This is a genomic window from Arthrobacter sp. StoSoilB13 (assembly GCF_019977255.1).
Taxonomy (GTDB): Bacteria; Actinomycetota; Actinomycetes; order Actinomycetales; family Micrococcaceae; genus Arthrobacter.
In genome coordinates, this window is record NZ_AP024648.1 from 977,851 (window position 1) to 1,035,521 (window position 57,671).

40 protein-coding genes, 1 tRNA gene and 5 pseudogenes (1 of these 46 running past the window's edge) are annotated in these 57,671 nt (G+C 63.3%); 25 read left to right on the forward strand and 21 right to left on the reverse strand.

Translation table 11 applies throughout. The features are described from left to right. Positions 1-382, forward strand: partial view of a TIGR01906 family membrane protein gene (locus LDP01_RS16840; RefSeq protein WP_224091658.1) — the 3' end only. 731 nt of this gene lie to the left of the window's left edge; only the last 382 of its 1,113 coding nucleotides appear in the window; its start codon lies off the left edge, out of view; it ends in the stop codon at positions 380-382. A 12-nt stretch (positions 383-394) separates the two neighbouring features. On the opposite strand, the pseudogene LDP01_RS16845 reads toward LDP01_RS16840, so the two are convergent. Together LDP01_RS16845 and LDP01_RS16850 are read right to left on the reverse strand one after the other, a co-directional pair. Next, a pseudogene (locus tag LDP01_RS16845) lies at positions 395-2,228 on the reverse strand (AMP-dependent synthetase/ligase). A 10-nt stretch (positions 2,229-2,238) separates the two neighbouring features. Then, complete coding sequence (locus LDP01_RS16850; protein ID WP_527249090.1) at positions 2,239-3,882, reverse strand: dolichyl-phosphate-mannose--protein mannosyltransferase; 1,644 nt, start codon at positions 3,880-3,882, stop codon at positions 2,239-2,241. A gap of 274 nt (positions 3,883-4,156) precedes the next feature. Here LDP01_RS16850 and rsmI point away from each other — a divergent pair. Continuing rightward, a pseudogene (gene rsmI, locus LDP01_RS16855) lies at positions 4,157-5,106 on the forward strand (16S rRNA (cytidine(1402)-2'-O)-methyltransferase). 160 nt (positions 5,107-5,266) lie between these two features. After that, positions 5,267-6,748, forward strand: a complete 1,482-nt coding sequence (locus tag LDP01_RS16860; protein ID WP_223936356.1) for an NAD-dependent succinate-semialdehyde dehydrogenase — start codon at positions 5,267-5,269, stop codon at positions 6,746-6,748. A 172-nt stretch (positions 6,749-6,920) separates the two neighbouring features. Here the strand turns inward: LDP01_RS16860 and LDP01_RS23780 are convergent. The 3 genes and pseudogenes from LDP01_RS23780 to LDP01_RS16880 form a co-directional block, all read right to left on the reverse strand. Next, positions 6,921-9,426 (reverse strand): annotated as a pseudogene (locus LDP01_RS23780) (transglutaminase-like domain-containing protein). Then, the gene (locus tag LDP01_RS16875; protein WP_224091681.1) at positions 9,423-10,973 is read right to left on the reverse strand and encodes a DUF58 domain-containing protein; all 1,551 of its coding nucleotides are present in this window, start codon (positions 10,971-10,973) and stop codon (positions 9,423-9,425) included. The pseudogene LDP01_RS23780 and the gene LDP01_RS16875 overlap by 4 nt, the downstream one beginning before the upstream one ends. Before the next feature lie 12 nt (positions 10,974-10,985). Beyond that, on the reverse strand, positions 10,986-12,074 hold the full coding sequence (locus LDP01_RS16880; RefSeq protein WP_224091690.1) for an AAA family ATPase: 1,089 nt from the start codon (positions 12,072-12,074) through the stop codon (positions 10,986-10,988). Positions 12,075-12,231: 157 nt separating this feature from the next. Here LDP01_RS16880 and LDP01_RS16885 point away from each other — a divergent pair. From LDP01_RS16885 to LDP01_RS16905, 5 genes and pseudogenes are all read left to right on the forward strand, one after another. Further along, a pseudogene (locus LDP01_RS16885) lies at positions 12,232-13,129 on the forward strand (TatD family hydrolase). Positions 13,130-13,423: 294 nt separating this feature from the next. After that, positions 13,424-14,566, forward strand: coding sequence for a resuscitation-promoting factor (locus LDP01_RS16890; protein ID WP_224091692.1), 1,143 nt, complete (start codon positions 13,424-13,426; stop codon positions 14,564-14,566). Between the two features lie 26 nt (positions 14,567-14,592). Then, a complete protein-coding gene (gene rsmA, locus LDP01_RS16895) occupies positions 14,593-15,474 on the forward strand; it encodes a 16S rRNA (adenine(1518)-N(6)/adenine(1519)-N(6))-dimethyltransferase RsmA (RefSeq protein WP_224091693.1) in 882 nt (293 codons plus the stop codon). Further along, entirely contained in the window at positions 15,471-16,463 is a 993-nt protein-coding gene (locus LDP01_RS16900) for a 4-(cytidine 5'-diphospho)-2-C-methyl-D-erythritol kinase (protein WP_224091703.1), read from the forward strand. The genes rsmA and LDP01_RS16900 overlap by 4 nt, the downstream gene beginning before the upstream one ends. 36 nt (positions 16,464-16,499) lie before the next feature. Next, positions 16,500-18,333 (forward strand): annotated as a pseudogene (locus tag LDP01_RS16905) (ABC-F family ATP-binding cassette domain-containing protein). 901 nt (positions 18,334-19,234) lie between these two features. On the opposite strand, the gene LDP01_RS16910 reads toward LDP01_RS16905, so the two are convergent. Continuing rightward, positions 19,235-19,834: a TetR/AcrR family transcriptional regulator gene (locus LDP01_RS16910; protein ID WP_224167487.1), complete on the reverse strand. Its 600-nt coding sequence runs from the start codon at positions 19,832-19,834 to the stop codon at positions 19,235-19,237. Positions 19,835-20,097: 263 nt separating this feature from the next. Between LDP01_RS16910 and LDP01_RS16915 the strand changes: the two genes are divergently transcribed. The 11 genes from LDP01_RS16915 (at position 20,098) to sufU (ending at position 34,865) form a co-directional block, all read left to right on the forward strand. Then, positions 20,098-20,169, forward strand: a tRNA-Gln gene (locus LDP01_RS16915). 124 nt (positions 20,170-20,293) lie between these two features. After that, entirely contained in the window at positions 20,294-21,793 is a 1,500-nt protein-coding gene (gene glmU, locus LDP01_RS16920) for a bifunctional UDP-N-acetylglucosamine diphosphorylase/glucosamine-1-phosphate N-acetyltransferase GlmU (RefSeq protein ID WP_224091707.1), read from the forward strand. A gap of 2 nt (positions 21,794-21,795) precedes the next feature. Continuing rightward, positions 21,796-22,776: a ribose-phosphate diphosphokinase gene (locus tag LDP01_RS16925; protein WP_159697849.1), complete on the forward strand. Its 981-nt coding sequence runs from the start codon at positions 21,796-21,798 to the stop codon at positions 22,774-22,776. Positions 22,777-22,876: 100 nt separating this feature from the next. Continuing rightward, on the forward strand, positions 22,877-23,002 hold the full coding sequence (locus tag LDP01_RS23500) for a hypothetical protein (RefSeq protein WP_263433777.1): 126 nt from the start codon (positions 22,877-22,879) through the stop codon (positions 23,000-23,002). A gap of 76 nt (positions 23,003-23,078) precedes the next feature. After that, a complete protein-coding gene (locus LDP01_RS16930; RefSeq protein ID WP_224091717.1) occupies positions 23,079-23,654 on the forward strand; it encodes a 50S ribosomal protein L25/general stress protein Ctc in 576 nt (191 codons plus the stop codon). A gap of 177 nt (positions 23,655-23,831) precedes the next feature. Next, positions 23,832-24,416 carry an aminoacyl-tRNA hydrolase gene (gene pth / locus LDP01_RS16935; RefSeq protein ID WP_224091727.1) on the forward strand — a complete coding sequence of 195 codons (585 nt, stop codon included), beginning with the start codon at positions 23,832-23,834 and terminating at the stop codon, positions 24,414-24,416. Positions 24,417-24,558: 142 nt separating this feature from the next. Further along, entirely contained in the window at positions 24,559-27,300 is a 2,742-nt protein-coding gene (locus tag LDP01_RS16940; protein ID WP_224091730.1) for a helix-turn-helix transcriptional regulator, read from the forward strand. Positions 27,301-27,338: 38 nt separating this feature from the next. Next, positions 27,339-30,002, forward strand: a complete 2,664-nt coding sequence (locus tag LDP01_RS16945; protein ID WP_224091732.1) for an AAA family ATPase — start codon at positions 27,339-27,341, stop codon at positions 30,000-30,002. 468 nt (positions 30,003-30,470) lie between these two features. After that, positions 30,471-32,909, forward strand: a complete 2,439-nt coding sequence (locus LDP01_RS16950; RefSeq protein WP_224091743.1) for an ATP-binding protein — start codon at positions 30,471-30,473, stop codon at positions 32,907-32,909. 115 nt (positions 32,910-33,024) lie between these two features. Further along, positions 33,025-34,353 (forward strand): cysteine desulfurase, encoded by a 1,329-nt coding sequence (locus LDP01_RS16955; RefSeq protein ID WP_224091745.1) that lies wholly within the window; start codon positions 33,025-33,027, stop codon positions 34,351-34,353. A gap of 59 nt (positions 34,354-34,412) precedes the next feature. Beyond that, on the forward strand, positions 34,413-34,865 hold the full coding sequence (gene sufU, locus LDP01_RS16960; protein WP_223936373.1) for a Fe-S cluster assembly sulfur transfer protein SufU: 453 nt from the start codon (positions 34,413-34,415) through the stop codon (positions 34,863-34,865). A gap of 34 nt (positions 34,866-34,899) precedes the next feature. Here the strand turns inward: sufU and nhaA are convergent, their stop codons facing one another. The 4 genes from nhaA to LDP01_RS16980 form a co-directional block, all read right to left on the reverse strand. Continuing rightward, positions 34,900-36,198, reverse strand: coding sequence for a Na+/H+ antiporter NhaA (gene nhaA / locus LDP01_RS16965; protein ID WP_224091747.1), 1,299 nt, complete (start codon positions 36,196-36,198; stop codon positions 34,900-34,902). 164 nt (positions 36,199-36,362) lie between these two features. After that, the gene (locus tag LDP01_RS16970; RefSeq protein WP_224091748.1) at positions 36,363-36,584 is read right to left on the reverse strand and encodes an SCO4848 family membrane protein; all 222 of its coding nucleotides are present in this window, start codon (positions 36,582-36,584) and stop codon (positions 36,363-36,365) included. Between the two features lies 1 nt (position 36,585). After that, positions 36,586-37,083 carry a DUF2505 domain-containing protein gene (locus LDP01_RS16975; RefSeq protein ID WP_224091751.1) on the reverse strand — a complete coding sequence of 166 codons (498 nt, stop codon included), beginning with the start codon at positions 37,081-37,083 and terminating at the stop codon, positions 36,586-36,588. Between the two features lie 49 nt (positions 37,084-37,132). Further along, positions 37,133-38,704, reverse strand: a complete 1,572-nt coding sequence (locus LDP01_RS16980) for an SDR family oxidoreductase (RefSeq protein WP_224091753.1) — start codon at positions 38,702-38,704, stop codon at positions 37,133-37,135. A 57-nt stretch (positions 38,705-38,761) separates the two neighbouring features. On the opposite strand from LDP01_RS16980, the gene mfd reads away from it, so the two are divergent. From mfd to LDP01_RS17000, 4 genes are all read left to right on the forward strand, one after another. Then, positions 38,762-42,394, forward strand: coding sequence for a transcription-repair coupling factor (gene mfd, locus LDP01_RS16985; protein ID WP_224091755.1), 3,633 nt, complete (start codon positions 38,762-38,764; stop codon positions 42,392-42,394). A 4-nt stretch (positions 42,395-42,398) separates the two neighbouring features. Next, positions 42,399-43,208 (forward strand): metal-dependent hydrolase, encoded by an 810-nt coding sequence (locus tag LDP01_RS16990; RefSeq protein WP_224091757.1) that lies wholly within the window; start codon positions 42,399-42,401, stop codon positions 43,206-43,208. Positions 43,209-43,334: 126 nt separating this feature from the next. Continuing rightward, positions 43,335-44,132, forward strand: coding sequence for a glycosyltransferase (locus tag LDP01_RS16995; protein ID WP_224091760.1), 798 nt, complete (start codon positions 43,335-43,337; stop codon positions 44,130-44,132). Further along, entirely contained in the window at positions 44,129-45,565 is a 1,437-nt protein-coding gene (locus LDP01_RS17000) for a glycosyltransferase family 4 protein (RefSeq protein ID WP_224091762.1), read from the forward strand. The genes LDP01_RS16995 and LDP01_RS17000 overlap by 4 nt, the downstream gene beginning before the upstream one ends. A gap of 124 nt (positions 45,566-45,689) precedes the next feature. Here the strand turns inward: LDP01_RS17000 and LDP01_RS17005 are convergent, their stop codons facing one another. From LDP01_RS17005 to LDP01_RS17045, 9 genes are all read right to left on the reverse strand, one after another. Further along, a complete protein-coding gene (locus LDP01_RS17005; RefSeq protein WP_224091770.1) occupies positions 45,690-45,917 on the reverse strand; it encodes a hypothetical protein in 228 nt (75 codons plus the stop codon). A gap of 52 nt (positions 45,918-45,969) precedes the next feature. After that, positions 45,970-46,662 (reverse strand): deoxyribose-phosphate aldolase, encoded by a 693-nt coding sequence (gene deoC, locus LDP01_RS17010; protein WP_224091772.1) that lies wholly within the window; start codon positions 46,660-46,662, stop codon positions 45,970-45,972. A gap of 129 nt (positions 46,663-46,791) precedes the next feature. After that, positions 46,792-47,667, reverse strand: coding sequence for an FAD-dependent oxidoreductase (locus LDP01_RS17015; RefSeq protein WP_224091782.1), 876 nt, complete (start codon positions 47,665-47,667; stop codon positions 46,792-46,794). A 142-nt stretch (positions 47,668-47,809) separates the two neighbouring features. Further along, positions 47,810-49,171, reverse strand: coding sequence for a patatin-like phospholipase family protein (locus LDP01_RS17020; RefSeq protein ID WP_224091784.1), 1,362 nt, complete (start codon positions 49,169-49,171; stop codon positions 47,810-47,812). Beyond that, positions 49,168-49,662, reverse strand: coding sequence for a hypothetical protein (locus LDP01_RS17025; RefSeq protein WP_224091801.1), 495 nt, complete (start codon positions 49,660-49,662; stop codon positions 49,168-49,170). The genes LDP01_RS17020 and LDP01_RS17025 overlap by 4 nt, the downstream gene beginning before the upstream one ends. Positions 49,663-49,689: 27 nt before the next feature. Further along, positions 49,690-50,142 carry a DUF1772 domain-containing protein gene (locus LDP01_RS17030; RefSeq protein ID WP_224091803.1) on the reverse strand — a complete coding sequence of 151 codons (453 nt, stop codon included), beginning with the start codon at positions 50,140-50,142 and terminating at the stop codon, positions 49,690-49,692. Further along, positions 50,139-51,125 carry an acetoacetate decarboxylase family protein gene (locus tag LDP01_RS17035; RefSeq protein ID WP_224091812.1) on the reverse strand — a complete coding sequence of 329 codons (987 nt, stop codon included), beginning with the start codon at positions 51,123-51,125 and terminating at the stop codon, positions 50,139-50,141. Before LDP01_RS17035 ends, LDP01_RS17030 begins: the two co-directional genes overlap by 4 nt. Next, positions 51,122-52,177, reverse strand: coding sequence for an alpha/beta hydrolase family protein (locus LDP01_RS17040; protein ID WP_224091814.1), 1,056 nt, complete (start codon positions 52,175-52,177; stop codon positions 51,122-51,124). The genes LDP01_RS17035 and LDP01_RS17040 overlap by 4 nt, the downstream gene beginning before the upstream one ends. After that, the gene (locus LDP01_RS17045) at positions 52,174-52,923 is read right to left on the reverse strand and encodes a hypothetical protein (protein ID WP_224091816.1); all 750 of its coding nucleotides are present in this window, start codon (positions 52,921-52,923) and stop codon (positions 52,174-52,176) included. The genes LDP01_RS17040 and LDP01_RS17045 overlap by 4 nt, the downstream gene beginning before the upstream one ends. 9 nt (positions 52,924-52,932) lie before the next feature. Here LDP01_RS17045 and LDP01_RS23505 point away from each other — a divergent pair, with 9 nt between their 5' ends. Both LDP01_RS23505 and LDP01_RS17050 read left to right on the forward strand, forming a co-directional pair. Continuing rightward, a complete protein-coding gene (locus LDP01_RS23505; RefSeq protein WP_263433778.1) occupies positions 52,933-53,061 on the forward strand; it encodes a hypothetical protein in 129 nt (42 codons plus the stop codon). A 268-nt stretch (positions 53,062-53,329) separates the two neighbouring features. Beyond that, the gene (locus LDP01_RS17050; RefSeq protein ID WP_224091826.1) at positions 53,330-53,467 is read left to right on the forward strand and encodes a hypothetical protein; all 138 of its coding nucleotides are present in this window, start codon (positions 53,330-53,332) and stop codon (positions 53,465-53,467) included. Between the two features lie 734 nt (positions 53,468-54,201). Here the strand turns inward: LDP01_RS17050 and LDP01_RS17055 are convergent. Then, the gene (locus LDP01_RS17055; protein ID WP_224091843.1) at positions 54,202-56,934 is read right to left on the reverse strand and encodes a GMC oxidoreductase; all 2,733 of its coding nucleotides are present in this window, start codon (positions 56,932-56,934) and stop codon (positions 54,202-54,204) included. 149 nt (positions 56,935-57,083) lie between these two features. Further along, a complete protein-coding gene (locus LDP01_RS17060) occupies positions 57,084-57,509 on the reverse strand; it encodes a hypothetical protein (RefSeq protein ID WP_224091845.1) in 426 nt (141 codons plus the stop codon). Positions 57,510-57,671 lie beyond the last annotated feature (162 nt).

Sequence of the window (57,671 nt, forward strand, 5' to 3'; positions counted from 1 at the left end):
CGGCGTTCGGCGCGGGCTCTTCGCCGGCTCCATCGTCACCTTGGTCATCATCATCGGCCTTGCAGTGCTGGCAGCCCTGAGCTGGCAGCAGTTCTTCACGGAGTTCCACCGGATCTTCTTCGCCAATGGAACCTGGACATTCTCGCTGGAAGACACGCTCATTCGTCTCTTCCCGGGACAGTTCTGGGTGGATGCCGGAATCGTCATTGGAGCGCTCGTGTTCCTGGCCGCAACGATCACCTTCATCCTCACCTGGCCAACGCGTCGTCGTCGTGGTTTGGACGCAAAGTCAGCGGCCGAAGAAGAAGCATCCTCAACGGAGATCGACGACGAAAGCGATACCCCTGGTGTCCGCAAGGACACCGGCGAAACCGTCGCATAAACGAGCGGGGCGCTACTTTTCGTAAAGCTTCTCCACCAACGAGGAGAAGTCCTTAACCACCGCGGCCCGCTTCAGCTTGAGCGACGGCGTCAGGTGCCCGGACTCGACGCTGAGATCCGCAGTGATAAAGCCAAACTTACGGATGGATTCGGCCGAGGACACCAGAGTGTTCGCTTCGTCCACCGCAGACTGAACTGCTGCACGAACGCGCTCGTCCCCGGCGGCTTCACTGGGGGACATGGCGTCGCGCTTGTTCTCGGCGCACCAGTCTTCAAGCCCTTCAGGATCCAGGGCCACCAGTGCTGCAACGAACGGCTTGCCGTCGCCCACCACCACGGCCCTGTCCCACAAGCGGGTGCTCCCGCAGTTTCTCTTCGAGGGGACCGGGTGCGACGTTCTTGCCCCCTGCGGTGACCAACAGGTCTTTCTTCCTGCCTGTGATGGTCAGGAACCCGTCCGGGTCAAGCTCGCCAAGGTCTCCTGTGCGGAAGAAGCCGTCGACGAAGGCCTCAGCGGTGGCGGCCTCATTGCGGTGGTAGCCCTTGAACACGCCGATCCCCTTGACCAGCACCTCGCCATCCGGGGCCACCCGGATGGTGGTGCCGGGCAGCGGTATGCCAACGGTCCCTATACGGGACATGCTTGGCGTGTTGACGGTACAGGGCGCAGTGGTTTCGGTCAGGCCATAGCCCTCAAGGACAGGGATCCCGGCACCGTGGAAGAAATGGTTTTCCCGGAGGCTGAGGGGGCTGGCCCCGGACACGGTGTAGCCGATGGCGCCGCCAAAGACCTCCCGCACCTTGGGGTAGAGGAGCTTGTTGAATGCCGAATGCTTGAGGTTAAGGAACCAACCCGGACCTGGCCCCTGCCCGCGGGCGGCGAGGTCTACCGCCGTCGAATATTCGACGGCGGCCGCGGACGCAGCGGCGAACAGCCGGGACTTGCCTGACATTGCCGCTTTGTGTCCGGCGCCGGCGTAGACCTTTTCGAAGATGCGGGGAACTGCGAGCAGGAAGGTCGGTTTGAAGGCGCCCAGGTCCGCCATGAGGCCGCTGGCACCCGGGCTGTGCCCCAACGTGACGCCTGCGGTGAGGCAGACCACCTGGACTGCCCTTGCCAGGACATGTGCCAGCGGTAGGAACATCAACGTTCGCGAGCCGTGCTGCATCAACAGTTCGGGGAGGAACGGGATGACGTTCCGGGCAACGAGCACGAAGTTGCCATGCGTGATTTCGCAGCCCTTGGGTTTGCCGGTTGTGCCGGAGGTGTAGACGATCGAGGCTACATCGGACAAGTTGGCGGCGCTGCGCTGGCGCTCAAGTTCGGCATCCATAATGCCAATTCCGACGGCGGCAAGGCTGGTCAGGTTCGGGGCCTCACCGTCGTGCTCCATGCGGATGATCGTCACCGGGTCCTCACCCAAAGCTGTGGACTTCTCAACGAGGGTGTGAAGCAGGTCTGCTTTGGAGGTGTCTTCCACAAAGATGCGCCGGGCACCGGAATCGGCGAGGATCCACTCGATCTGGCTTGCCGAAGACGTTTCATAAATGGGTACGGTAACTCCGCCAGCCATCCAGATGGCGAAGTCCACCAAGGTCCATTCGAAACTTGAACGGGATAGCACTGCCACGGGATCGCCGGGGTTGACGCCCCCTGCAATGAGGCCCTTGGCCAGTGCCTGGACGTCCGCGAGGAAGCGTGCAGCAGGCACGTTGAGCCACCCATTGGCTGTCTTGTGGGCGTAAAGGTTGCCGAACGGGTCCTTGGCGCATCGTTCCAGAAGGAGATCGGTCACGTTGGAATTCTCGTCGGCCTCGACCAGAAGCTCCGTGCTTGCCTCCCTCACGATCCTCCTCCTAGATCCACGATGGCATCCACATCCTCATCCGCCACTCCTGGTAGCTGATGACTTCGGCGGTCAGCACGGGGTAGAAAAACGCTGTTGCCAGCACGGCCAGCACCACAACCGAGCCCACTATGTAGAGTCCGTATCTCCGCCTCCAAGGAGGATCGGTGGTGCGGCCCAGCACCAACCCCAGGACATACGTCAGGGCCAGCACCAGGAACGGTTCAAAGGAAACTGCGTAGAAGATGAACATCGTGCGTTCGGGATACATGAACCACGGCAGGTATCCAGCCCCGACTCCAACGAGGATGGCCCCGGCGCGCCAATCCCGCCGGCCTGCCCACCAGAAGAGCAGGATCACCAGGGCAATGGTGCCGCCCCACCAGACAATGGGGTTGCCGACGGGCAGGATGGCCGAGGAACACGTCTCGGCAATGCAGCCGGCAGTGCCCTGCTTGGGCGATTGGTAATAGAACGAGGTGGGCCTGCCCATGACCAGCCAGGTCCAGGGGCTGGATTCGTACGGGTGGTCGGCACTGAGGCCCTGATGGAACTTGTATGCCTCAAGGTGGTAGTGCGCCAGGGAACGCACGGAATTGGGCAGCCAATCCCACCCGGGCGCCGGATTGGTGGCCGCCCACTGGCGGTAGTAGGCATCCTTGGAGAGGAACCAGCCGGTCCACGTGGCGACGTACGTGGCCGCCGCGATCGGGACAATGGTCAGGAAAGCCGGAAGTCCATCCTTGATGACCGCTGCACTGGGCCAGCTGCGGATCCCGGCAATGCGGCGGGCGCTCATGTCCCAGAAGACTGTCAACAAGCCGAACGCCGCGACGAAAAACAGCGCAGACCATTTGGTGCCCACAGCCAGTCCGAGGCAAATCCCGGCAACCAGGCGCCACCAACGCATCCCCAACCAGGGGCCGGCCAACAGTTGCTTGGCCGAGGGCCGGCCGTCGGATGAAGCAGACGCACGGGCGGCCAGCCTGGAAGCAAGGCGACGCCGGCCGTCGTCGCGGTCCAAAAGCAAAGCACCAAAGGCGGCAAGGATCCAAAACGCAAGGAAGATGTCCAGCAGGGACGTTCGCGACAACACAAGGTGGTGGCCGTCAACCGCGAGCAGCAAGCCGGCCACTGCGCCAAGCGTGTGGGAACGGAAGAGTTTCAGCGTGATGAGTGAGAGCAGGAAGACCGTGAGCGTCCCGGTCAGGGCGGCACCAAAACGCCAGCCGAACGGATTGTCAGCCCCAAACAACCACATGCCGAAGGCAATCATCCATTTCCCCACCGGAGGATGAACCACGTACTCCGGGGTATTGAGCAGGATCTCGGGATTGCCGGCGTTGAAGGAATCGTTGGCGTTGGCTGGCCAGCTGCGTTCGTATCCGCTGACGAGGTACGAATACGCGTCTTTGACGTAATACGTTTCGTCGAAGACCAGGCTGTGGGGGACCTCAAGACGGAAGAAACGCAGGATTCCGCCGATGGCGGCGGTAATGGCGGGAATCAACCAGAACCATAAACGCAGCGACGGCGGGTAATCCCGCCAGCTTTGGATCCCGCCGATCAAACGCGATGTCAGGGCGTCCACCGAGAAGGCCGCAGCAGGTCTGGCGATCCAGCGGTGGCCTTCGAGCCCGCGTCCGGGAGGCAGCTTGCTGTTGCTGCCGGCGGGGTCGTCCTGCCTGGACGGAGGCCGCCATGAGGTAGTTCCCCTGGCCGCTGTTTCCTGGGCCGGCTCTCCGGAGCCGTTGCTTGCCGCCACGTCCGTGGCCCCGGAAGGTAATGCCGACACTGCGGGGGTTCCGGAATCGGTGGTGGGAACGGGGGACTGGCTCACCCGCCCATGCTACCGTTCCATCCTTGCTGCGGCGTTGAAGTGCGCTCTTGCTGCGGCGTTGAAGTGCGCGCGGCATTAGGCTTGGCAGGTGGACGAACAACACAGCACCCCGGACGAAGCCCCCTTTGATGATGCATCGGCGGTTGATGAACCGGACGCGGCCCAGGAACCCGAAGCCGGTGCCGACACGGGCGCAACCACGGCAAGCGGCAGGATTGTGCTTGCCGCCACCCCCATCGGCAACGTGGGCGATGCATCCTCCCGCTTGATCGAACTCCTGGCGACCTCGGACATCGTCGCAGCCGAGGACACCCGTCGCCTGCATCGTCTGGTCCAGGGCCTTGGGCGTGGAGGTGTCCGGGCGCGTCATCAGCTATCACGAACACAACGAGGTAGCCAAGACCGGTGAACTGCTTGAGTATGTGCGGGCCGGCAAGACCATCCTGATGGTCAGCGACGCCGGGATGCCGGCGGTTTCAGACCCTGGATTCCGTTTAGTGGAGGGAGCCGTTGCCGCGGGCCTGACCGTCACTGCCGTGCCGGGACCTTCCGCCGTGCTGACGGCCCTTGCGCTTTCCGGACTGCCCACAGACCGGTTTTGCTTCGAAGGCTTCCTGCCACGGAAGTCGGGGGGAGCGGAATTCCCGCCTGGCGGACTTGGCTGACGAGCGCCGCACCATGGTTTTCTTTGAGGCTCCGCACCGGCTTGAAGTGATGCTTCGGGCGCTGCACGAGCGCTTCGGACCGGAACGCCGGGTGGCTGTTTGCCGGGAATTGACCAAGACCTACGAGGAAGTCATCCGCGGAACACTGCGCGAACTCCTGGAGTGGGCAGAAAACAATGAAGTCCGCGGCGAAATTGCCGTGGTTGTGGGTGGCGCTCCCGAGCAGGCTCCCGGCAAGCCGGAAGACCATGTAGCTGCCGTGAACGAGCTCATCTCCCAGGGAATCCGGTTGAAGGAAGCCGTCGCCGCCGTGGCCGATGACGCCCGTGTCAGCAAGCGGGAGCTGTATTCGGCGGTGCTTGCAGCACGCTGATCATCCCTGTGCAGGTGCACAATTTGGCGGGCGCATGGCAGTGCGTGAAGGCGTAGACACTGCTTCTTGCATGGCAGTACCGTGGCAGTAATTCAAGCCAATTCTGGCAAGGAACCCTAGTGGTGCAACCCTCCAATGCACCCAAGACGAAGGAGTCGCCATGACTGTAACGGTTGAACGCGAAAGCGAACTGCTGGCTTCCGTCCCCACCGGCCTGCTGATCAACGGTCAGTGGCGTCCGGCGGGATCCGGAAAGACTTTTGATGTTGAGGACCCGGCTACGGGCAAGGTCCTGCTCAGCATCTCCGACGCCGGTGCTGAAGACGGTGCCGCGGCCTTGGACGCCGCTGCTGCCGCCCAGGCTGACTGGGCACGCACGGCACCGCGCGAACGCGGTGAGATCCTGCGCCGTGCCTTCGAACTCGTCACCGAGCGCGCCGAAGACTTCGCGCTGCTGATGACCCTCGAAATGGGCAAGCCCCTGGCCGAAGCCCGCGGCGAGGTCACCTATGGCGCCGAATTCCTGCGCTGGTTCTCCGAGGAAGCTGTCCGTGTTTCGGGCCGCTATTCCGCAGCCCCGGACGGCAAGAACCGCCTGCTCGTTCAGAAGAAGCCGGTTGGACCCTGCCTGCTCATCACGCCGTGGAACTTCCCGCTGGCCATGGCCACCCGCAAGGTAGCCCCGGCCGTCGCCGCTGGCTGCACCATGGTGCTCAAGCCCGCCAACCTCACCCCGCTGACAAGCCTGCTCTTCGCGCAGGTGATGCAGGAAGCCGGCCTTCCCGCAGGTGTCCTGAACGTCATCCAGACCTCCACGGCCGGTGCTGTCACCGGACCGCTGATCAAGGATGACCGCCTCCGCAAGATCTCCTTCACCGGCTCCACCCCGGTTGGCCAGGCACTGATCCGTGAAGCCGCGGACAAGGTCCTGCGCACGTCCATGGAACTTGGCGGCAACGCACCGTTCGTCGTCTTCGAGGATGCTGACCTGGACAAGGCCGTTGAAGGTGCCATCGCGGCCAAGATGCGCAACATGGGCGAGGCCTGCACCGCAGCAAACCGCTTCATCGTGCACGAGTCCATCGCCGACTCCTTCGCCGAGAAGTTCGCCGCGAAGATTGGTTCCCTCACCACAGCCCGCGGTACCGAGCCGGAGTCCAAGGTTGGTCCGCTGATCGACGGCAAGGCCCGCGACGGTGTGCACGCCCTCGTCACTGAAGCCGTAGCAGGAGGTGCAACAGCAGTCACCGGTGGTGCCGCCGTCGACGGTCCCGGCTACTTCTACCAGCCCACTGTGCTGAAGAACGTCGCCGCCGACTCCCGCATTCTCCAGGAAGAAATCTTCGGACCCGTGGCCCCAATCGTCACGTTCTCCACCGAAGACGACGCCATCCGCCTGGCCAACAACACCGAATACGGCCTGGTTGCCTACGTCTTCACCAAGGACCTCAACCGGGGCCTGCGGGTCAGCGAGAAGCTTGAGACCGGCATGCTCGGCCTCAACGCCGGTGTCATCTCCAACGCCGCTGCACCGTTCGGTGGCGTCAAGCAGTCCGGCCTGGGCCGCGAAGGCGGCTCCGAAGGCATCGAAGAGTACCTCTACACCCAGTACGTAGGTATCGCCGACCCGTACGCCGACTAGGTCCTGTACCCCGACTGAGTCCCGTACCCTGACCAGGTCCGTACCCCGACCAGTCCAGGGGTTCCGTCCACCGCTCTCGCAACAAGAACGGTAGAGACAAGCAGAGGGCCCGACCCCGGAGCCATAAGTTCCGGAGTCGGGCCCTTTGCTGTTCCCACGTGGGATCGCGGTCTTAGCGGCGTTGCGGGAGAAGTCCCCTGAGCGCGCGCCATGATCCGGCAATCCCTTGCCCCGTCCGCCGGAACAGGGACCCCACAGCGCGGGAGGGGGCACCGAGTGCGTGGAACCAGCGGCGCATGAGCGACGGCGGCAGCCAGTTCGCACGGAAGCGGACCAGCCAGTTGGCATTGTTCCGTAACGAGTCACGAACAACAGCGATCCTGGCAGCAGCCGGCGAGGCTGCCTCCATCGGGCGACCATAACGTTGCCGTTCGAAGTCCGTGGTGAGTGAAGCGACGGCGGCATGTGCGGCGTCGTCGAGACCCCCGGCCTCACCCAGAATGGAACTTGAACGGAGCCGGGACGAAAAGTGCCTTGGCGTTTCACTGGGAGTGGACGGTACACCATAGTCAGTGGCGAGGTCCCGCAACTCTGCCCATGCGAGGGCTGCAGAGTCGTGGTAAGCGTCAGGCGATCCACGGTCCGCTGGTTCCTTGGGATTGAGCCGGCGGCGTCGCAGGACTACCCTGCTCAGCCTCGGCGAGCCAAGGAAAGCAGCGAGCAACAGCACTGCCGCAATCGTGGCAATAACCGTTGGCAGCGGGTCACGGGGCGCAGAGCCGGCAGTTTGCGCGTCGCCTCCCGGCAGCGGAACGGTGGTGGGGGGAGGCGTCACGGCGGTGCCTGGAACGTCCTTCTCGTCAGCATTGGTGCTCAGGCTGCCCGGGACTGAGGACTCGGTGGCATATTCCGGAACAACCCCACGGGAAGGAGTCGGCTCAAAGGGCACCCATCCCAGTCCTTCGAAGTAGAGCTCGGGCCAAGCGTGCGCGTCACGGGCATCTACCTCATACTCAGGGAACGATCCCTGGCCAACCAAAGCCACGGTCTCGCCCGTCAGCCGCCCGGGTGCGTATCCCACCGCAATGCGGCTGGGGATGCCCTCCACGCGGGCCATCACCGCCATGGCGGAGGAGAAGTGGACGCAATAGCCGCTCTTGACCGCCAGGAAGTCCGCCAGGACCGACAACCCGTTGCCGTCATACCCGTTTTGCACCGGCGCTTGAAGGGAATACGTGAATTCACTGGAACGCAGGTATTTCTGGATCGCCAGCGCCTTGGCGTAGTTGTTGCCTGCCGAAGACGTGACCTGCTCCGCCGTCTGGCGAACAATGCTTGGCAGGTTCCCTGGAACGCGGAGGAAGTCCTCCGAAATGGATTTTGGCTTACCTGTTGCCTGGGACAGGGCCTGCGCACTGATCTTGGGTGCCGCCGAGAAGACCACATAGCGTTGGGCCAGCGTGCTCGTCTCCGTACTCATGATGCTGAGGGTGGCCGGATCCCAGGTCCAACGGCCGTTCAGCCCGTTAACGGAAACGGGGGCGAACGGCGCCGGTAAGTACGGGCTGGTGAACAAGCCCGCGTTGATGGACGTCACCGCATTCACGACTTCTCCCTGGATGGAGTAACCCGGCTCTATCCGGTCCACCCCGGCCCCGCCGTGTGGCGGAGCGGTCATCAGGTGCCCAGGTTTCGCCGTCGAAGTGGTCAATGGTGACAGACCTCAGGTAAGTGGCTGCGCTGGAACTGGTGGAGTACGTGATGCGTCCTGCCCCCGTGGGACTGCGAAGACTGTTACCCAGCGTGATCATCGGATTGAGGCCGTTCGAGGTACCCCAAGGGCTCAACCGCGAGCCTTGCGGGAAGGTGCCTGTTTCAAACCCGGGAATGGCCAGCGGAACAACCAATGCCAAACCCAGTGCCAGCACCCCCGTCACCAGGGAGCGCCTGATCTGGCCGGAACTTCGTGGTGCTCCGGACTGCAGCCTGGCGTCAGGGGCGAACCAATGGCTGCAACCAAGAATGAGCAGATATCCCACCGTGGCCCCAACGAATCCAGCGACACCTACGCTTTGCGGCTTGATGGTTGCAGGAACCACCATGACCGCAAGGAGTCCGATTCCACTGGCCGCCGGCATCGATAGCGGGACGGCCAAAGCATCGATCAGGATCACCAGAAGTCCCAGGCACGCACAGGTGACGAAGACAATCCCCGCGTTAGGGGCCACCGGAGCGCTCTCGGACACAACCGTCTCGGCGGCCCGCTTGATGAGCCGGCCTACCGCGGCAAACGTGCCGGTGGTAGGGATGAAGCCCAGGAAGCTGTCCTGCCGGCAGAACGTGAAACTGAGTATGCCGGCCAATGCTGCCAAGGCACCCAGCGTGGTAACCAAGGGCTGGATCCGGAGGGTCCGCAGGATGGCCAGTGTCAGGGCCACCACTACAACGGTGGTGATCAGCGGCATGAACCAGGCCCAGCCCCTGAACACTCCATTCAGGGATATGGCCGCACCAAGAACGGCCACGGCAACGGAACCAGCCATGATCCACGGGTAGAGGCCGGGAGCCTGCGGCCGTTGTTGAGGTGAAGCGGGGGCGGGCCCGTCTCCGCTGGCACCCTGATGGGGAACGCCCCGCTGGAATGTTGCAGGGGACCCACGATGGGACGTTGCGGTCATCGCGGCACCGCCGCTCCGCGCCGTACGTCCATTGCCGCGCTCGCAGCAACCAGCAGGCCGCCTTCGTCGAAGCCGGACCAGGCCGCTGTCAGTGGTGTCTTCGAGGTGACGGAGACAGCCTTCCAGCCGCCCTGCCTCAAGGTTTCCAGGACATCATCCTTGTTTCGGAAGTCCGGGTTCCGGGAGTCATGGTTGCGGGACTCGTTGCTGCTTTGAGGGTCCGTGACTACTATCGCGAAGGCGTTGGCACCGTAGCCGGCCGCCGGAGCAAGGGCTTTGGCCTCGGCAAGGGTCAGATTGCCAAGCAAGGCAAGGAGCGGCCCGCGCAAACGATGCGCAGCGAGCTTGTCCATGAGGCGGTCGTCGAAGACCGAATCAACGCTTTCCTGGCCCGGCACCTCCAAGGCCCCACTGCGGTTAGGCACGGAACCGGTAGGTTCGGGGGAGCGCCGGGCATGCCCCGGACTATTTTCTCCGGCCCTGTGATGTTCAGCCCTGTGGTGGTCAACCCAGTGGTGCTTCGGTCCGCTCAACTCAATGGCGGCCAAACCTTCGGCAATGGCATGAAGGCCGGCAACGCCACTGAACTCTTCCACGCCCGGATCCGGTGCCGACGGCGAGCGAATGAAGGCCGGGCTACCGAAGGCGTCCAGGACGCGCAGCGAGTAGTTCCGTTCGGCCAAGTGCGCGCTGATGGACATTGCCGCTGTCACAACCCACTCAAAATTCGGGCTGGTCACCAGGTCCGAGTCGTCGTCGTGCGAGCTGAAAACCGAGGCGCTGCCGGAGGCGAAGGCCGCGAATCGTTGGTCAAGGATGATGGTGGCTTCCGGAGTGGTGACCGATTCCTCCTGGCGGACCATAAGCTGTCCGTGCCGCGCCGTGGCGGGCCAGTGGACGCGCCGCATCGGATCGCCGTGCCGGTATTCGCGCGTCATGATGTCGTCGTCGCTGGGGTTCGCCCTGATCCGGGTGGCCGTTACGCCATCGTTCCCACGCGCCCCGGCGAGTCCCGTTACGGGAAGTTCGACGGCGGCCGGCGTCACGGTGAGGAGGTCGCCGTCGTCGATGGCATGGCGCCGCAACGACAAGCCGAACGGGTCGCTGAACTCGGCAGTGACAGGACCTATGCGGAACTGTCCCCGCTTGCCGGATCGCAGATGGTATTCGTAGCGGCTGGTTCCGCCTGTTGCAGACCGGGCCGGGAAGCGGAAAGCCGGCGGATCACCGAACCGTGGAGGCAGTTGCTCCTCCATGATCACGTGGCCGGTGGAAAATGTGGATCGGGCGACCGCCAGGCGAACGGTGGTGGCGGTGGACGTTTCCACGGTGGAGGGATTGAATTCCCGGTACACCTGGAACTTGGGTTTCCAGACCCGGACACCAGCCAGGGCAACCAACGGAAGGATCAACAAGAAGACGGCAAGAGTCAGGAGATCGCGTCTGCCCATAATGTAAGCGCAGACCAGCGAGGCCACCCCGGCGGCGAGCAATCCCCATCCGCGGCTGGTGAACAAATGCTTGGGGAGCCGATCCACGAGTGCCATGCCCGCTGTCTCCTATGCGCTTTGCTTGTCCCTGCGCCACGCGCCAGGCGGTTCCTGGGCAACAGGGAGGGAAGCGAGGATGCCCCGCAGGACTGTTTGGGGCGTGTCGCCGGAACTCGCAGCCTTGCGGTCCAGGATGATGCGGTGGGCGAGCACCGATTCGGCCACGTCCACGACGTCGTCGGGAAGGACAAAATCGCGTCCATCCAAAGCTGCCGTGGCCTTCGCGGCGCGCAGCAACTGCAGCAAGGACCGCGGGCTGGCACCGAGTCGAAGGCGGGCACTTTCACGCGTGGCACGGCCAATGGCAACGGTGTATTCCTTGATGGCCGTGGACACGTAGACCTGCTGGACGGCTGCAATCATGGCTGCCACATCGGCTGCCGTGACCACTGGGGTTACCTTGATCAGGGGAGAGGCCGCCTGATGCGTTTCCAACATCTCGATCTCGGCATCCCGATCCGGATAGCCCATGGAAATCCTGGCCATGAAGCGGTCGCGCTGGGCTTCGGGCAGCGGATAAGTGCCCTCCATTTCGATGGGATTCTGCGTTGCCACCACCATGAACGGCAATCCCAGCTGGTATGAATGCCCGTCCACCGTCACCTGGTGTTCTTCCATACACTCCAGGAGCGCGGATTGGGTCTTGGCTGAGGCACGGTTGATTTCGTCGCCGATCACGATGTTCGCGAACACCGCGCCGGGCCGGAACTCGAACTGCCGCGAAGACTGGTTGTAGATGGACACGCCCGTCACGTCCGATGGCAACAGATCCGGGGTGAACTGGATACGGGACACCGTGCAGTCCACGGTTCGGGCCAGTGTCTTCGCCAACAGAGTCTTGCCAACGCCGGGCACATCCTCCAGCAGGAGGTGGCCTTGGGCCAGGAGAACTGTCAGGGCCAGCTTCGCAGCGTCCGCCTTGCCGTCGATGACCTTGCCGATGGATGCCAGGATGCGCTCGCTGGCATCGTGGAAACGTTCGGCGTCCATGACCTGCGGCTTGTGTCCATTGAGTGCGGCGGCTTCCCGGGGCAGCGCACTGTACGCCTCGCCCTGAAGTGGGGAAGGCTCGACGGTGACTTGTCGCTTGGACTCCATGATTGCCCTTCAGCCGTGGCCAACGCCGGTGTCGGCCGTCTGTCCGTTCCAGACTACCCAGACTTTGGCCGTCCCTGACATAGTGCTCCGCGAATTTATGTGCCAACTGGAATTTGTCCCGCAGCACGGGGGACCGCGGTCCGATTAAGGTGGGAACATGTGCAATTCCCTCGCCCCCGCTCCCTACCGCGCGTCCTCCGGTGCAACAGAAGCCTCGGATTCCCGCAAAGAGTACCCTCCGGCCCCGGAACCGCTTCCCGTCCCGGTGATGGACAACCACACCCACTTGGACTTTCGGCACGGTTTGATCGAAGTCGGCGTTGCGGACGCCATGGATGCCGCCGAAGCTGTTGGTGTCCAAGGGGCGATCCAGGTTGGCTGCGACCTGGAATCGTCGCGCTTCACGGTACAAGCTGTCCAGGCCGATGCCCGCTTGCTGGGAGCGGTTGCCATCCACCCCAACGACGCACCCATCTACGCGGGGCGGGGGGAGCTGGAATCGGCGCTGGCAGAGATCGAGGAACTGGCTGCCCACCCGCGGATCCGTGCCATCGGCGAAACAGGGTTGGACTTCTTCCGAACCCACGGTGAAGGGCTGGCACATCAGCGGTACTCCTTCCGAAGGCACATCGACATCGCCAAGCGGCTAGGCCCTCACTCTGCAGATCCACGACCGCGACGCCCACGATGACGTAGTGCAGGTATTGAAGGAGGAAGGGGCCCCGGAGCGGGTAGTTTTCCATTGCTTCTCCGGTGATGAGGAGCTGGCACGCATTTGCAATGAGAACGGCTGGTACATGTCCTTTGCGGGCACCATGACGTTCAAGAATGCCGGCAACCTGAGGGCAGCGTTGTCCATTGCGGAGCCCAGCCGGATCCTGGTGGAAACAGATTCGCCATTCCTCACGCCACACCCGTACCGTGGGCGGCCAAATGCGAGCTACATGGTGCCATACACAGTTCGCTCGATGGCTGAAGTGACAGAAGATGACCTTTCGGAACTTTGCGCCAGGCTGGCTGAAAATACCGTAAATGCCTACGGATCGTGGGGCTGATCGGGGGCGTTCGAAGCTCTGTGGGACCGCCGGAGATGAATACCCGGTATGTAGAATTCTTGGTCCGTTTATAACAGATCGGTTACTGTGTACAACAAGTAGCCGGGGTCGGGGAAGGCCTTCGGAAAACTGGTCCGGATTCGTCCGGGCTCTTTAGTTGAATGTATTTGGCGGCGCAGATGCCGGCAGCAGAGGGTGGGACCAGGCTTTTTTGCCTGGCCCCTCAGTTTTGCGGCTGGCATTATTTTTTGCGCTTTTCCCCGTGCCCGGATGGTCTGAGAGTTATGGGCAATCGTGATCAAGTTCTTCACAACGGATGGCAAGTTCAGCTTTCTCAAAGTCGGTGCCCAGTTGCTGGTTGTTGCAGCGCTGGTGGTCGGTGTAGTCGCCTTCGTCGGCAACAACAAGACAATCACCCTGAACGTAGACGGCAAGGTAAGCTCCATCCAGACCTTCGGCGGCACCGTTGACCAAGTGGTCAAAGCAGCCAAGGTCGAGCTGAAGGACGCAGACCGCGTTTCACCGGATCTTGATACCCAAGTGGAAAACGGCTCGGTGGTCAACATCAATCTCGCTAAAGCCGTCTCCATCGAATTGGACGGCGCCCGCAAGACCGTCAACACCAACGCACCGGACGTCGCCGGCCTGGTGAGTGAACTGGGAGTCGCGAGCTCCTCCGAAATCTCCCAGCCGAAGGACGCCTCGCTGGCTGTCACAGGCTCCTTCGTTTCCATCTCCACACCCAAGACGATCAGCCTGGTAGCTGACGGCAAGGACACCAGCACCACCACGACGGCGCCCGACGTCGCCAGCGTCCTGAAGGACGCCGGAGTCACCCTGGGCGCCAGCGATCGCGTCTCCCAGCCCGGAAATGCGCCGGTCATCCAGGACATGGTGATCAAGGTCTCCCGCGTGGACACCAGCAAGACCGCCGAGGCTACTGAGGAAGTACCGTTCGACAGCGTCAGCACCGATAGTGCCGAGCTCTACAAGGGCGACGAGAAAGTGACCCAAAAGGGCGTCGCAGGTTCCGTTGTGAAGACCTTCAAGCTGGTCTTGGTGGATGGCCGTGAAGCTTCCCGCACCCTTGTATCCAGCAATGTAACCACTCAGCCCGTTACCGAAAAGATCATGGTCGGAACGAAGGCCCGCCCCGTCGCCGCCAAGGCTGCCACTTCCAGTGGTCCCACCGGCGCCCCGAACGAAGCTATGTGGGACAGGATCGCCCAGTGCGAGTCCGGCGGAAACTGGTCCATCAACACCGGCAACGGCTACTACGGCGGGCTGCAGTTCTCCAGCCCCACCTGGTTGGCCAATGGCGGCGGCGCCTACGCCCCCACTGCAAACCTTGCCACCAAAGCACAGCAGATCGATATCGCCAACCGCCTCTACGCCAGGAACGGCCTCAGCGACTGGGGCTGCGCGCACGCAGCGTGACCCCGCACAGGCGATACGATACCTAGGTGACTGAACCGAATTCCGAACCCGCCGCCGTCGTGCCTTTGATGGGCGCCACCGACATCCGACGGTTAGCCGAGGAAATCGGTGTCCGCCCCACCAAGACGTTGGGCCAGAACTTTGTCATTGACGGTAATACGATCCGCAGGATTGTCTCAGCCGCCAACATCGACGCCGGCGAAACCGTGCTTGAGGTGGGCCCGGGCCTTGGCTCCCTGACGCTTGGGCTGCTGGATGCGGCCAAGACTGTTGTGGCCGTTGAGATTGATCCCGTGCTCGCCAGGAAGCTCCCCGAGACCGTTCGTGCATGGCGGCCCGAGGCTGAAGACAACTTCCACCTGGTCCTTTCGGACGCCATGAGGGTCACGGAACTGCCCGTGCAACCGACAGCACTGGTGGCCAACCTCCCGTATAACGTGGCCGTCCCCGTGGTGCTTCACCTGCTGCAACACTTCCCGAGCCTGCAGCACGGACTGGTCATGGTGCAGGACGAGGTCGCGGACCGCCTGGCAGCAACTCCAGGCAGCAAGATCTACGGTGTGCCGTCGGTCAAAGCTGCCTGGTACGGGCACATGCGCAAGGCCGGCGTGATCGGCATGAACGTGTTTTGGCCAGCTCCGAAAATCCACTCCGGACTCGTTGCCTTTACGCGCCATGACCCACCCGCCACGCACGCCACCCGGGAACAGGTGTTTGCTGTCATCGACGCCGCTTTTGCCCAGCGTAGAAAGACCCTCCGCGCGGCGTTGGCCGGATGGGCAGGCAGCGCGGCAGAGGCCGAACGGTGCCTGGTCGCCGCAGGCGTTGATCCCACAGCCCGGGGCGAGGTCCTGGACATCTCTGCCTACGTCCGCATCGCCGAAGCCCGCCACCCAGCGGACGCATGAGTCCGAACACCCGCAAACCCAGCAGCCTGCCATACGTAGGCGATCGCTTCCATGCCAGGACGGTCCGGGTCAAAGCGCCGGGGAAGATCAACGTCTCGCTAAGTGTTGGTCCGCTGCGCCCCGACGGCTACCACTCCGTGGCAAGCGTCTACCTGGCCGTTTCCCTGTACGAGGAAGTGGCGGCCACCAGCACCGAGGCTGAAGGGATTACCGTCAGCATCAGCCCCAACAGCACCCTGGACCTGGACGGCGTCGATATTCCCCTGGACGAACGCAACCTGGCCTACAAGGCGGCAGCCATCATGGCTGAGCTATCCGAGAAACCAACCGGCGTCCACCTTGAAATCACCAAGCGTGTGCCTGTCGCCGGAGGTATGGGAGGGGGCTCCGCCGACGCCGCCGCTACCTTGCTCGCATGCGATGCCCTGTGGAACAGCGGCCTTTCCCGCGAGGAACTCGCACACCTGGCAGCCGAGTTGGGCGCAGACGTTCCGTTCTCGCTGCTGGGCGGGACCGCCGTCGGACTCGGTGTCGGCGACAAATTGTCGCCCGCACTGGCAAAGGCACAAATGGACTGGGTGCTGGTATTTGCCGACTACGGGCTCTCCACACCTGACGTGTTCCACACCCTGGACGGACTCCGCGACTCCGAAGGCGTGGAAATTCCGGAGCCCGTTGACGTTGACCCCACCATCCTCCAGGCCCTGCGGCACGGCGATCCCGAGGCGCTCAGCCGGGTGCTGATCAACGATCTCCAGCGGGCATCCATTGCGCTTGCCCCACAGTTGAGGGACACCATCGGGCTAGGCGAAGCCCGGGGCGCATTGGCAGGCATGGTGTCAGGCTCCGGGCCCACCATCGCACTGCTTGCCAGGGACTCGGTGTCCGCCAGCGTCCTCGCTGAAGAGCTGACCCATCGAGGCCACACTGCGGTTGCCGTCCACGGACCCGTGCCCGGCGCCCGGATCATCTCCGATACCCTCCTTTAGTAGCTCCCGCATTCCAGCAGTAGAAAGTAGTACCCATTGGCCCACCTGCTCGGCGGCGAAAACCTCACCGTTTCGTTCGCGACCCGCACTGTCCTCGACGGCGTCACCCTCGGCTTGGAGGATGGCGACCGCATCGGCATGGTCGGCCGCAACGGTGACGGAAAATCAACCCTCATGCGTTTGCTCGCCCTACGCTCCACGCCCGACTCCGGCCGCGTCACCAAACGTGGTGACGTCAACGTCGGCTACCTCGACCAAGGCGACGTGCTCGACGGCGACCTGACAGTCGGCGCAGCGATCGTCGGCGACCGCGCAGACCACGAATGGGCCGCCAACCCCAAGATCCGCGAAGTCATGGGCGGCCTGGTTGGTGACGTCGACTGGCACGCCAACGTGCACGCACTCTCCGGTGGGCAAAAGCGTCGTGTCGCGCTGGCCAAGCTCCTCATCGAAGACCACGACGTCATCATGCTGGACGAACCCACCAACCACCTCGACGTCGAAGGCGTGGCCTGGCTGGCCAAGCACCTCAAGACTCGCTGGCGCGCCAACCAAGGCGCATTCCTGGTGGTCACCCACGACCGCTGGTTCCTTGATGAAGTCTGCAACTACACCTGGGAAGTCCATGACGCGATGGTGGACATGTTCGACGGCGGATACGCTGCCTACGTTTTGGCTCGCGCCGAGCGGGACCGGATGGCCGCCGTCGTCGAAGGTAAACGCCAGCAGCTCGTCAAAAAGGAGCTGGCATGGCTCCGGCGTGGTGCGCCGGCACGAACTGCCAAGCCGAAGTTCCGGATCGAAGCTGCCAACGACCTCATTGCCGACGTGCCGGATCCCCGCGACTCCGTAGCCCTCAGCAAGATGGCCACCGCGCGGCTGGGCAAAGACGTGCTGGACCTCGAGAACGTGACCCTCGATTTTGTTGACGGAGCGGACGGGCAGAAACTCTTCGACAACATCACCCTGCGGCTCGCACCTGGCGAACGGCTGGGCTTGGTGGGCGTCAACGGGGCCGGCAAGTCCACGCTGCTCAAGCTCCTCAACGGCGAAATCCAGCCCACCTCCGGCAAGGTCAAGCGCGGCAAGACGGTGGTGACGGCTGTCCTCACCCAGGACGTGAAGGAGCTCGACGACGTCTCGGACCTTCGCGTCATTGAAGTCATTGAGCGGGAAAAGCGGTCCTTTAGCGTAGGCGGTAAGGAATTCACCGCCGGCCAGCTCGTAGAGCAGCTCGGATTCACCAAGGAAAAGCAGTGGACACCCGTCAGGGACCTCTCCGGTGGTGAGCGCCGCCGGCTCCAACTCCTGCGCCTGCTGGTAGGGGAGCCCAATGTACTGATGCTCGACGAGCCCACCAACGACCTCGATACCGACACCCTGGCCGCCGTCGAAGATGTCCTGGACGGTTGGCCCGGAACGCTGGTTGTCGTGAGCCACGACAGGTACCTGCTTGAGCGCGTCACGGACAACCAGATGGCACTCCTTGGCGATGGCAAACTCCGTGGCTTGCCCGGCGGTGTGGACCAATACCTGGAACTGCGTGAAGCGGCACTTGCTTCCGGCGCTGTTGGCGGCGGATCCGGTGCGCCGACTTCTGCGGGTGGCGGTACGTCGTCGAGTGCCGCTCCGTCCGGTGCCAGCGAAGCCGAAAAGCGTGAAGCCCGCAAGGACCTCAACAGGATCGACCGCCAGCTCGGCAAGATAGCCCAGCAGGAGGAAAAGCTTCACACCCAAATGGCCGCGAAGTCCGACTCCGGGGACTTCGACGCACTGGGCGAACTCAATGCCAAGTTGCAGGAACTCCTTGAGGAGAAAGAAGGCCCTGGAGCTCGAGTGGCTCGAGGCCGCCGAAATCCTCGGCGAATAGGGCGCGGCCAGCGGTGTTGCCGTCGCGAGTGGCGGCTGGCGGCGCAGCGGCTGGCGAGTGGCGGCTGGCGGCTGGCGGCGCAGCGGCTGGCGAGTGGCAGCCGGCGGCGCAGCGGCGCGCATCCTCCGCGTGCTGGCTCGTTCCTCGCCTTTGACGCACGCTTCCGGATGCCCGCCGCTGCTGCAACGCTCTCTCACATCCAGCGGGTATCTGCGGGATGTTCTCTCAGGTCCAGCGGGCTTTTGCGGGACGTTCTCTCAGGTCCAGCGGGCTTTTGCGGAATGTTCTCTCACATCCAGCGGGCTTTTGCGGGACGTTCTCTCAGGTCCAGCGGGCTTTTGCGGAATGTTCTCTCACATCCAGCGGGCTTTTGCGGGACGTTCTCTCAGGTCCAGAAGCGTTTTAGCCGTTGCTCTATCACTTCCGCAGGGCTTGCCCTCGCCCGGGCGGGAGTGTCTGGACAACGGTGGATCCGGGGTTGGCGTTGATTTTTTCCTTCGATGTTGAAGGAAACCCGGGCCGCTTGGTGGCTCGGGATGTGAAAGCACGTTGTGGCGGGCATCCGGCAGCCTCTTTTTAGTGTCCGCAGAAGTTTCGGTCAGGGGCTGATTTAAGGACCCGGATCGTTCGGATGTGAGCGCGCATCGCCCGAGAGGCGGTAGGGATGTGAGCGCGCATCGCCTGGAAGGCGTTGGGATGTGAGCGCGCATCGCCTGGAAGCCGTTGGGATGTGAGCGCGCATCGCCTGGAAGGCGTTGGGATGTGAGCGCGCATCGCCCGAGAGGCGTTGGGATGTGAGAGCGCATCGCCTGGAAGCGGTGGGGATGTGAGAGCGCATCGCCCGGAAGCAGTGGGGAAGTGAGAGCGCATCGCCTGAAAGGCGCTCGGATGTGAGAGAAGATCAGGGATCGGATCGGAGACCGGGCTCCTTTTGCAGCCCGGTCAGTCCGTTCCAGGCCAGGTTCACCAGGTGGGCGGCTACCGCGCGTTTGTCCGGCTCACGACTGTCCAGCCACCATTGGCCTGTCATCGCGACCATTCCGACGAGCATCTGGGCGTACATGGCGCCATCTGCGGCGCTGAATCCACGGCGGGCGAATTCGTCGGAGAGCAGGTGTTCCACACGCGCTGTGACGTGGGAGAGCAAGGTTGAGAAGGCGCCCTCGGGCTGGGACGGTGGTGCGTCGCGCATGAGGATCCGGAAGCCGTCTGTGCGCTCCTCGATGTAGCCAAGGAGTGCCAGCGCAGCGCGCTCCACCAGGACGCGGGGTTTGGCATCGGTGCTCAATGCCTCGGTGATGGAGTCCAGGAGTATCCGGAATTCGGTCTCGACAACCTGCCGGTAGAGGCCTTCCTTGGACCCAAAATGCTCGTAGATCACCGGCTTGGAGACGCCCGCGCTGGCGGCAATTTCTTCAATGGTCGTGCCGTCCAGGCCTTTGGCTGCGAAGAGCGACCGGCCAATGCCGATGAGCTGGGAGCGGCGCTGTTGTCCGGTCATCCTTGACCGTATCGGGCGGTCTCCCAGAGGCTCGACGGCGGCTGCGGGCCGGGAAAGTTCAGTGCGCTTGCTCACGTGTCCATCATGCCCTAACCCGCCGCGCGGCTGATCGGGGCGGGCCGTAACAGGGCATCCGGAGACCCGTCAGAGTGGGTCAAGTCGCGAACCATGCAAAGGTCATGGCAAACTAGATTCTTGTGTGTGCATCCCGGTGATCCGGGATACCGTCAGGCCCTGCCGCCTGGGGGTACAAGCATGCACGGTCCGCTCTGGTGTAATGGCAGCACCCCGGCCTTTGGAGCCGTGGAGTATAGGTTCGAATCCTATGGGCGGAACGGTCGGAAAATGCGCTCCACTCTGTACCTGGAACAGCTCGAACGGTGCCTGGGTCCACAGTTGGAATGGCAGCATTCCGAAGCCGGGTTACCCGGGACAAAACCGAGCAAGGAGAGCCAGTACGTGAGCCCCGAAACCACCGGTCCCGCAGCAGTCATCGTCTTGGCTGCAGGTGCCGGGACGCGAATGAAGTCGCGGACTCCCAAGATTCTCCACGAAATTGGCGGCCTCTCCATGGTGGGCCACTCCCTCCTCGCCGCCCGTTCCATCAACCCGCGGAAACTTGCCCTTGTTGTCCGGCACGAGCGCGATCGCGTGGCAGAACACGTCTCCGCGCTGGATCCGGAAGCCCTGATCGTTGACCAGGACGCGATCCCCGGCACGGGACGCGCTGTCCAGGTCGCCCTCAACGCCCTCGACGCCGAAGCGGAGCTCACCGGCACTGTGGTTGTCACTTATGGAGATGTGCCCCTGCTGACCGGCGAATTGCTGGGCGAACTCGTGGCCACCCATGAAGCCCAGGGCAACGCCGTAACGGTGCTCACAGCAATATTGGACGACGCCTCGGGCTACGGCCGCATCCTTCGTGCCGAAGACGGCACGGTCACCGGCATTCGCGAGCACAAGGATGCAAGCGAAGCCGAGCACACCATCCTGGAGGTCAACTCCGGCATTTACGCTTTCGACGCCGCTGTGCTCCGCGACGCGCTGACGCAGGTCACCACTGACAACGCGCAGGGTGAGATGTACCTCACCGATGTCCTCGGACTGGCCCGCGACGCCGGTGGCCGGGTTGCCGCCGTCGTCACCCAGGACCGGTGGCAGGTTGAGGGCGCCAACGACCGCATCCAGCTGTCCGCGCTCGGTGCCGAACTTAACCGCCGCATCGTCGAGTCCTGGATGCGGGCGGGCGTGACGGTGGTGGATCCGTCCACTACGTGGATCGACTCCACGGTCAGGCTCGATGAAGACGTCCGGTTGCTGCCCAATACGCAACTGCACGGTTCCACCACTGTGGCGAGGGACGCCGTCGTGGGTCCTGATACGACGCTGACGGACGTCAACGTTGCCGAAGGTGCCAAGGTTACCCGCACGCATGGCTCGACTTCCATCATTGGAGCCGGGGCCACCGTTGGTCCGTTCACCTACCTCCGCCCTGGCACGGTACTGGGAGAGATCGGCAAGATCGGCGCCTTCTACGAAACCAAGAACGTGACCATCGGCCGCGGTTCCAAGCTGTCCCACCTCGGGTACGCAGGTGACGCTGAAATCGGCGAGGACACCAACATCGGCTGCGGCAACATCACGGCCAATTACGACGGCGAGAAGAAGCACCGCACGGTGATCGGCTCGGGCGTGCGGACTGGTTCAAACACCGTCTTTGTAGCTCCGGTGACCGTGGGTGATGGCGCTTACAGCGGCGCCGGTGCCGTCATCCGCAAGGATGTCCCGCCTGGAGCCCTCGCCATTAGCCTGGCCGCGCAGCGAAACGCCGAAGGCTGGGTACTGGCCAACCGCCCCGGTACCAACTCAGCGAAGCTGGCCCAGGCCGCGCAGGAGTCCATGCTGACCCCCGCCTCCACATCCTCACAATCTCCAGCAACCACAGAAGAGGGCAAATAGGCATGAGCGAAATTACCGCACACGGCGAGAAGAAATTGATTCTCGCCGCCGGAAGGGCACATCCGGAGCTGGCGCAGGAAATCGCGAAGGAGCTGGAGACTGAGCTCCTGCCCATCGACGCCTATGACTTCGCCAATGGGGAAATCTACGTCCGTTCCGCTGAGAGTGTCCGCGGCACCGACGCGTTCGTCATCCAGGCGCACCCGGCCCCGCTGAACAACTGGCTCATGGAGCAGTTGATCATGATCGACTCCCTCAAGCGCGCCTCTGCCAAGAGGATCACGGTTGTTTCACCGTTCTACCCGTACTCCCGCCAGGACAAGAAGGGCCGCGGCCGCGAGCCCATTTCCGCCCGCCTGGTTGCGGACCTGTACAAGACCGCCGGTGCGGACCGCATCATGTCCGTGGACCTGCACACCTCCCAGATCCAGGGCTTCTTCGATGGCCCGGTTGACCACCTGATGGCGATCCCGCTGCTGGCCGACTACATCCGCACCAAGGTGGAGGCGGACAACATCACCGTTGTTTCGCCGGACACCGGCCGCGTCCGTGTCGCCGAGCAGTGGGCGGAACGCCTTGGCGGTGCCCCGCTGGCGTTCGTTCACAAGAGCCGCGATCTCACCGTGCCCAACCAGGCCGTCTCCAAAACCGTGGTTGGCCAGGTTGAAGGCCGCACCTGCGTGCTTATTGACGACATGATCGACACCGGTGGAACCATCTCCGGTGCCGTCCAGGTCCTGAAGAACGCTGGCGCCAAGGATGTCATCATCGCTTGCACGCACGCCGTTTTCTCCGACCCGGCAGCGCAGCGCCTCGCTGATTCGGGCGCACGCGAAGTGGTTGTCACCAACACCCTGCCCATCCCCGCAGAGAAGCGTTTCCCGCAGCTAACGGTGCTGTCCATCGCACCGTTGATCGCGCGTGCCATTCGTGAAGTGTTCGACGACGGTTCGGTCACCAGCCTGTTCGACGGCAAAGCCTGACGCCGGACTACTGGCATGACGGGCCATCCGCCGCCTCCGGGCGTGTGGATGGCCCGTTTTCAGTAATGAAGGTATCCGCTGGTAAACTCTTGGGGATACCTTGGCGAGGGAGAGCACATCCGGTGCGCGTTTTGAACCGGAATTGCGGGTCTCCGTTATCGACTGGGTCTGCATCTCCTTCGACACAGGCGGGCTGCTGCTGGACAGCAACGGTCGCCGGGCGTAGAAGGTCCACAGACCTCCGCCCTTGCTGATCGACTTGTCCGGAGTTTCCCGGACGCCACAGTAATCAAGGAGTACACATGTCTGAGCAGAAGCTCACCGCAGAACTGCGCACCGAATTCGGTAAGGGTTTTGCCCGCCGTGCACGCATGGCCGGCCAGATCCCGGCTGTCATCTACGGCCACGGCGCAGAGCCGATCCACATCAACCTGCCTGGCCGCGCCACCACGCTGGCCGTCCGCGTTTCCAACGCCCTGCTGGCAATCGACGTCGACGGCGAGAAGCACCTGACGCTAGTCAAGGACATCCAGCGCGACCCGGTTAAGCAGATCATCGAGCACGTTGACCTCCAGACCGTCCAGGCCGGCGAGAAGGTTACCGTCGACATCGCCATCCACGTTTCCGGTGAAGTTGCTCCGGGTGCTGTTGCCAGCCTCGAAGCCACCACGGTTTCCCTTGAGGCCGAGGCAACCCACGTGCCCACCGCCGTCGAGGTTGACATCGAAGGCCGCAAGGCCGGCGAGAACATCCACGCATCGGACCTCGTCCTGCCGAAGGGTTCCACCCTGCTCACCGAAGGCGACACCCTTGTGGTCCGCATCGCCGAGACCGCTTCTGAGGCTGAAGAAGAAACCACCGCAGCAGCGGCTGAGTAGTCTTTGACTGCATAGGCAAACGCCTTTTGAGTGGCCGGGTCCCCTTGGGTCCCGGCCACTTTCTTCTTTCACTCCCGCGTAATCCCGCGCGCCCCCGCGATTCCGATACCGGTCAGGCAAGTTCGCCGAGCAGATTCGCTGACCGGATTTCCTGACCAGATTCCCTAGGATGAGACCATGACTGACACCTGGCTGATAGTTGGCCTTGGCAACCCCGGCAGCGAGTACAGCAACAACCGGCACAACGTGGGCCAGATGGTGCTTGACGAGCTGGCGTCGCGGATGGGCGGCAAGTTCAAGACCCACAAGGCCAGGGCGCAGGTGGTGGAGGGTCGGCTGGGGATTGGCGGGCCCCGCATAGTGCTGGCCAAGCCGATGACTTATATGAACGTTTCCGGTGGTCCTGTCGCGGGGCTGAGCAAATTCTTCGACATTGCGCCTGATCACGTTATTGCCGTCCACGATGAGATCGACATCCCCTTCAACACGGTCAAGCTCAAGATAGGTGGCGGCGAGGGTGGCCATAACGGCCTCCGCGATATCTCCAAGGCGCTGGCAACAAAGGACTATCTGCGCGTGCGGGTAGGCGTGGGCCGGCCTCCGGGACGTATGGATACCGCGGACTTTGTCCTCCGGGATTTTGCAGCGCCCGAGAAGAAGGAATTGCCATTTTTGCTGGACGAGGCGGCCGACGCGGTGGAACTTCTGGTCAGTGAGGGGCTCCTTGCGGCGCAGCAGAAGCATCATGCGGCAAGAACTTGAGCAAATCTTGAGGAAAGCCTGAGGAAAGCCTGATGATACGAGGCGCCCTTAGCCCTACAAACTGTCGGCGCCCGGAGGTAGTGTGCATGGTACGCAGGTAAGCGGTGGGGGACTGTCGCGGATGTTGTAGCGAAGGATGCGAATGTCGGCGGAGTTGCTAAACAAAGGCGGTGGAGGCGCAGCGAGGGCTGCGGCTCCGGACCTTGTGGGCGGTCCATCCGATCGGCAAACATGGTCATTGTTGGCCCGGAGCCAGGATCTGTCCCGGGCAACCAAGCATCTGGAGTCCCCGGAATCGTACGGTGTGGTGCTCACGGGCGAACGGGGAATCGGCAAATCGGGCCTGGCCCGGGCAGTAGTTTCCTCGCTGGGCCCCAAAATCCACAGCCTGCAATTGCGCAACACGGTCGCCAACGGCCAGACTCCCTACGGGTGCCTCGGATTCCTCCTGGCGAGGCTGCCGTCCGAGGCCGTCAGCTCGCCCACGGGCATTCTGCACGCGATTACCTCACTGATCCGTAAAGAAGCCGCGGGCCGCGAGACTGTCTTCATCGTGGACAATGCCGGCGGTATGGATCCCATGAGTACGGGCGTGCTGCTGAATCTGATGGCAACTGGAACGGCCAAGGTGATCGCCACTGTTCAACGCTCCAGTGATCTCCCCGCTGATTTTCATCGGCTGGTCCTTGAGGAGCAACTGGGCGAAGTCCATCTGAACACGCTGAGCGAAGAACAGACCAAGCAGGTTCTCGGCTCGGTGCTGGGCCACTACGTTTCTTCGACCCTGGTTGGCTCACTCCACTCCGCTGTCGGCGGGAACCCGATGCTGCTGCACGCGCTCCTGGACGAGCAACGCCATTCCGGCAACCTCGTCCTCAACGATTCCGTGTGGACGCTCAGGGACCGGATCAAGCTTGAAGGCGCCACAGTTGTTGAGGACTTTGTCCGTTCCAGGCTGGCGCGCGAACCGCAGGCCAACCGGACCGTCGTCGAGGTTCTGGCCTGTGCGCAGCGCGCCACCCTGGTGGATCTTGCAGCGATCTTTGGCACGGAAGTGCTTGTGGAGATGGAGGAATCCGGGCTCCTGAGCGTTGACCGCAGCGGCGAGCACTGGGTGTCCCTTCGGGATGCCTATGTGGGTGAGGTTGTTCGGGGCTGGCTGAGTACCCGGCGCCGTCGCGAGCTGAGGTTGATGCTTCTTGGACCCAAGGAGCCGGAGCTGGCTGGGTTGGCTCCACAGGATTTGCTGAGCTACGCCGCGTGGATGCATGCCTGTGAGGATGAGCCGTCACCGTCGCCCGCGCACGCCTTGGCAGCAGGCCGGGCGGCCCTGGACGATTACGACCCCAACTTTGCCATCCAATGCACACTCTCCCTGGATCCGAAGGATCCCGAATGGGTGCCGGGGCAGCGCCTGAAGTCAGCTGCCTACCTCATGCTGGACCTGCCCCTGCACGCGGCCCAGGCTTTGGATGAGGTTTCCGAGGCACACATTGCGGTTTTGGACCCAATGGAGTTTGCAGAAGTAACAGCGGCCAAGTGCCAGGCCATGACATGGATTGACGGCCGCTCGGCTATGGTGCCCGGAGTGATCGCGGCGGCAAATGAAACCTTGGAGTCCATCGTTTCGACTCCGGAGAAATACACGCCGGAGATGATCACGCGGGCCCGGAACCGGCTCCTGCTTTGCAACTACGAATACCAGACGTACATGGGCGAATACACAGCTGTGGCCGAGGACCTGGAAGAGGAACTGGCCAAGGACCCGGCCGTGGACCGGGAACACTGGCTCAAGTCCGCCTTTTGCCTCATTGAAGCCCGTTGCGTGATGGGCCGGGAACTGGAAGCGCAGCAACTGGCACGCACCGTGTCCCGGCAGCTGGGGAACAATGACAGGCCGGCGCAGTTGGAGGAGTCTTTCGCGCGGCAGGCTTTCGGAGTGCTGCTGCTGTCCGGACAATGGCGGAAATGCATCGAGCTCATGCGCCGGACGCCCTCCACGCCTTCGCGCCTGCAGTACCGGGGTGCGATCACCGAACTGGGCGTAGGCCTCGCCTACGCTTACGCAGGGAAACCCGCTAGCGCGATCGAACCGTTGCGTTCCGCCGCCGCGCAGCTGGAGCTCCGCCCCGCCATGAACATGGTCAAGGTTGCCTACGCAGCTACCGCCTTTGCCTACGCCCAGTTGGGGAATTCACTCGAAGCCGGACGCTACCTTGACCTGTACCGCACCTGCCGGGGTGTTGGAACATATTTCTCCGAGTCCGTTGCCGAGTTCTGTGCTGAAATGGCAGGGCGTTGGATGGGGGACCCGGACGTCAAACAGCGGCTGCTGGCCCGGGTCCATCAGGACATCGCCAAGAGGCGCTTCACAACAGCGGGCATCTGCCTTTTCGGCGCCACTGTGGAGGGCACGGACGCCGAGTACAAGCTGCTGGAAGAAGTTGCCACTAACCGTCAAGGCCCCTTGGCACAGATCGCCCGCGACCTCGCTCGCGGATCCCTGAACAAGAGTTCCCGTTCCCTTCTGGCGGCCGCCGATGCCGCAGCTGCACTGGATTTGTTGGTGGTCGAAGCCAGGTGCGTTGCCATGGCCTTGGACTTTGCCCGTAATGCCGGTGAAACCACGGCTGCCCGGACCGCGCAGCTTAGGCTTGAGCGTCTGGAACAATCAGTCGCGGCGTTGCCGATCCAACCACGAAGCGACGCACCGGTGTTGACCGAGCGTGAACGGCAAATTGCCAAACTGGCCGGAAAGGGTGTCAGCAATCGTGAAATCGCTATGGATATTGGGGTGTCTGTGCGGACCGTTGAGGGACACCTGTACCAAGTGTTTACCAAGCTCGGCGTTTCATCCCGAGGCGAGCTCAATGGTCTCCTGTGAGTTGAGGAGCGTAGTTTCCGTCAACCGGGTGCGTGCCCATGCAGGCTGAGTACCTTGTTGGCAGGGACGCGGAGTTGGACCTCGCGACCGAAATATTGAGGCAGGAGGGCGCGGGCGCCGTCCTGCTCCTTGCCGATCCCGGCATCGGCAAAACGGCCATGGCCGCCGAGATCGCTGCCCGCCTGGCCGGCGAAATGGTAGTGATGCGGATCCATGGAAGTCCGGCACTGTCCGCTGTTCCTTTCGGTGTCCTGGCGCCCTACCTCCTGGACCTGCCTGTGGAGCAGGCCACCTCGCCGGTGGCGATTCTTCGCGAGTTTTGGTCCCAGTTCGAGAAAAGGCGCGGAAGCGAAGGCGCACGGCTCCTTCTGGTTGTAGACGACGCCCATGACCTCGATGAGGCCAGCACACAGATTCTGGCCGAACTGGTGACGGCTGGCTGGGCGAGGCTAGTAGCGACCAGCAGGCCGCGGCCAGGACTTCCTCCTGCCCTGCTTCAGCTCTGGTACGACGGCCTGGCAGAGCGCTTCGAACTCCACCCCCTGGAAAAGGAAGAAGTGGCCGAGCTGGCCGGGAAAACCTTGGGCGGGTCGGTCATGGCAAGCACCACTGATGTTTTGCATGCTGTTTCGGAGGGCAACCCCCTGTTGCTCCGTTGCCTCCTGGAAGACTCAAAAGCTGACGGAAACCTGGTGCGTCGAAATGGCGTCTGGTTCCTCACCAGGGCCCTCTCCGGCACCGGCGAGGGCCTCTCTGAAGTGGTTCGGAACAAAGTCCTGCGAACCAGCGAGGCTGAACGGGAAGCGATGTACATCATCGCCTTGTCCGAACCCGTCCCCGCCGCCGTACTCGACGCGCTCGTGGGCAGGGATACGTTGCGGTCGCTGATGGACAACAGGCTCGTGATTTCCAGTAACGGCGCTGGTAGTCCGCTGAAAATGTGGCACCCGATGTATGGTGAGGCGCTTCGCCACATTGTTTCGCCCGCGCGTAGCCTCCAGATCCGCCAGCGTATGGTTCAGCACCTGCCCGCGGAACCATCAACGGCAGAGGGCCTGCTCCGAATGGTGAGTTGGGCGCTGGACTGTGGTGCCGACGTCGACGACGAACAGCTGCTGAGGGCAGCGTTCCTCGCCGCGAAACTCCTGCAGAATCCACTCGCGCTGGAGGCCGCTGCCAAGGTTCGCTCCGAAGCGCTGCGCCCCCGCGCCCGTGCCGTGATGGCAATGGTCAAATACAACGACGGCGACTACCGCAGTGCCGTGGAGCTGCTCGAGGAAGATGCCGGGTTCCTGGACGCCGATCCGTCCGGGCCCCTGGGCGCCGGACTGCTGTGGGGAGCTGCGAGGTCCGCGATGGGGGACAGCTCCGGTGACATCCTGGCTGACGTCCACTCTGCCGCCGACGCACTGGTGGCGGGCCGCAACGCGCAGGACCCTGTGGTCGAACAGATCCGACGACACGCGGCGGCTCTGGAATTGGCGGCGCTGGCCCATGACGGCCGCTATGGAGAGCTTCGTGAGGGACTTGCCACGTTCCAGGCCGGTCTTGCCGCGGACGAGCCCGATTTCGTCATGAACCAGCTTTTCCTGTTGGCAATGCAGTGCGAGCTCCTGATGGTGGAGGGCCAGGCGGTGCAGGCATTGGAGATGGGCAGGGAAGCTCTGGTGTTGCTGGATGAACACCACGACGACCTCCTGTACTTCACGGACTTCATCCTGGTCCGCTATGCCTTGGCTGCGCTGGAGTCGGGGGATTGGGCGGCCGCCGAGACGGCCCTGAACCGCTACGCCGCCAGCTCCGCCATGGGGTTGATAACGTTCGGTGGCGACATCCAGGCGCTCAAAGGATTGTCCTTGCTCCGGCAGGGTCGTTTGGAACAAGCCAGCGCTGTGTTGATTCCCGCAGTGGAGGCACTCCGTGTGAAGGACCCGCAGAGGTTGCGCCGCCTGGGCAACGCGCTGGCGTTTTACGTTGCGGCCCGGTCAGGAAACCATGAACTGGCCCAACGCCTGTCCATGGACACCGTGGTGGTCCCGGCTGCCGGTGGCGCCTATGTTGAAGCCCTGGCCGAGATCTTCACCCTGGCCGCAAAGGAGCTTTTGAATAAAGGAACAGGGCTGGAGAAACTGCGGAGCCTCCCTGATTCCACGCATCTGCATCAACTTCCGGGCGTCCTGCTCCAGAACCTGGTCCTCAGGGCAGAGCTGGGAGACGGACAGGTCATGGAAGCCATCCAGGAAACTGCCTCCTCAATGGCTGGGGCATGGGCAGGCGGCTGGCACATGCTGGCCACCGCCCAAGTGGACGGCGCCGGCGATGCGTTCGTCAACGCAGGCAACCTGCTGGCCGCCGGAGGCATGCCCGGGCCAGCGGCGACAGCTTTCGACAAAGCCGCCGTTGCCTTTGACGCGGAGGGCAAACGGCCCGAGGCGCGGCAGGCAGCCGTGTTGCGCGACGTCAGCGAGGCCAGCCTGGGCGACGCACAGCTCCACGACCCCCACACCGAGGTGGACCGTTCCGTGCCCCTGACCCGGCGCGAGCAGGATATTGTGGCGCTGGCCGTTTCCGGACTCACTGACCGGCAGATCGCGGAGAAACTCATGGTCTCTGTCCGCACAGTGGAGGGCCACTTGTACCGCAGCTATGCCAAGCTGGGCATCCGCCGGCGCGAGGACCTTGGGGCTGCTGTCCGCAATTGATGCACGGCGTTTGAGTAGCTCCGGGAGCCTGTAAACACCACGTGGTTGCGGTATTGCACCAATTACCACCAATCAATGGACTAACCCGCGCCCTTTCCCTGCCCGGACCAAGTAGTGCCCCTCCAAGGGACTGAGTACAACAGAGTATCGGGGCCCGGAAACCGCCCTACTAATCGAGTACCGATTACTGGTGTTCTGATTTCCGGCACGCGGTTAACTGATCTTGGAAGGAAGGAAAGCCCCAAGCATCCCCCGAATTCCACATCGAAATACCGCATCGGTGGTCTCTTTGAGCCGATGCTCCGGCCACCGAAAGGCGGTCCGGCCCTGGACGAAGCCGGCGGCGACAGAGTCTTCTGAGACCGAGACTCTCCCCCCAGCCGTCGCCGGCTTCTAGGCCAGGGATCCCGCAAAATCGCGGAAGCCTAAATTCTCCCGGACCAAGGGACTGCTGCTATTGGAGTGTGCATGTTGCCGGACCCCTGGCTGGACGAAGACGCTGTCACAGTCAGGCTGAGGCCGTCAACATTCCCGGACCGGAAGCAGATCCTGGATCTGATCCTCGCGGCAGTACCCTCTCCTTCCACCAACGGCATAGTTGTGATCGGCGACAGCGGATCTGGAAAGAGCCATTTGTTGCTCTCCATCAAAGCAGGACTACCGGACACCATGGATGTCCGCACTTTCGCCGGCAAACCGGAACTCCAGACAACCGTCTATGGTGCGTTGAGCGCCGCAGTGGAGCCCCCAGGCGAACAAACGGCCCTCCCGGGACTTCATGTCCTGCGGGCGCTCACCCAAAGCCTCGGTCCAGCAGAATACCTGTACACGCCCCCGGTTGCCCGGCGTCGAAGTAAGCGCCACCCCGGGCCCCAACGGCCTCCACTGGTCCTCCTCGTGGACGACATCCACTTCGTCGATCCTGCGTCACTGGCGGTTTTGCTGCAGCTGATGCCGGGATTCGGAGCCACCTTGGTAGCTACGGCCGACAGCCGCCGCCCGCTACCGCCGGATCTGTACCAGTTGTGGGAGGAGGGCTTCCTGGAACAGTACGTCCTGGCTCCCTTTACGTTCAGTGAGGCACAGGCTCTGTGCGAGGACGTACTGGGCGGAAAGGTTCAAAGGCGCGCCAGCAGTCTTCTGGCGGCGATGTGCGGATTCAACGTGGGACTCCTTTGCCTGGCGATCCAGGATGCACGCAACGCCCATCTCCTGGTCCAGCGCGACGGATACTGGACCCTCGACGTACGGGCTCATTGCCAATGGCCCGGGGTGGTTGAGCACGTCCGGGCCGATATCTCCCACCATGCTGCAGAGGAACTGAAGGCGTTGGAGGTCATTGCGCTCGCCGAGCCTCTGGCCCTGGATGTTGTTGAACACAGCTTCGGCCAGAAGGCCGTGGAACACCTTCTTGACGCCCACCACATCAGGGTCCTCCCCGGAAGGCCTCCGCTTGTCCGTACGAGTTCATGGCTGCGGGGCGAGGGCATCCGGCTGTCCGTTCCCCGCTCGCGCAGCACGGCGCTCCGGCTTGGCATCGAGGAGCCGGGACTCACAGCGGATTCTGCGCCCGCCATGCTGCGCTGGATGACGTGGACCCTCGATTGCGGGCTGAGCCTCTCCGATGAACTCATCCTGGCCGCAGCGCCTGCCGCTGACAAACCCTCCACCGCTGAGCTGGCTATCAGGGCTTCCATGGGTATCAACGGTCCAGGCCACCGGGATGACGCCAGGATGATCCGGGCCAGGGCGCTCATTGCCGAAGGCCAGCTCAAGGAAGCAGCACCGGAGTTGCGCGAGTTGGTGGGTGGATCGCAGGCGGATGTGCAGGCGGAGGCTGCACGTCGGTTGATGGCACTGGGTCTTTTGGGGGCGGCCTCTCCCATGCCGCCCGACGGCGTGGCTCAGGAGCCGCAGGAACCGTCGGATGCAGCCGCCCGGGTCATGTGGAATGTCCACAAGGCCGAACAGCTCCTGTTGTCCGGGGACGCTCCCCAAGCGTTGGAAAAGTCTTCCGCTGCCCTGGCTGCCATTGATGCCGACCCTGCGCTGGAGATGTTCCGGCCAGGGGTGCTCCTTCGCCACGTTTTCCATCTGCGGCACAACCTGTCATGGAGCAGGCTGGACTCCGTCCTGGATTGCCCGTGGACCTATGCAGTGCCAGCGCACCTGGCATGGTGCCTGGATGTAGCGCGGGGTTATGCGCAGCTCAGCCAAGGCCTGCCCCGGGCCGCATTGCGAACGCTTGAACCCGTTGTGGCTGAACTGCACGACGCCGGCCTGCCGCCGGTTCTGCAGCTGGCAACGGCGATGCTGGCGTACTCCGCGGCGCTGTGCGGTGATTCGGAGCAGGCAATGGCAAGGGTGCGGAAGAGCTTGATGGCAGCGAAGGAAGGGGCCGGCCTAACTGAAAATGGCCTGTTGTCCCAGTTCAGCTCCCTGTTCGTGGCGGCAGCCCAGGACAAGGTTTCGCGCAAGCCCGGCCACTTGTTTGCGGTAGCCGAGGCCTTCCATGACCAGCAAAGTCCTTTGATGGAAGCCGAGGCGTTGACCCTCATGATGCTCAACGCAAGCAGGTCGGCCGTCGAGGACCTTGTGGTGCAGCGCCGCCTTAACGAGCTTGCCGCCTCATTGCGGGGCGCCGGCGCTGCGGCGACGGGAACTTTCGCAACGGCTTTGTTGGGTAATGACCCCAAGGTGCTTGAATCTGCGGGCAAGAGCCTTTCCGGGGACCGGCAGTTCGCGCAAGCGGCCCTGTGTTACGCCCGGGCGGCCAGTGGCTACGAAGCGAGGACCCGCAGCGCGGCGAGCCGCCGCGCCTGGACCTTGATGGAGCGGCTGCATGGGGCTTTCGACAGCGATGTTGCTCCGCCGCTGGGATGGCTGCCTGGTACAGCGGGACATTGAAGTACAGCGGGGAACTGAGATACTGCAGGACGCCGACGTGCTGTACGGCACATCTCCGGGGACGTCGCGCCGTGGGATAATTGAGTGTCCCTGAAGGATTTCCAAGGAGCGCCCCTTGACAGTCGTATCAACTCCCGCCTCGCTGCAGCAGTCCGTGGTTCCTGCCATGGACAATGCGGAGGTGCTGCGGATCCGGAACGACTTCCCCGTCCTGGACCAACTGGTCAACGGCAAATCGTTGATCTATCTCGATTCCGGGGCCACGTCGCAGAACCCTTTGAGCGTCATAGAGGCCGAGCAGGAGTTCTACGAGCAACGCAATGCCGCGGTTCACCGTGGCGCACACCAACTTGCGGTGAGCGCGACTGAGGTCTTTGAGGACGCCCGCCAAACTGTCGCGGATTTTGTTGGTGCCCAGTACGAGGAAACCGTGTGGACGTCCAACGCCACGGAGGGCCTGAACCTCATCAGCTATGCCTTGTCCAACGCCGCCTTGTGGGCTGCCCAGGGCCGCGGCAGTTCGGCGTTGAAGGAGCTGGCCATCGGTCCCGGGGACGAGATCGTGGTCACGGAAATGGAGCACCACGCCAACCTGATCCCATGGCAGGAGCTTGCTTTCCGCACCGGTGCCACACTGAAGTACATTCCCATCACGGACGATGGCGCGCTCCGGCTCGATGTCGCGGCAGAAATTGTGGGGGAGCGGACCCGCCTGCTGGCTTTCACGCACGCGTCCAACGTCCTGGGAACAATCAACCCGGTTGCCGAACTGGTGGCTCTCGCCCGACGCGTGGGTGCATTGGTGGTTCTTGATGCTTGCCAGTCGGTGCCTCACATGCCCATTGACGTCAAGGACCTGGATGTCGACTTCGCGGTGTTCTCGGGCCACAAGATGCTGGCTCCCACGGGCGTCGGTGTCCTGTACGGCAAGCAGGAACTCCTGGACGTCCTCCCGCCGTTCCTCACCGGTGGGTCCATGATCACCACGGTAACTATGGAGCGCGCCGAATACTTGCCTGCTCCGCAGCGCTTCGAGGCCGGGACACAACGCATCTCCCAGGCGGTTGCCCTTGCCACTGCCGTGAACTACTTGTCCGAAACCGGGATCGACCGCATCCATGCCTGGGAGGCTACGCTGGGTCAGCGCCTGGTCAAGGGACTTGAGGGCATCGACGGCATCCGCGTGGTGGGTCCTGCTTCCGGCGCGGAACGCATCGGGCTGGCTGCTTTCGACGTCGCCGGTGTCCATGCCCACGACGTCGGCCAGTTCCTTGACGATCGCGGCATCGCCGTCCGCGTCGGCCACCATTGCGCCCAGCCGCTGCACCGCCGCCTGGGGCTGACCGCTACTACCCGGGCCAGTACGTACCTTTACAACACCACAGACGACGTCGATGCCTTCCTTGACGCCGTGTCTGGCGTCCGGGCCTATTTCCAGGCCTGACCCACGGCGTCTGCCTTTGGGCGCTCCCCACACACTTCCACGAACGGGTAACCAGCACCATGAGTCTTGACCAGCTGTACCAGCAGATCATCCTGGACCACTCCAAGCAGCGGCACGGTAGCGGGCTCGCGGACACAGAAGCCCCTACGGGCACGTCAACCGGCCAATCCCACCAACTCAACCCGGTCTGTGGGGACGAGGTAACGCTCCGTCTGGCTGTTGCCGATGGAACTGTCAAGCAGATCAGCTGGGATGGTGCAGGCTGTTCCATCTCCATGGCGTCGGCTTCAGTGTTGACCGACCTTGGCGAGGGAATGTCCGTAGAGGAACTGCACGCCGTGATCGATAACTTCCGTGAAGTCCTCCGCTCGCGTGGAAAAGTGCAGGCGGATCCGGAGATTCTGGGGGACGCCGCCGCATTCGAAGGCGTGGCCCGCTACGCCGCCCGGGTCAAATGCGCCATGATTTCGTGGGTTGCCGCAGAGGACGCGCTGAACCAGGCGACGGCCTAACAGCCCGCAGAGCAGTGTGCCGGGCAGCCGGACGCTAGGTGCGGCTGAAGACGTCAGGCACGCCGTCGCCGTCGTCGTCCCGTTGTTCTTCCACCTGAACCAGGCGGTAGTGCCGGTTCCTGGCCCTAAGTACGACGGCGGCCAGCAGCGCCGCGATCAGGGAACCGGCCAGGATGGCCACCTTGGCGTGGTCATTATGTGCAGACCCGGTGCCGAAACTTAGCTCGCCGATCAACAGGGAGACGGTGAATCCGATCCCGGCCAGCAAAGCCAGCCCAAAGAGGTCGATCCAGGCAATGCTGGAATCAAGGCTCGCTCGGGTGGTTTTGGTCACCAGGAACGTGGTGCCGAAGACGCCAATGGCCTTGCCCAGCACCAACGCCGCAACGATTCCCACGGCCACCGGATCACTGAGCGCCGCCTGCATGCCATCCAACCCGCCCAGCGCCACGCCTGCGGAGAAAAAGGCGAAGACGGGTACTGCGAACCCGGCGGAGAAGGGGCGTAGCCGGTGTTCGAAGTGCTCGGCGAGCCCTTCGGCCGGCTCGCCCTTTCTTCCGCTGTTGAAGACCGGAACCGCAAAGCCCAGCAGCACCCCGGCCACTGTGGCGTGGATACCCGACGCATGGACGAGACCCCACGTGGCCAGGGCAAGGGGGAGCAGGAAGTACCAACTGCGGATCCGCTTCTGGACCAGGAAGGTGAAGAGCGCCAGCGGTACCAGGGCGGCCAGGAGCATAAGGGGCTGGATGCCCGTGGAGTAGAAGAAGGCGATGATGCCGATGGCGATGAGGTCGTCAACTACTGCGAGGGTCAGCAGGAAGGTCCGCAGGGCTGCGGGAAGGTGCGTGTTGATCACGGCAAGGACGGCCAGGGCAAAAGCGATGTCCGTAGCCGTGGGGATGGCCCAGCCCTTGAGTGTCTCCGAGGCGGAGCCGAGGTTGAAGAGGACGTAGATCAGGGCGGGGACCAAGACTCCACCGACGGCCGCGGCAACGGGTACAACAGCGCGGGCAGGTTTGCGGAGTTCCCCGGCGACGAACTCCCGTTTGAGTTCCAGGCCCGCGAGGAAGAAGAACACGGCCAGCAGGCCGTCGGAGGCCCAATGCCCCAGGCTCAGCTGCAGGTGCCAGGGTTCATAGCCTATTTTGAGATCGCGTAATGCGAAGTAACCCTCAGCGGCGGGGGAGTTGGCCCAAATCAGCGCAATCACAGTGGCGGCCAGAAGGAGGGCGCCGCCCACTGTCTCTGTTCGGAGGATGGAGAGGATCCGGCGGTACTCGGGGTAGCTGGAGCGGCTGAAAACGGTGGTGGTCAGGGGTTGTTTGGCCACGGAAGCTCCTGTGGGTCGAGTGGTCGAAAGGCGGGCATCGCAAAGACACCGCCGACCAGACTTCCCGGCACACCAAAGCCCAGTCTACCCAACTGGGTCGCAGTAGAGCGCGTTATGAGGGCTCAAAACGCGCGCTACTGCGACCCAGTTGGGTGGGACGAGCGCTAGGAAACGAGCCCTGCAACCCCTATGGCCGCCGTCGCGAGTCCCAGCACCATGGAAATGGAGACCAGGACGACGTGGACAGTGAGGAACCTGGTGGCCTTGCCGGCGGCGTCGTGGGCCCGGGGATCCTTCATGACGCGCTTCAGGAACTGCGGCCATACAACCAGGGACCACACGCCGGCAACGATCAGGACCCAGCCCAGAATGGCGGGGAGCTGCATGCTAGTGGCTTTCGAGCCAGGCCTGCGCCTGCTGCGACTGGATGTTCAGGGCCTTGCCAACCATCGGCTCAGCAGCATCGGCGATCTTGCCGCCGAGGAACGGAACCGACGAGGAAACGTTGCCCTCAAGCTCGATCCGGGTGTTCCCGCCTTCAGCCACGAGGCGCTGGACTGCCGTGACGTCGAGCGGAGCGCCGGAGACCTTAAGGGCGATCTTGCTGGCGCGGGAGCCGTCGGCTGCCGGTGCCTCCCACTGTTCGGTCTGCGTGACAGTCAGGCTCTCGCCGACGAACTTGCGGGCGATATCCGGCAGGCGGGTAGTGGGGAGCGTACGAACCGTGGTGGTGCTGAAAGCGCCGGCGGGGTCGCCGTCGATCGTGAACGATTCCAAGGAGCCGCCCACCAGTTCACTCGTGTGGCGCAGGAAGTCTTCGTCGACAAATACGGCCGCAACGCGGTCAACGCTGTGGGGCAGGGTGGTGGATGCACTCAGGGCCATGGGTCCTCCGTGGATATGTTGGTGGTGAAGCTTTTTAGCTCCCAACATCCTACGGGGTGTCCGTGGCCACGCCGGAACCCTGCTCCTGTTCCTGCTGTTGAAGCGCGGTTGCTGCCGCGGAAATGTTCCGTGCCATGGACGGGAAGATGATCCCGTGGAACGGGTACACGCCCAGCCAATAAAGTCTGCCCGCCAAACCGCGTGGGAAGAAGATGGCGCGTTGCTTGTAAAGGCTCCCGCCGCCGTCGGGCTCCACTGCCAACTCAAGCCATGCACGCCCGGGTGCCCGCATCTCGGCCCGGAGACGCAGCAGATGTCCGCGGTCTATGGCTTCCACCCGCCACCAGTCCACCACCTCACCGCTGCCCAGCCTCTTTGGATGCCTTCGGCCCCTCAACAGGCCCGCGCCGCCGGTGAGCTTGTCCAGCCATCCACGTACCCGCCATGCCAGCGGAAGTGAGTACCAGCCGTTCTTGCCACCGATGCCCTCAATGATGGTCCACACATGCTCAGGCTTCGCATCGCTGTGGAAGGTCCGCTCATCCAGGAAGACCTTGTAACCGGCCCAATCGGGATCGCTGGGAAGAGGGTCGGCGTCGATTCCGGCATTTGCCCAGGTGGTCTCCACCTGCCCGTCCCGTTCCTTGCCCAAAGCCAAGCCGACGGCACGGCGGTACGGCGTCAGGCCGCCGTCGGGCTGGGGAATGTAATGATCGACGTCGTGCTCCCGCGACACGGCATCGTGCTGCAGTGACTGCACCAGCGGCAAGGACATGGAGAGCGGGATGGGCGTGACCAGGGCAACCCAAAGCCCGGCGAGTTTGGGCGCCGGAACCGGAAGGGCGATCACCAGACGGCGGGGCAGGCCGCGCTCCAGGGCGTACTCGTTCATCATGTCCTTGTACTTCAGGACGTCCCGGGAGCCGATATCGAACGTCCGGTTCAGGCCGTCCGGGAGCGTTGCAGCAGCCACAAGGTAGTGGAGCACATCCCGCACTGCGATGGCTTCGATGCGGTTATTAACCCAGCTGGGCGCCGGCATGACGGGCAGGGTATCGGCCAAGTGGCGGATCATTTCGAACGACGCCGAACCCGAACCGATAACGACTCCGGCCTGGAACACGATGGAATCCACCGGGGAATCAAGGAAGACGCGTCCCACCGTCTCGCGGGAACGCATGTGCGTGGAGAGCCCTGCATTCTCCGGGTGCAGGCCGCCGAGGTAGACGATCCTTGTGACGTGGGCCTGGGTGGCTGCGTCCGCCACGAGGCGTGCCATGGCATCTTCCTTCGCCTCGAATCCACTGCCCGAAGCCATGGAGTGAACCAGGTAATAGAGCACATCCACGCCCTGGAGTGCGTTCTCCAGGCTTCCGGCGTCGGACAGGGAATCCGTGATGATTTCGACGTCGTCGTGCCATGGAACATCGGCGATTTTCTGCGGGGAGCGGACCACCACCTTCACGCGGTGGCCAGCCTCGAGAAGACGGGGGACCAGGCGGCCTCCAATGTAACCGGTGGCGCCCGTAACGAGGACTGTCTTGGATGGCTGGTTTGGTGATGGCTGCAAAGGAACTCCTGGGCTGGAGGGAGGGGTAGGCTGGAATGACCCGGCATTCATTTGAATTTCCGGGCATTTGTGTTGCCTGCCCTTGGACCCACCCTAGGAGTTTCAGCCATGAGCCTCAACGGTCTGCGCCGCGCACTGGCGGAAGACAAGACTTTTGCGCGCGTCCGAACGGAAGCTCAGCGGCCCTTTTCGGCCCGGAGCACGGACTACCAGATCAGCGCCCCTAACGGGATGCGGGCAGTGCTGCTTGCAGAAATGGCCGATGGCCTTGCTGCCCTGGAAACTGAAACCGGGAGCACGCCTGTTGTGCTGGCGGTCACCGCCACCGGGCGTGAGGCAGAAGACCTGACGGCGGCGCTCGCCTCGTACTTGCCCGCGGAGTCTGTGGCCACCTTCCCCAGTTGGGAAACCCTCCCGCATGAGCGGCTCTCGCCGCGCTCGGACACCGTGGGCCGCAGGCTCTCGGTCCTGCGCCGCCTGACCCACCCTGAAACCTCGACGGCGGCACCCCTGCGTCTGGTGGTTGCCCCGGTTCGCGCCGTGGTCCAGCCGATCGTGGCCGGTTTGGGTGACCTCGTCCCCGTCACACTGCAGGTAGGGCAGGAACGCTCCTTCACCGATGTTGTCCGTGCCCTTTCCGACGCTGCCTATGCACGGGTTGACATGGTGACGCACCGAGGCGAATTCGCGGTTCGCGGCGGTATCCTGGACGTTTTCCCGCCCACCGAGGACCATCCCATCCGTGTGGAGTTCTTCGGCGATGAAGTTGACCAGATGCGCTGGTTTGCCGTGGCCGATCAGCGCTCTCTGTCTGCACCCGGGATACACCACCCGACGGAGCTGCATGCGCCGCCGTGCCGCGAAATCCTGATCACGCCCTCCGTCATGTCCCGTGCTGCCAAGCTCAAAGCAGATATGCCGGCGGCGGCTGACATGCTGGAGAAAATCGCGGGTGGGATCGCCGTTGAGGGCATGGAATCCCTGGCCCCGGTGCTGGTGGATGCCATGGTCCCGTTCGTGGACCAGCTTCCGGCCGGTTCCCTGAGCGTGGTCATCGAGCCGGAAAAAGTGCGCACCCGTGCGCACGACCTCGCTGCTACCAACGAAGAGTTCCTGGAAGCTGCTTGGTCAACGGCGTCCGACGGCGGTTCCGCGCCACTGGATCTGTCCTCCCAGGCCTCCACTGACTTGCACGCCGCGAGCTTCCGTTCGCTGACTGACACCCGGTCTGCCGCCTTGGAACACGGGGTGTCATGGTGGTCCATCACCTCGCTCGCAACTGACGAGGACCTGGTGCTGGACATCGACGTCCTCAACCTCCACGCCCGGGAACCCCGCGGGTACCAGGGCGAGGTGGCGGAAATGCTGGACTTCATTGGCTCCCGTGTCCGGGAGCAGTGGCGCCTGGTGGTTGTTACGGACGGACCCGGACCTGCCCAGCGCCTGGTTGAGCTGTTCCACGACGCCGACATTCCGTGTGCACGCGTGGACTCGCTGGATAAGGATCCCCAGCCGGGCATCATCGAGGTGACCACTGCCGCCGTCGGACGTGGTTTTGTCCTTGACGGCCTCAAACTGGGTCTTTTGACTGAAGCGGACCTGCTGGGCCGCGCCACCGCCAGTTCCACCAAGGACATGCGGCGCATGCCGTCCAAGCGACGGAATGCCGTGGACCCGTTGCAGTTGCACGCAGGCGACTTCGTGGTCCATGAGCAGCATGGAATCGGCCGGTTCGTGGAGCTCATCCAGCGCAAGGTGACGGGTACGTCGTCGTCCGATGCCGGGCTGCGTGAGTATCTGGTGTTGGAATATGCAGCCTCCAAGCGTGGCGCTCCGGGGGACCGTTTGTTTGTCCCTACGGACCAGCTGGACCAGGTCACGCGCTACGTCGGCGGGGATACCCCGGCGCTCAGCAAGATGGGCGGCGCCGACTGGGCGAGTACCAAGTCCAAGGCACGCAAAGCCGTCAAGGAGATCGCCGGAGAACTCATCCGGCTCTACTCGGCCCGGATGGCATCCCGCGGACACGCCTTCGCTCCGGATACTCCGTGGCAGCGGGAGCTCGAGGAAGCCTTCCCCTATGTGGAAACCCCGGACCAGCTGACCACTATCAACGAGGTCAAGGCGGACATGGAGCGGGAAATCCCCATGGACCGGCTGGTTTCCGGCGACGTCGGATACGGCAAAACCGAGATCGCCGTCCGGGCGGCCTTCAAAGCCGTCCAGGATGGAAAGCAGGTAGCTGTCCTGGTGCCCACCACGCTGTTGGCCCAGCAGCACTACGAGACCTTCACTGAGCGTTTCTCGGGATTCCCGCTGCGCGTAAAGCCCCTTTCCCGGTTCCAGAGCGGCAAGGAAGCCAAGGAAACCGCCGAGGGCGTCAAGAGCGGTGCGGTGGATGTCGTGATCGGTACGCACCGGCTGCTGTCCAAGGACTTTGAGTTCAAGGACCTGGGTTTGGTGATCGTGGATGAAGAGCAGCGCTTTGGTGTGGAACACAAGGAAGCGCTGAAAAAGATGCGCACCAACGTGGACGTCCTGGCCATGAGTGCCACGCCGATTCCCCGAACCCTGGAAATGTCCTTGACGGGCATCCGGGAGACATCCACCCTGGCAACTCCGCCGGAGGAACGCCACCCGGTACTCACCTATGTGGGTCCCTTCACGAACAAGCAGACGTCAGCGGCCATCCGCCGTGAGCTCATGCGTGAAGGGCAGGTGTTCTTCGTGCATAACCGTGTGTCCTCGATCGAACGAATTGCAGCGCAGATCCGCGAGCTGGTCCCCGAGGCCAGGGTGGAAGTGGCGCACGGCCAGATGTCCGAGAGCCGACTCGAGAAGATCATTGTGGACTTCTGGGAGAAACGGTTCGATGTTTTGGTCTGTACAACGATCATTGAGACCGGTCTGGACATCTCCAACGCCAACACACTGATTGTGGATGGTGCCGACAAGTACGGACTTTCGCAGCTGCACCAGCTCCGTGGCCGTGTTGGCCGTGGCCGTGAACGCGCCTACGCGTACTTCCTCTACCCCTCTGAAAAGCCGTTGGGCGAGGTGGCGCTGGAAAGGCTCAAGGCTGTGGCCGCGCACAATGAACTCGGCGCCGGCATGCAGCTGGCCATGAAGGACCTCGAAATCCGTGGTGCAGGCAACCTGTTGGGCGGGGAGCAGTCCGGCCACATCCAGGGCGTGGGCTTCGACCTCTACATCCGGCTCGTCGGTGAAGCTGTTGCCGAGTACCGCGGTGAGGCCGAGGAGAAGGCAGCGGAGATGAAGATCGAACTGCCCGTCAACGCCCACCTGCCGCATGATTATGTGCCCGGTGAGAGGCTGCGCCTGGAGGCCTACCGGAAGTTAGCTGCCGCTGTCACCAACGAGGCCATCGATGAGGTCCTCGCGGAACTCGTGGACCGCTACGGTGAGCCGCCCTTGCCGGCGCAGAACCTCATCGCCGTGGCCCGCTTCAGGGTAGGGGCCCGCGAAGCCGGGCTGTCCGACGTCGCGCTCCAAGGCAACTTCATCCGCTTCTCGCCGGCGCAACTGCCTGAGTCCAAAACCATGCGGCTGAACCGCATGTACCCGGGTTCCCAGGTCAAGCCTGCCTTGGATGCTGTCCTGATCCCCAAGCCCAAGACAGCCAGGATCGGCGGCCGTGATCTCCAGGATGCCGAGATCCTCCAGTGGGCCAACAACGTGATCGAAGCGATCTTCTCAGATGTACCCGTAAAGGCAGGCTAAAGGAATGATGGGAGGACACCACGCCGCGTCAGGAGCCGCGGCGTGGATTGCTATTGCCTCTACCGGCCCTTACGCCTTGGGGTGGTACCCGCTGGACTCCACTGGCATCCTCATCGGAGCCATGGCGACGGCGGGCACCGCGTTGGTGTGCGACTGGGACCACCGGCACAGCACCATAGCGAATTCGCTTCCGCCGCTGTCCAATGTGATTGCGGTGGGAATCGAGAAAGCCAGTGGCGGCCACCGGCAAGGGACGCACTCACTCTTGGGAGCCTCGGCCTTCGTTGTGCTGGCGGCCATGGCAGCTCAATTCCAGATGGTCACACCGGTGGGGAAGCTCTCCGTCGGCGCGGGTTTGCTGTGCATGTTCATGATCAACCTTGCCGCCAAGGCTTTGAACCTGTTTCCCAAATCGGGGTGGATCACCAACTGGGTGTTCGCCGTGGTGATGGCTGGCCTGGTGACCTGGTTTGCGCCGGATCAGTGGGGATGGCTGCCGCTGTCAATGCTGACGGGAGTCGTGGTCCACATCGTGGGAGACATGATTACGGTGGGCGGTGTGCCGTTGCTGTGGCCTATCGTCATCAAGCCACCTAAATTCCTGCGGAAATCACTGATCAGTGGCATCTGGCGGGCCAACGGGGCCTTTTCGATTCCGCTGCTGGGCAGGGCCGGATCACGGCGCGAGTGGCTGGTTCTGATTCCTGTCAGCGGATACGCCATGGTGGGCATGGGTGTGGCTGCCTGGGCTCTGGCCGGGCAACACTGGCCGGGTATTTTCGCGGCGCTGGGCGGGATGCTGCAGCTGCCCTGACACGGTCGGCGCACGGTCCGCATGCACGTCGATTGAAGCTTCCATCAAACCAGCGTCACGACTTGCGGCCTCCCTCCACTTCCAGACGGGCACTTGTACCCAGTTTGGAAAAAATGGAGGGTTTTGATGGATTTGGTCCGTTCACACGGCATCCACACCGGCAGTAGGCAAAGTCTGCCCACACAGGGGCGCGCAGCATCGTTGCGGCGCTCGCACGTTGATCTTGAAGTCATCATTCCGGCGTATAACGAGGCCGCGAGGATTCCCCGCACACTGATCCAGACCACCGACTTCCTGTCCGCCCAGCCGTGGTCCTCGCGGATCGTCGTAGTGGACAACGCCAGCGTGGATGAAACGGGAGCCGTAATTCGTCGTCTCTTCCCTGATGGAGGAACCGCCGTGCCGATTTCGGTCATTGGCTGTTCGCGTCGTGGCAAGGGTGCCGCCGTCCGTCGGGGTCTCCTCAGCGGAACGTCGCGGTTCACGGGATTCTTTGATGCTGACATGGCTACTCCGTTGGAAACGCTGACATCGGCAATGTCGTATCTCCAGGAAGGTGCGGCCGCTGTCATTGCTTCCAGGCACGCGCCTGGATCCACCCTGGTACGGCCACAACAGCTTGGGAGACGGATGGGAGGGAAAGCGTTCCGCGCGCTCACCCGAACAAAAGTCAAGGGCATTTTCGATACCCAGTGCGGTTTCAAGTTCTTCGAACGGGACGCGCTCACCGCTGCCATGGTCCAGTGCCGGGCCTCCGGATTTGCCTTCGACGTCGAACTGCTTCTTCGACTTCAACACCAAAACGCCAGGATCATCGAGTTGCCCGTGGCATGGACGGACGGGGCTGAGTCCACTTTCCGGCCCATGCACGACGGCATAGCGAGTTTTGCGTCAGTTCTCCAGCTACAGAAGACCATGCCATGACCGAGGTACTGGCAGCCGAAACCGCCATCACCGATCTCGCCGGGAAACATGTGCTTGTCCTGAACTGGCGGGACGTCAGGCATTCGCAAGCGGGCGGGGCCGAGCAATATATGCATCAGATTTCCCGGAGATGGGTTGAAAGCCGGACCAAGGTCACGTGGTTTACAGGCCGGGAGCCTGGCCAAACGGCCGAGGATGTCATCGACGGTATCCGCATCCTCCGGGCGGGAGGGCCTTTGGCTATCTACGCGCAAGCAGCCCGCAGGCTCCTGAAAACAGGCCAGAACTTCGATGCGATTGTGGATTGCCAGAATGGAATCCCCTTCTTTGCACCCTTGTTTGTGTCCGCTAAGACCCCGATAGTCCAACTGGTACACCATGTACACCAGGAGCAATTCAGTACCAGGTTCTCGCCGCCACTTGCGGCCTTGGGGCGCTTCCTGGAAAACAGCGGTGCCAAGGCAGTGTATGGCCAGCGGGCCATTGTTGCCGTATCGCCGTCCACGCGGCTGGAACTGCGAAAACTCGGATTTACGGGACCCATTCACGTGGTGCCCAACGGATCCATCGACGTTCCGGCGACCATCGGACCCAAGGATGCGGACCCCACCATCGCCGTGGTCAGCCGCCTCGTGCCGCACAAGCGGCTGGATGTGCTGCTGGGTCAGTTCGCCGCTGCTGCACGGAGCGTTCCCAAGCTGCGCTTGGAAATTGTGGGCGACGGTCCGGAGAGGCCCCGCTTGCAGCAGTTGGCCATGGATCTTGGCCTGGACCATGTGGTGACGTTTCACGGATATCAGCCCAACGCATTCCGCGACAGCCTGCTTAACCGTGCTTGGCTCACTGTGTCGACGTCGGCCTCTGAAGGGTGGGGCTGCTCGGTGATTGAAGCTGCGGCCTGGGGCGTTCCCTGTGTTGCACTGCGCGTTCCAGGTATCAGGGATTCGGTAGTGGACGGAAGGACGGGCTGGCTCGCGGAAACCCCGCAGGAATTTGGCACTGCCCTGGTGACGGCCCTTGAAGCCTTGCTCGATCCCGATACCGCCCTTGAGGTTTCTGCGCAGTGCCAGGAGTGGGCGCGCTGCTTCACCTGGGACCGCAGCTCCGAACTGCTGGCCGCTGTGCTGCTGGAGGAGGCGGAACGCCGGACGAGCACCGAACCGGGCGTCTTTAGCTCGGACATGTCAACGCTCGCACGCTTCGAGCTTCCCGCCGGCGCAGACCTCCGCAGCGTGCTTCGGCGGACAGATGAAATCCGGGAAGTCCGGGGCGAAGTAGAGGTCCTGATTAAGGGGCGCGATGAATTTGAGGCCTCTGCCCTCTTGAATCGCATCGGTGTTGTCGCCGCAGAACTGCGCCCAGCAGGGCCGGGCACCTTGCTGGCAGGGCCGGGGAGCGGTTTCACGCCTTCTGATGCGGTTGATGACCAGTAGGATCGGTGCCCGCAGCGGGCTTCCTGGCGTTGGCTACCATCGCCAAAGGTGCAGACTTCCTGCTTGTCGGAGAAAACAGGATGGCCCGGGCATTAGCCCGGGCCATCCCATGTTGCGTGAAAGTTTAGCTTTCGCCGGCTGAGTCCGAGCGACCAAGGATGGTTTGCGGAATCCAGAATGCGAGGGCGAACAGGCCCAGGCACACGGCCATCGGCCACGGGTTGTCCAGGCTGAGGAAGGACAGGGAGTAGATGGCGCCCAGGAAGAGCACGATCATAATCACGAACAGGACAATGCTTACGCCGAGGTTGTTCTCTTTTTCAATGGGCGCGCTTGTTGCGTTCTTGGACATTCATTCCTCCTCGGCCCCGCAGGGCTCAAAATCTGTGGCTGTCGCGGACGCCTCAGTAATCCGATGAACCCTGTTCACCTTTGACAATGGCTATTCCGGAACTCGCTCCGATACGTGTTGCACCAGCAGCAATCATAGCCTGTGCGTCAGCCAGGGACCGCACTCCGCCTGACGCTTTGACCCCAACATCGGGCCCTACCGTCTTGCGCATCAAGGCAACATCCTCAACTGTGGCTCCGCCGCCATTGAATCCGGTGGAGGTCTTGACGAAGTCGGCTCCTGCTTCCACGGCGGCTTCGCAGGCAATGACCTTCTGTTCATCGGTCAACATGGACGTCTCGATGATGACCTTCAGGATTGCCTCGCCGGCGTGGACAGCTTCGGCGACGGCGGTGATGTCATCCACCAGGGCGCCTTTGTCATTCGCACGGGCGGCCGCCATGTTGATCACCATGTCGATTTCATCCGCGCCGTCCAAAACTGCGCCTCGGGCTTCGAACGCCTTGACGTCGCTGGGCGTGGCGCCGAGGGGGAAAGCGATGACGGAGCAGGTCAGTACGCCCGAGCCTTTGAGGGCCTTGGTGACGGTCTTGACCCAGATCGGATTGACGCAGACGGACTTGAATTTGTACTCGACGGCCTCGGCGCACACCTTCAAAACCTCGGCCTCGCTGGCCTCGGGCTTCAACAGTGTGTGGTCGATGTACGAGGCGATGCTTGCAGGCGCGACGGCTTCGTTGCTCATGGGATCCTTCCGTGCCGGGCGTGGCCGGCCCGATGGCCGCAGGGTTGTCACTGCCCGTCAAAGGACCATCTTGCCACGATCATGTTCCCTCGTGGCACTGCAGCGGTACCACCACGCTGGAGGCAACGGCTATGCCGCCTTCGCGGCCTGCTGGCTGCTGCCCCATGCGCCCAAGAGCATCCCGGAAACGCACAGCATGGCGGAGGACTCGGCAGAGAGGAGAAGGCCCAGGCGAAGGCCGTCGCAGGAAGCGGCATCGCCGATCGCCCAGATGCCCGGAACTGAGGTAGCGAGGTCGCGACCTACTGCGATGCCGCCGTCGGAAGCTATCTGGAGACCCGCGCTTTCCGCGAGTTCGGCGCGCGCCGTACGTTCTTCGGCGAGGACCACGAGGTCGCCGTTCATGCTGCTGCCGTCTTCGAAGACTATCCGGGTGGCAGGCACGGCGGAATCGGATACAAGCGTGTCTACGTTGGAAGAAACGACGGCGGCAGGGCGGAGGGTGGTGCGGACGGGACGGACTCCGCGGGCCCGGAGCACGGCCTCTGCCTGGCCCGCTGCGGGACCATTGCCCACGAGGATTCCCAACGGCCGCCGGCCAACGATTCTGGTGACGTTCTTGACCGCTTCGCCGATGTCCGTGGCGTCGTCGATAGTGGAGTAGCTGAGGCTGGCTTCGGCTCCGACAACCGGCGGGAGGCTGGGAGCCGACCCCGTGGCGATCACCAGTTGGTCGTAGGAGAACTCCATGCCATCCACGGTGGTGACGATCTTCGCTTCTGGGTCAATGAAACTTGCGGCCTGCCCGAACCGGACCGAGACCTGCGGCAGTTCTGCCAGTTCCAGGAGCGCGTCGGGGCATTCGTCGCGGTTGCTGAGCACGGTGATGGTGCCATCGAAGGGGCGTTGCCGGGAGTCTGATCCATCACCGGCCAGCCGCCGCACCAAAGCCTGGGCGGCCGGACCTGCGCCTGCAATGACAATGTGAACGGGGGTGGAGGACATGTTTGGCCCTTTCGCTGGCGTGACTTGTTGATCATCAGCGTAGAGTCCCGGTTTTTCGCGGGTGTTTCCCCGTTGTTGCCATCTTTTGCAGATCCGTAGTGCGCTGTTTACCCGCCGGTAATAACGTGGATCACAGTGGCCGTCAGTACCGTGCCAACAACTCCCGTAAACCGTTGGCGGCGAAGCTGGCCACGGCCTCTGCCCGGTCAACGAAGCCGTGGGCACCCACGGGCTCTACCGAGGCCAGAAGCCCTGCGGCGTCGGCCAGGCTCATGGTTAGTCCGGCAGTCAGTTTGTCCACTTGCGGGCCGTGAACGTGCAATACTGCCTGGCGCGAGTCGGTCCAGGCATCCGGACCGGGATCGTCCCGCAAGGTGCGCGTCAGGGACACATCCTGCCACCCGCCGTCGAGCCTGATCCGTGCACGGTAGGTGACGTCGTGGCCTTCCGTTTCAACGCGTCCATCCGCGAAAAAGACGCGGCCGCCGAAGAGCGGGTTCTCCAGGTATCCCGTGAACTGCGCGGGCGCACCGGACCCGGCCGTGGGCAGCATGACAGTGGCTTTGAACGTCAGGGGTGAACCCTCCAGTTCTCCACGCAAAGTGTCGTTGAAACGGACGCCCGCAGCCGGTTCTGTCATGGCGGTGCAACTCGCGTCTTTCGGTACGCCGGCTGGTGTCATGGTGTCCAGGTACGCCCGGGCGTCACGGTAACCCATGCCGATCAGGGTGTCGGCGTCGATCCTGCCCAGATAGAACTCAGGGTCAAGCGGGAGCGGATGTTCAGGACGCACCACATGCAGGACAAACTCGCGTCCACCCGCGCTTGCAACCTCGAAATCTGCGAGGAGGGCTCCCATGGCGCTCATTTCGATCATGTGGACGTACTGCTCCAGGGGTCCGTCACCCCAATATGGCGAGTTGCCGATGCACCAAATCAGCCACACTTCCTCGGCTCCCCGGCGCAGGGCTTCGGCTACATTGGCGTCACGCATCCAGACCGCATCCGTCCAGATCTTCCCGTCCCGCCGCAGCGGTGTCAGGAAGAGGGGAAGCGACATTCCTGCGGCCATGAGCTCCGCGTCAATCGCGGTGGCGTCGATGGCGTGGCATTGCTTCCCGGTGAACTCCACCACGTTGAAGGAACCTTCGACGGCGCCCTGTTCCGCCGCGCGGCCACGGATAGTCGCGTCGTTGATCCCCAGGGCGGGAAAGACCTTGTTCAGGATGCCGTCCGCGTCACCAATAGCGGGCAGCGCCCATGGGCCCTTGAGGTAGTCACCGATCGGCAGTGCCGAGCCGAAGTCCTTAACGTCCACGCCGGACCAGCGCGTGCACATTTCCTTGGGCGTCACCCCGGACAGCAGCATCCCCGCCGTCAGGATCCCTCCGGAACTGCCGTCAACATGCTGGAACTCCAGGCCTTCCTCGGCGAGCGCCCGCATAACGCCGGCCTGCCAGGCTACGCGCATTCCGCCACCGGCGAGCACCAAAGAACGCTTCACAGTTCGGTTCCTGCTGCCATGGCTCCACTGATCCTGCGCCAATAGAGGAACAGGAGCACCGCCGTCGCGAGGTCAAAGAAAGCCACCAGTAGCGCGATGGGTGAGAAGACGCCGTTCAGTACCCCGATTCCGACGGCTCCGAATGCCCCGGTTTTCTGCAGCCCGGACCAGAGCACCACCTCGGGGGAGGGCACGGCGTTGAGCAGGGTGTGGAGGAGCAGTCCGCCCACCACCACCATGAACATGCCCACTGTGCCGAAGAGTTGCCGCATTCCGGGTGTGGAGTCGGCCCCGATCAGTTGCAGGACCGTGCCGCCAAAGGGAACCTGCACGGCACCGGTCAGGACCGTGATGACAGCAATCGCTGCCAGGACGGCGCGCAGTGGATCGGCGGTGGCCCAGGCCATCAGGCCGGGGCGCCGGGCCGGGTGGTGGGGCTGGTTATGGGGCTCGTGGTGAGGCGCCGGCTGTGCCGGCTGGTGGGCGGTCATGCGAAGGACTCCAGCAGGCGTCCGCGGTCAACGAGCAGCCACACCATCGCGGCCCCATGTCAGCGTGGAGACGTAGAAGCGGATGTCGTTGAGCATCATCCAGCGTTTCAGCAGGGAGCGGAGTTCGGCGTCGTCTGCGAAGTCGCCGCCGCGGATGCGCTTGTTGATGGGGATGATGATGCCCTGGCCCACCCAGGTCAGGACGATGATGCCCACCAGGCAAATGATGGCTGGTATGACGCGGATGGTGCCCCACTCGGACCACACCAGGATGCCGCCGGAAATGAACATGATGGGCACAACGATGGTGAAGAACTTGGTGGCTGCGCGGGTGGGGATACCGAAGTGCATGTCTACGTTTTCGCGGGCCAGCGAGCGCCATGTGGGGTACAGGAAGAATTTGAGGACCCACATGGTGCCCACGTACATGGTTGCGCCGAACAGGAAGTAGAGCGCGTTTATGAGGAGTAGCCAGTTCATTGGATGCTTCCCGGAGTAGCGCGGGGGATGGCGCCGGAGCCTGGTGCCGTGCCTGCGGTCCTGCTCCGGTCCGGCGGTGCCAGCCAGTCCTGGCTCTGGCCCAGGTTCACGACGCTGTCCAGCATGTCGCCTCCCCGAAGGGCGGCTGCAGCGGATTCTGAGGGTGCCGTGAGGAACCAGGCTTCGTAGTGGTCGTCAAGGACACCGTGGGCCTGCGGCAGCCAGGCGGTGAAGACCGGCTTACTCTCAACCTGCAGGTTCTTCAAAGGCTCGACGCCGGGCGCGTCACCCAGGATGAGGCGCGCCTTGGCCTGGGCGCCCAGGGCGATGTCTCCGGTGGCTTCGAAGTAGATATCGGATTTCCAGAGCATGTTCCGGAAGACGCAATAGTTTGAGGCTGCCAGTTTCAGCGGCAACGCCAGGGGTTCAGGACGTTCAATTTCGATGTAGCAACCCAGTTGGCCGTCCTTGTCATATTGTGCTGACACGGTGGAATCAGTGACCACGAAGTCCAGGTTGGCCTGATGCTTCGGCATGCCCCAGATTCCCTTGCCACCCTTGACGGAAACCTCGGAACTGACGGGGAGGTCCACCACGAACTGGCCCAGCTTGAAGGTTTTCTGGAAGATCAGCGGGAGGATGGGTGGGGCCGGCCTGCTGCCGTGCGTGATGGCGATGGCCAGGGAGTATTCGATGTACTTGCCGATGTCCGTTGACTTGTAGTTGACCACCGTGACCACCAGCAGCCCTTTGCCGCCCAGGCTGAAGGGCCGCATCTCCGTGCCCGGGAGTGCTGCCGCCGCGGCTTTCTTGTTGATGGGGAAAGCGGCCATGAGCACGGGGGAGTCGTCGGAATTGACCGGCATGACGTACTTGATGCCATCGGCCAGTGCGTGCTGGCCACGGAGCCGTTCCTGGCGTCGGGGAACCGGGGACGGCATGAGCTTGAGCAGAGGAGTAACCAATTCGGTGAGTGTTTTCATGAGTTCGTCTCCTTGGTTCCGTTGAGCTCCTGGACGATGACCGGAAAGGTGTCCTGCCATGCATGATCGCCGAAGAAGACGTCCAGATGGCCATAGCCGGGGATGAGGTGGAGGGAGTCCTTTCCGGGCCGGTGTTGTTGGAAGAATTCGAAGGTGCGTTGCTGGCTGTCGGGAAGGAAACAGAGGTTGTCCAGCCCGGCGATGAATGCGAACCGTGCATCGGTTTGGGGAGCCTCGGCCACGAAGTTATCCGGCAGTTCCGGATGGTCTCCGGCAGCGACCATGTGGCCGGCTTTGATGCTGCGGCCCATCTCCTCGAAGAACGTTACCGGGACCTCGGCGAACTCACCGCTGAGCCATTGGTGGGTGGCGTCGTCGAGGTTTTCGTGCGCCCAAAGGGCCGGACGGCCGCTGCCGTAGGTGAAGCTGACCATCTTGCAGACGGTGTTGTCGCACTCGTGGTGGGTGGCCTTGACCAGCCCGCGGATGGCGCGGGTGAAGTAACCCTGCGACTTGTAACCCCAGGCTGGAGACAGGTAGGGGGTGAACACCTTGACCACCGGTGTCAGGTAGTCGATCTTCAACCGCGAGAACGCCGGCACCACGGGATGAAGGGAGACCGCGTTGGAGACGATCGTGTCCACCTGGGGCAGGAGACCGGCCACCGCGGACATGGTGAACGACGTCGATCCCTGGCAGTGGATAACGGCCTTCATCGTTTCCGCGCCGGTGGCGTTCAACACGTGCTCGACGGCGGCAGGGTGGTCATAAACGGCGGCGTCAGCGAGCGTCCAGGACAGGGGATCGAGATCGATGGATGCCCGCCAGTTCAGCATCCACACGTCCCATCCGTCCTCCAGCAGCACGTCCACGATGGTGGTCCGGACCGGAGGCCTGAACAGCTCTGCCCGGACGCCGGAACCATGGACCAGCATGACCGGTCCTTTGGTCACCTCCACGGGCGATGTCACATGGACCAGGCTCAACGGGGTGTTGTCCCGGGCCCGGAAAGGGATGACCTCGGTCCGGTGCTCGGCACGGGTGATGATCATGGTGCGGTTCCTTTCCGCGTGATGGTGATGGGTTCTTCAAGCAGCCGCACGGCGGGCAGGCCGGACTGCGGAACCAGCCGCGCGCCGTCGTCGTTCCGGGCCAGCTGCCAATCACGGCAGACTGTGTCCACCACCAGCGGGTAGACAGTGAGGGTGCCGTCGGCGGCGAGGTGGAGGCGTAGGAAGCCTTTATGGTCTTCGATGGATTGGCCGGACATTTTCCAGGTAGAAACCTCCCCGCTGGGCGTCGCCAGGATGAACAGTGCGAAGGCCTCACTGCCAACCGCCCAGCCGCCCAGGTACACCGCCGCAAGCGCCAGCAGCAGGATGACGACGTCGGGCCAGCCGTTCGGCCAAGGAAGCAGGATCACGACGGCGGCACTCACCGCGAGCGCGGACAGCTGGTAGAGCGCGCCGCGGGTGAAGACCACGATCCCCGCCTTGGCCAGCCCAAGTAGCCGTGCTACCAGTGAGAGGACTGCGAGCAGGAGCGGCACCGCAAGGATCAGGATCACGATGAGGAGCAGCGTGTTTCCACGGGTCAGGCTGCGGAGGCTGTCCACGAAGGATTCCCCGCGGAAAGCGCTGAAGACTGTCCAAAGCGTTAGTGCTGCGATCACGTGCACAATGCCCAGGGACAAACCGAAGCCAGGGTTGCGGATGGGAAGCCAATATTGCGAGAAGGGGTTCGCGAGCCGGGGACCGAGCAACTGGGAATCTGCCTGGTCCGGGTAGAGGGTAGGCATGCGGGTGAAGTGGCGGGGTGGGGGTTCCTGGTCCTTGCCGCCGTGGGCGTTTCCGCCTTGGGTGACGCTGGAGGACAGGCCCGGGGCGTTGTCGTGGCAGGGAAGGACGAGGTGCTCCGGGAGCCAATGGGCGTCTGAAAGGTACGCGCCGCCCAGGCCCGCAGGTGATCATTTGCGTTCCGTCAGGAGAGGTTTGCTCCTCGTAGCGGGAGTAGTGGTGGAGGTCTCCGGTGAGCCATAGCCGGACGTTTGCGCCGGTGGGCTCGAACAGGCCCGTCACGGGATTGAACCGACGGCGAAGGTAGTCCTGTTCGAAAAAGTTGACCTGCCTGAACTCATTGGGTCCCGGGTGCCCGGCGTCAACCCAAAAGGGAGCTGCCACGCACAGGATGATGGCGTCTCCGGGTTGGAGCTGGAGGGTGACGTTCCGGTAAAAGTAGTCCAGTTGTGGTTCGTCGATGTACTGTCCGAGCTGGCTGTCCAGGCCCAGGATCCACCAGCCGGGCGTACCGTCCTGCCGTTCGCCGGAAGCCTCCGTGGGTGATTGACCTGTGAGCCGGACCGCGAAGTAGCTGCGGGTCTGGATGGTCCGCCAGCCCCCGATGCTCCGTTGCCGGGTGAACATCCGGATGAACGAAGTGAGGCCGTCGTACCAGTCGTGGTTGCCGGGGAGCGCGAGCATGATGGGTGTCTCGTTGTGGGGCCCACTCTGCGTGCTCGGCACGGATTTTAGGGCGCCCAGCGGGCCCTGCAACGCAGGACTGGGGAGCGCCATCCGGTACGGTCCTGCCATCCGGTTCTCGTAGGCGGCCGGTGAGGCAACGGGGTACACCTCATCGCCCCCCAGGACCAGGACCCTCCCGCGGGGAAGATCATGGCCGTCAACCGTAAGCTTGTCCTCGGCAAGCAGCAGCGCGACGGAGTAGGTTGCGTCGAAGCCGTCTCCAAGATCGGCGGTGTAATCGAGCCATAGGTCCGCGGGCGCCAAGGGCTCGCTGGGCTTTGCGGTACGGGACGCCTCAAGATCCCCGGGCGACGGAAGCCCTCGGCTTGTGACCGGCGGCTGGGCCGGTTGGCCAGGGACAGGAAGTTTGTCCAAGCGCAAGGGATCCCCAGGGAAGCTCCCCTCGAGTTCCCTCTTGTCGCCGAAGTCCGCGAACACAGTAGCTGCCATGACCTTCAATGCCGTCCGTGCCAGGGACATCGGCGAGAGCCAGCGAACCGCTGCCTGGGGAGTGAAGCCCAGGACAGCACGATGCCTCGCAAGCTCCCAGCTCTTCATCTGCGTGGCCGTCGCAGTGGGCTCCGGACCGGGAACGGAACCCGTTTGAGGCCCCGCCCGTAGACCTGCCACAACTCACCGGCGAACAATTTCATGAAGGACGCCAAACCCGCCGCCGGCGCCGGACCCTCGGCACGGAACGTGGTCAGCTGCTTGGCGAAGTCCAGGGGGCGGATGTAAAGAATCCCGGCGCCGAAGACGTCCTCCTCGCCGGGCTCTTGGACGTCAGAGGCTTCCGACGGCGGAACGTGGCCACGCAGGATTCTCGCGTACAGCGTTGTGGTGTCCTGCCAAATATCCAGCCCTGCCTCGTTATGGATCAACTTGTACCCGGTGAACGTGAACGGCGTCCCGCCCGGGTCCCGCAGCCACAACCGGTACAGCATGCGCCTGGCCGGCCTGCCGTCGTCGGAAGCGTCCTCCACAAAGAGGTTGAACCAGCCGCGCTCCACAGGCATCCGGCCACCGAAATAGTCTGCGAGCACATACCCCTCCGCCTTCGCAGGGTGGCTCGGATCCTCCACAAACGCGTCCATGTCCTCTGCGGTAATCGTCAGCTCGAACATGATCCTGCGGCTCCGGTCCCTGCCCAGGCTTCGCCCCTTCTCGGGGTCAGTGATTCCCGGGCTGAACCAGCCGTGCATCTGCTCCGTGAACCGTACAGACGTCCGCGCGTCTCTTGCAGCCGGTTGCACGTCTTGGGGTTGCGGCAACCCCAAACCACGGCTCCTGGTTCCCGTCGTGGCAGCTGCGCCATCCTCAACTGCGCTCGCAGGCCGCTCCTCCCGCGCACCCTTGCCCTTGGTCGCGTCCGGCGCCAATTCGCGCGGAACCGAGGCGTCGACGTCGTTCGCAGTGTCGTCAGCGCCAAGCAGATCATCACTGGTCCAGTCGTCACTTCCGGCAGTATCGGCAGGGGAAATTCCCCTGTGTCCGGCATTGAGAGTGTCTTTAGGGACGTGGCCGTCCTCCAGGATGTGGTGGCATGCGCGTTCGGCGAAAGCGGAAATGGTCAGCGAAGGGTTGGCGCCCACCGGGCCAGGCATGGCTGCCCCGTCCATGACGAACAAGCCGGGATAACCGAACACCTCACCGTAGGAGTCACACACCGCCTCGCCGGGATGGCGGCCGGACGGCGCGCCTCCAATCGGGTGGACCGTGATGACGCGCTTGGCCCACCACAGGGGATTGTCGATGAAGTCCCCGTCGAGGTCCTTGGCGATCTCGGACATCGTTCCGCGGACGCGTCCGAAGTAGTCCTTGGACGTGGCCATCGTCCATGCAATGGCTAGCCTTCCGTCGCGAAGGGTCATGACGCCGTCGGGGATATCCCTTCCCATCCCGAGCAGCGGCACGGAACTGGAGGATAGGCGACCGTCACCCAGTGCGGCGGCGAGGTCGGCCGAAACGTTGGACCGCCCGGCGTCGAACAATCTGTCCTTCAGCAGTTGACGGGCAACCTTGGCTGTCCGCTTGACCGTGGTGCTGAGCTGGGCGGTCTCCATGAGCCAGTTCATGAAGGCCGGATACCCGGCGTCCTCCACGTAGTAGCCGCGGCCATCGCCGTCGTCGTCGTTGGAATCGGGAATCCGGATCGCTGTGGTGATGACTGGCCCACGGCTGCCGGTGAGGGTTCGCACTCCCGGTGGCGAACCATTCGCGCCAGGAGTTTTGGCGCCCATGATGAACGTCAGGAGATCGCCGTTGCCGCTGAAACGGGTGCCCAGGGCGTCGCTCAGGGCGGGCAGTGAGCTTCGGTTACGCAGGAGCAGGAAGTTGGTGCCGAACGTGCCGGCGCCAAGGATGAGCCGGCGGCAGTGAATGATTCGTTCCTTGAGGAGTTCGCCTTGGCGCTCAGGATCGTGCACCACATAGCGGACCTCGTATCCTCCCCTTGCAAGTGGCCTGATCCCGCGGACATCGTGGAATGTGCGGATATCCGCCCCCTGATGAGCGGCTGCCGAGATGTAGTTGTGGTCCAGCGTGTTCTTGGCACCGGCGTTGCAGCCTATGTCGCATTCACCGCTGAGCGTGCACGTGGTCCGGACGGTGTTTGGACCGTGGATGCTGCCGTACTCCGGGAGGGGGAGTGGCCTGTTGGTTTGAGGTTCCTTGGTGGGCTGCGTGGAAAACGTGACGGCAATGGGTGGCCTGCTGATGGGTAGGCCGAGGGTTGCGGCTGTCTTCTCCATGGCCAGGGTTTTGGGCGTGTCATGGTACGGATAACGGACCGGTTGGAGCATGTCTTCTGCGGCCTTGTAGTACGGGTCAAGGTCCGCCCGCGTGAAAGGCCAATTCTCGTAACCGCCGCCAGGGATGGGGGACTCGTTGACGAACCATTTCTCGTCCTTGCGCAGGAGGACGTTGGCGTAGATTAGCGAACCGCCGCCCAGGCCGCTGGACACCAGGCCCTCCGTGCCCCGGAATGTCCAGGCATCAAAAAGCCCATACAGACCGCGGTCCGGGTCCCAGAAATTCCGGCCCATCTCCGCGGGCGAACGCGCGAAACTACCGGGCGGATAGGGCTTGCCACGTTCCATGAGCACCACGGATTGTCCGGCCTCGGCCAGGCGAAGTGCAGCCACCGAACCACCGAACCCGGAACCGACCACCACGGCGTCAACTTTTTCGATGTGGTGTGTTTCGATGTCCTGTGCACTGTGGCGTGCCGGATCGGGCGCGGGATCCGCACCCGCATTCCCGCTGTTCCCGGTCCCCAGACGACCCATGGCCGTTCCTCTCAGAGGAAAGCTGACATGAAGGCAGCTCCGGCGTGACCGGGCGGTGCCTCCGGACTATCGCCCTTATGTTCCCACCGGGCCGGGGATCTGTCCATGAGGTGGAGTTATTCCTGTGATCCAGCGCGGCTGGCCGGATGTCACGCGATGATCCGGGTGAAGTTCAGGTCGAAGTCGTGCTCAAGCGGTGCACCGAGGTAGTTTCCCCGTTCCCAGCGGCCTGTGATGGTGTTCCCGTCCTCGCTGATGTGGCCAATGTAGCGTTGCGGCCAATCGGGGCCATCCCGGAAAAGGGTCCACACATTCCCTTCCAGGGTCATGTCCAGGACGCGGGCGACGCCTCGGGAATCAAAGTAGTGCTGCTGGAGTGCGCCGTCTGATCCTGTAGCGCCGATAGTGCAGATAGCATTCGGGAATTCCGGCCTCTCCACAGTGGAGCGTTGGATCAGGAAACCGCCGCCCTGCAGCCATTCGAACGTTGTTCGGCCCACAGCGTCCATGCCGGGGGCAGTAGTCTCCCATTCGCCGACCAGGATGTTGAGTCGCTCCAACAGCACGGATGTCATGTGGTCCTCCTGAGATGTGTAGCCCCAGTTTCCGCTGCGGGTGGGGATTTGGCGAGGGTGGCCACTGGCTTCCTGACCCTCTTTGACGGGCGTCGGCCCACAAATCACCCAAAGGAGGTTGATTATGGCGGTACTCGTTGCCAAACAAGGTCAGGAAGCAAC

Coding starts and splice junctions, on each gene's coding strand:
- LDP01_RS16860 (WP_223936356.1), top strand. CDS start 5,267: ATGACTGTAACGGTTGAACGCGAAAGCGAACTGCTGGCTTCCGTCCCC.
- LDP01_RS16875 (WP_224091681.1), bottom strand. CDS start 10,973: ATGGCACTCGTGGATCGGCTCCCCAAGCATTTGTTCACCAGCCGCGGA.
- LDP01_RS16880 (WP_224091690.1), bottom strand. CDS start 12,074: ATGGAGTCCAAGCGACAAGTCACCGTCGAGCCTTCCCCACTTCAGGGC.
- LDP01_RS16900 (WP_224091703.1), top strand. CDS start 15,471: ATGAGTCCGAACACCCGCAAACCCAGCAGCCTGCCATACGTAGGCGAT.
- LDP01_RS16910 (WP_224167487.1), bottom strand. CDS start 19,834: ATGACCGGACAACAGCGCCGCTCCCAGCTCATCGGCATTGGCCGGTCG.
- LDP01_RS16925 (WP_159697849.1), top strand. CDS start 21,796: ATGAGCGAAATTACCGCACACGGCGAGAAGAAATTGATTCTCGCCGCC.
- LDP01_RS16930 (WP_224091717.1), top strand. CDS start 23,079: ATGTCTGAGCAGAAGCTCACCGCAGAACTGCGCACCGAATTCGGTAAG.
- pth (WP_224091727.1), top strand. CDS start 23,832: ATGACTGACACCTGGCTGATAGTTGGCCTTGGCAACCCCGGCAGCGAG.
- LDP01_RS16940 (WP_224091730.1), top strand. CDS start 24,559: ATGTCGGCGGAGTTGCTAAACAAAGGCGGTGGAGGCGCAGCGAGGGCT.
- LDP01_RS16945 (WP_224091732.1), top strand. CDS start 27,339: ATGCAGGCTGAGTACCTTGTTGGCAGGGACGCGGAGTTGGACCTCGCG.
- LDP01_RS16950 (WP_224091743.1), top strand. CDS start 30,471: ATGTTGCCGGACCCCTGGCTGGACGAAGACGCTGTCACAGTCAGGCTG.
- sufU (WP_223936373.1), top strand. CDS start 34,413: ATGAGTCTTGACCAGCTGTACCAGCAGATCATCCTGGACCACTCCAAG.
- LDP01_RS16970 (WP_224091748.1), bottom strand. CDS start 36,584: ATGCAGCTCCCCGCCATTCTGGGCTGGGTCCTGATCGTTGCCGGCGTG.
- LDP01_RS16975 (WP_224091751.1), bottom strand. CDS start 37,083: ATGGCCCTGAGTGCATCCACCACCCTGCCCCACAGCGTTGACCGCGTT.
- LDP01_RS16980 (WP_224091753.1), bottom strand. CDS start 38,704: ATGAATGCCGGGTCATTCCAGCCTACCCCTCCCTCCAGCCCAGGAGTT.
- mfd (WP_224091755.1), top strand. CDS start 38,762: ATGAGCCTCAACGGTCTGCGCCGCGCACTGGCGGAAGACAAGACTTTT.
- LDP01_RS16990 (WP_224091757.1), top strand. CDS start 42,399: ATGATGGGAGGACACCACGCCGCGTCAGGAGCCGCGGCGTGGATTGCT.
- LDP01_RS16995 (WP_224091760.1), top strand. CDS start 43,335: ATGGATTTGGTCCGTTCACACGGCATCCACACCGGCAGTAGGCAAAGT.
- LDP01_RS17000 (WP_224091762.1), top strand. CDS start 44,129: ATGACCGAGGTACTGGCAGCCGAAACCGCCATCACCGATCTCGCCGGG.
- LDP01_RS17005 (WP_224091770.1), bottom strand. CDS start 45,917: ATGTCCAAGAACGCAACAAGCGCGCCCATTGAAAAAGAGAACAACCTC.
- deoC (WP_224091772.1), bottom strand. CDS start 46,662: ATGAGCAACGAAGCCGTCGCGCCTGCAAGCATCGCCTCGTACATCGAC.
- LDP01_RS17015 (WP_224091782.1), bottom strand. CDS start 47,667: ATGTCCTCCACCCCCGTTCACATTGTCATTGCAGGCGCAGGTCCGGCC.
- LDP01_RS17025 (WP_224091801.1), bottom strand. CDS start 49,662: ATGACCGCCCACCAGCCGGCACAGCCGGCGCCTCACCACGAGCCCCAT.
- LDP01_RS17030 (WP_224091803.1), bottom strand. CDS start 50,142: ATGAACTGGCTACTCCTCATAAACGCGCTCTACTTCCTGTTCGGCGCA.
- LDP01_RS17035 (WP_224091812.1), bottom strand. CDS start 51,125: ATGAAAACACTCACCGAATTGGTTACTCCTCTGCTCAAGCTCATGCCG.
- LDP01_RS17040 (WP_224091814.1), bottom strand. CDS start 52,177: ATGATCATCACCCGTGCCGAGCACCGGACCGAGGTCATCCCTTTCCGG.
- LDP01_RS17045 (WP_224091816.1), bottom strand. CDS start 52,923: ATGCCTACCCTCTACCCGGACCAGGCAGATTCCCAGTTGCTCGGTCCC.
- LDP01_RS17055 (WP_224091843.1), bottom strand. CDS start 56,934: ATGGGTCGTCTGGGGACCGGGAACAGCGGGAATGCGGGTGCGGATCCC.
- LDP01_RS17060 (WP_224091845.1), bottom strand. CDS start 57,509: ATGACATCCGTGCTGTTGGAGCGACTCAACATCCTGGTCGGCGAATGG.